The 56319-nt window shown below is 68.5% G+C and carries 52 protein-coding genes (2 of these 52 only partly in view); 21 read left to right on the top strand and 31 right to left on the bottom strand.

Going from position 1 to position 56319, the window contains the following annotated elements:
- A protein-coding gene (locus ACV22V_RS15045; RefSeq protein WP_448014397.1) for a hypothetical protein crosses the window boundary here: on the bottom strand, positions 1-127 show its 5' end (the start). It extends 1175 nt beyond the left edge of the window; the window shows 127 of its 1302 coding nt (coding positions 1-127); the start codon lies at positions 125-127; its stop codon lies off the left edge, out of view.
- 103 nt (positions 128-230) lie between these two features.
- The gene (locus ACV22V_RS15040; RefSeq protein WP_004186709.1) at positions 231-401 is read right to left on the bottom strand and encodes a rubredoxin; all 171 of its coding nucleotides are present in this window, start codon (positions 399-401) and stop codon (positions 231-233) included.
- A gap of 255 nt (positions 402-656) precedes the next feature.
- Between ACV22V_RS15040 and ACV22V_RS15035 the strand changes: the two genes are divergently transcribed.
- Entirely contained in the window at positions 657-1523 is an 867-nt protein-coding gene (locus ACV22V_RS15035; protein WP_059466951.1) for a hydroxymethylpyrimidine/phosphomethylpyrimidine kinase, read from the top strand.
- Between the two features lie 177 nt (positions 1524-1700).
- On the opposite strand, the gene groL is transcribed toward ACV22V_RS15035, so the two are convergent.
- The 11 genes from groL to ACV22V_RS14980 all read right to left on the bottom strand — a co-directional run bounded on the left by groL (position 1701) and on the right by ACV22V_RS14980 (position 12659).
- Positions 1701-3341, bottom strand: coding sequence for a chaperonin GroEL (groL, locus tag ACV22V_RS15030; protein ID WP_059530405.1), 1641 nt, complete (start codon positions 3339-3341; stop codon positions 1701-1703).
- A gap of 46 nt (positions 3342-3387) precedes the next feature.
- Entirely contained in the window at positions 3388-3681 is a 294-nt protein-coding gene (gene groES, locus ACV22V_RS15025) for a co-chaperone GroES (RefSeq protein WP_004186661.1), read from the bottom strand.
- Positions 3682-4055: 374 nt separating this feature from the next.
- Positions 4056-4565, bottom strand: a complete 510-nt coding sequence (locus tag ACV22V_RS15020; RefSeq protein ID WP_059530407.1) for an SRPBCC family protein — start codon at positions 4563-4565, stop codon at positions 4056-4058.
- Between the two features lie 41 nt (positions 4566-4606).
- On the bottom strand, positions 4607-5239 hold the full coding sequence (locus ACV22V_RS15015; protein WP_448014393.1) for a LolA family protein: 633 nt from the start codon (positions 5237-5239) through the stop codon (positions 4607-4609).
- Positions 5236-5652: a quinol oxidase gene (locus ACV22V_RS15010; protein WP_448014392.1), complete on the bottom strand. Its 417-nt coding sequence runs from the start codon at positions 5650-5652 to the stop codon at positions 5236-5238. Before ACV22V_RS15010 ends, ACV22V_RS15015 begins: the two co-directional genes overlap by 4 nt.
- A 28-nt stretch (positions 5653-5680) precedes the next feature.
- Entirely contained in the window at positions 5681-6469 is a 789-nt protein-coding gene (locus ACV22V_RS15005; RefSeq protein WP_448014428.1) for an anti-sigma factor family protein, read from the bottom strand.
- The gene (locus ACV22V_RS15000) at positions 6469-6984 is read right to left on the bottom strand and encodes a sigma-70 family RNA polymerase sigma factor (protein WP_059507036.1); all 516 of its coding nucleotides are present in this window, start codon (positions 6982-6984) and stop codon (positions 6469-6471) included. Before ACV22V_RS15000 ends, ACV22V_RS15005 begins: the two co-directional genes overlap by 1 nt.
- A gap of 46 nt (positions 6985-7030) precedes the next feature.
- Entirely contained in the window at positions 7031-7390 is a 360-nt protein-coding gene (locus ACV22V_RS14995) for a COG4315 family predicted lipoprotein (RefSeq protein WP_059530421.1), read from the bottom strand.
- A 277-nt stretch (positions 7391-7667) separates the two neighbouring features.
- Positions 7668-10082 carry a beta strand repeat-containing protein gene (locus tag ACV22V_RS14990; protein ID WP_448014390.1) on the bottom strand — a complete coding sequence of 805 codons (2415 nt, stop codon included), beginning with the start codon at positions 10080-10082 and terminating at the stop codon, positions 7668-7670.
- A 485-nt stretch (positions 10083-10567) separates the two neighbouring features.
- A complete protein-coding gene (locus ACV22V_RS14985; protein ID WP_059699354.1) occupies positions 10568-11812 on the bottom strand; it encodes an NAD(P)/FAD-dependent oxidoreductase in 1245 nt (414 codons plus the stop codon).
- A gap of 67 nt (positions 11813-11879) precedes the next feature.
- Positions 11880-12659, bottom strand: a complete 780-nt coding sequence (locus tag ACV22V_RS14980) for an ABC transporter substrate-binding protein (protein ID WP_059530430.1) — start codon at positions 12657-12659, stop codon at positions 11880-11882.
- Between the two features lie 332 nt (positions 12660-12991).
- Between ACV22V_RS14980 and ACV22V_RS14975 the strand changes: the two genes are divergently transcribed.
- The 5 genes from ACV22V_RS14975 to ACV22V_RS14955 all read left to right on the top strand — a co-directional run bounded on the left by ACV22V_RS14975 (position 12992) and on the right by ACV22V_RS14955 (position 18312).
- A complete protein-coding gene (locus tag ACV22V_RS14975; RefSeq protein WP_059690721.1) occupies positions 12992-13966 on the top strand; it encodes an ornithine cyclodeaminase family protein in 975 nt (324 codons plus the stop codon).
- Complete coding sequence (locus tag ACV22V_RS14970; RefSeq protein ID WP_448014387.1) at positions 13963-14757, top strand: helix-turn-helix transcriptional regulator; 795 nt, start codon at positions 13963-13965, stop codon at positions 14755-14757. The genes ACV22V_RS14975 and ACV22V_RS14970 overlap by 4 nt, the downstream gene beginning before the upstream one ends.
- A gap of 183 nt (positions 14758-14940) precedes the next feature.
- On the top strand, positions 14941-15675 hold the full coding sequence (locus ACV22V_RS14965; RefSeq protein ID WP_059530439.1) for a DsbA family oxidoreductase: 735 nt from the start codon (positions 14941-14943) through the stop codon (positions 15673-15675).
- Positions 15676-15802: 127 nt separating this feature from the next.
- Positions 15803-17242, top strand: a complete 1440-nt coding sequence (locus tag ACV22V_RS14960) for a DHA2 family efflux MFS transporter permease subunit (protein ID WP_448014385.1) — start codon at positions 15803-15805, stop codon at positions 17240-17242.
- Positions 17243-17523: 281 nt separating this feature from the next.
- Complete coding sequence (locus ACV22V_RS14955) at positions 17524-18312, top strand: sulfite exporter TauE/SafE family protein (RefSeq protein WP_448014383.1); 789 nt, start codon at positions 17524-17526, stop codon at positions 18310-18312.
- A gap of 156 nt (positions 18313-18468) precedes the next feature.
- Here the strand turns inward: ACV22V_RS14955 and ACV22V_RS14950 are convergent, their stop codons facing one another.
- The 3 genes from ACV22V_RS14950 to ACV22V_RS14940 form a co-directional block, all read right to left on the bottom strand.
- Positions 18469-20304, bottom strand: coding sequence for a S10 family peptidase (locus ACV22V_RS14950; protein ID WP_448014381.1), 1836 nt, complete (start codon positions 20302-20304; stop codon positions 18469-18471).
- Positions 20305-20916: 612 nt separating this feature from the next.
- Complete coding sequence (locus ACV22V_RS14945; RefSeq protein WP_448014380.1) at positions 20917-23007, bottom strand: D-(-)-3-hydroxybutyrate oligomer hydrolase; 2091 nt, start codon at positions 23005-23007, stop codon at positions 20917-20919.
- A gap of 235 nt (positions 23008-23242) precedes the next feature.
- Entirely contained in the window at positions 23243-23608 is a 366-nt protein-coding gene (locus tag ACV22V_RS14940; protein WP_059530451.1) for a BON domain-containing protein, read from the bottom strand.
- 452 nt (positions 23609-24060) lie between these two features.
- Here ACV22V_RS14940 and ACV22V_RS14935 point away from each other — a divergent pair, with 452 nt between their 5' ends.
- From ACV22V_RS14935 to ACV22V_RS14925, 3 genes are all read left to right on the top strand, one after another.
- Positions 24061-25515: a TAXI family TRAP transporter solute-binding subunit gene (locus ACV22V_RS14935; protein ID WP_448014378.1), complete on the top strand. Its 1455-nt coding sequence runs from the start codon at positions 24061-24063 to the stop codon at positions 25513-25515.
- A gap of 107 nt (positions 25516-25622) precedes the next feature.
- Positions 25623-26261, top strand: a complete 639-nt coding sequence (locus tag ACV22V_RS14930) for a 2-hydroxychromene-2-carboxylate isomerase (RefSeq protein ID WP_175907616.1) — start codon at positions 25623-25625, stop codon at positions 26259-26261.
- A 69-nt stretch (positions 26262-26330) separates the two neighbouring features.
- Positions 26331-27278: a LysR family transcriptional regulator gene (locus ACV22V_RS14925; protein WP_059530460.1), complete on the top strand. Its 948-nt coding sequence runs from the start codon at positions 26331-26333 to the stop codon at positions 27276-27278.
- Between the two features lie 43 nt (positions 27279-27321).
- Here the strand turns inward: ACV22V_RS14925 and ACV22V_RS14920 are convergent, their stop codons facing one another.
- The 4 genes from ACV22V_RS14920 to xdhA form a co-directional block, all read right to left on the bottom strand.
- On the bottom strand, positions 27322-27723 hold the full coding sequence (locus ACV22V_RS14920) for a polyketide cyclase (protein ID WP_448014376.1): 402 nt from the start codon (positions 27721-27723) through the stop codon (positions 27322-27324).
- Positions 27724-27830: 107 nt separating this feature from the next.
- A complete protein-coding gene (xdhC, locus tag ACV22V_RS14915) occupies positions 27831-28508 on the bottom strand; it encodes a xanthine dehydrogenase accessory protein XdhC (protein ID WP_448014374.1) in 678 nt (225 codons plus the stop codon).
- A gap of 1 nt (position 28509) precedes the next feature.
- Positions 28510-30873 carry a xanthine dehydrogenase molybdopterin binding subunit gene (xdhB, locus tag ACV22V_RS14910; protein WP_059699328.1) on the bottom strand — a complete coding sequence of 788 codons (2364 nt, stop codon included), beginning with the start codon at positions 30871-30873 and terminating at the stop codon, positions 28510-28512.
- Between the two features lie 18 nt (positions 30874-30891).
- Positions 30892-32451, bottom strand: coding sequence for a xanthine dehydrogenase small subunit (gene xdhA / locus ACV22V_RS14905; RefSeq protein WP_059530470.1), 1560 nt, complete (start codon positions 32449-32451; stop codon positions 30892-30894).
- 349 nt (positions 32452-32800) lie between these two features.
- Here xdhA and ACV22V_RS14900 point away from each other — a divergent pair, with 349 nt between their 5' ends.
- A complete protein-coding gene (locus ACV22V_RS14900; RefSeq protein ID WP_059690711.1) occupies positions 32801-34015 on the top strand; it encodes an MFS transporter in 1215 nt (404 codons plus the stop codon).
- Between the two features lie 112 nt (positions 34016-34127).
- Here ACV22V_RS14900 and ACV22V_RS14895 read toward each other — a convergent pair whose 3' ends face one another.
- Positions 34128-35018, bottom strand: coding sequence for a DMT family transporter (locus ACV22V_RS14895; RefSeq protein WP_448014372.1), 891 nt, complete (start codon positions 35016-35018; stop codon positions 34128-34130).
- Positions 35019-35151: 133 nt separating this feature from the next.
- Between ACV22V_RS14895 and ACV22V_RS14890 the strand changes: the two genes are divergently transcribed.
- A complete protein-coding gene (locus ACV22V_RS14890) occupies positions 35152-36087 on the top strand; it encodes a helix-turn-helix domain-containing protein (RefSeq protein WP_448014370.1) in 936 nt (311 codons plus the stop codon).
- Positions 36088-36159: 72 nt separating this feature from the next.
- Here the strand turns inward: ACV22V_RS14890 and ACV22V_RS14885 are convergent, their stop codons facing one another.
- Positions 36160-37371 (bottom strand): pyridoxal-phosphate-dependent aminotransferase family protein, encoded by a 1212-nt coding sequence (locus tag ACV22V_RS14885; protein ID WP_448014368.1) that lies wholly within the window; start codon positions 37369-37371, stop codon positions 36160-36162.
- A 385-nt stretch (positions 37372-37756) separates the two neighbouring features.
- Positions 37757-38128, bottom strand: coding sequence for a hypothetical protein (locus ACV22V_RS14880; RefSeq protein ID WP_448014367.1), 372 nt, complete (start codon positions 38126-38128; stop codon positions 37757-37759).
- Between ACV22V_RS14880 and ACV22V_RS14875 the strand changes: the two genes are divergently transcribed.
- The 5 genes from ACV22V_RS14875 (at position 38127) to ACV22V_RS14855 (ending at position 43783) form a co-directional block, all read left to right on the top strand.
- Entirely contained in the window at positions 38127-39113 is a 987-nt protein-coding gene (locus ACV22V_RS14875; protein WP_059530487.1) for a LysR family transcriptional regulator, read from the top strand. The two genes, ACV22V_RS14880 and ACV22V_RS14875, sit on opposite strands and share 2 nt — an antisense overlap.
- A gap of 30 nt (positions 39114-39143) precedes the next feature.
- Positions 39144-40142, top strand: a complete 999-nt coding sequence (locus ACV22V_RS14870; protein ID WP_448014364.1) for a 2-hydroxyacid dehydrogenase — start codon at positions 39144-39146, stop codon at positions 40140-40142.
- A gap of 119 nt (positions 40143-40261) precedes the next feature.
- Positions 40262-41035, top strand: coding sequence for a 5,6-dimethylbenzimidazole synthase (gene bluB / locus ACV22V_RS14865; protein ID WP_448014427.1), 774 nt, complete (start codon positions 40262-40264; stop codon positions 41033-41035).
- 263 nt (positions 41036-41298) lie between these two features.
- On the top strand, positions 41299-42468 hold the full coding sequence (locus ACV22V_RS14860) for an MFS transporter (protein WP_059530493.1): 1170 nt from the start codon (positions 41299-41301) through the stop codon (positions 42466-42468).
- Between the two features lie 154 nt (positions 42469-42622).
- Positions 42623-43783 carry an MFS transporter gene (locus tag ACV22V_RS14855; RefSeq protein WP_448014362.1) on the top strand — a complete coding sequence of 387 codons (1161 nt, stop codon included), beginning with the start codon at positions 42623-42625 and terminating at the stop codon, positions 43781-43783.
- A 157-nt stretch (positions 43784-43940) separates the two neighbouring features.
- On the opposite strand, the gene fahA is transcribed toward ACV22V_RS14855, so the two are convergent.
- From fahA to ACV22V_RS14830, 5 genes are read right to left on the bottom strand one after another with little or no spacing between them, the layout of a single operon-like run.
- Positions 43941-45245 carry a fumarylacetoacetase gene (fahA, locus tag ACV22V_RS14850; protein WP_448014361.1) on the bottom strand — a complete coding sequence of 435 codons (1305 nt, stop codon included), beginning with the start codon at positions 45243-45245 and terminating at the stop codon, positions 43941-43943.
- The gene (hmgA, locus tag ACV22V_RS14845) at positions 45242-46576 is read right to left on the bottom strand and encodes a homogentisate 1,2-dioxygenase (RefSeq protein ID WP_175907634.1); all 1335 of its coding nucleotides are present in this window, start codon (positions 46574-46576) and stop codon (positions 45242-45244) included. The genes fahA and hmgA overlap by 4 nt, the downstream gene beginning before the upstream one ends.
- A 15-nt stretch (positions 46577-46591) precedes the next feature.
- Positions 46592-47953: an MFS transporter gene (locus tag ACV22V_RS14840; protein WP_059530505.1), complete on the bottom strand. Its 1362-nt coding sequence runs from the start codon at positions 47951-47953 to the stop codon at positions 46592-46594.
- Positions 47950-48180: a DUF2783 domain-containing protein gene (locus ACV22V_RS14835; RefSeq protein WP_014897947.1), complete on the bottom strand. Its 231-nt coding sequence runs from the start codon at positions 48178-48180 to the stop codon at positions 47950-47952. Before ACV22V_RS14835 ends, ACV22V_RS14840 begins: the two co-directional genes overlap by 4 nt.
- A 29-nt stretch (positions 48181-48209) precedes the next feature.
- A complete protein-coding gene (locus tag ACV22V_RS14830) occupies positions 48210-49898 on the bottom strand; it encodes an FAD-dependent oxidoreductase (protein ID WP_448014360.1) in 1689 nt (562 codons plus the stop codon).
- 379 nt (positions 49899-50277) lie between these two features.
- On the opposite strand from ACV22V_RS14830, the gene ACV22V_RS14825 reads away from it, so the two are divergent.
- Positions 50278-51081 carry an EAL domain-containing protein gene (locus ACV22V_RS14825; RefSeq protein WP_448014359.1) on the top strand — a complete coding sequence of 268 codons (804 nt, stop codon included), beginning with the start codon at positions 50278-50280 and terminating at the stop codon, positions 51079-51081.
- Between the two features lie 176 nt (positions 51082-51257).
- On the opposite strand, the gene ACV22V_RS14820 is transcribed toward ACV22V_RS14825, so the two are convergent.
- Both ACV22V_RS14820 and ACV22V_RS14815 read right to left on the bottom strand, forming a co-directional pair.
- Positions 51258-51668: a GFA family protein gene (locus ACV22V_RS14820; RefSeq protein ID WP_448014357.1), complete on the bottom strand. Its 411-nt coding sequence runs from the start codon at positions 51666-51668 to the stop codon at positions 51258-51260.
- A gap of 127 nt (positions 51669-51795) precedes the next feature.
- Complete coding sequence (locus tag ACV22V_RS14815) at positions 51796-52587, bottom strand: IclR family transcriptional regulator (RefSeq protein ID WP_044844103.1); 792 nt, start codon at positions 52585-52587, stop codon at positions 51796-51798.
- Positions 52588-52759: 172 nt separating this feature from the next.
- Between ACV22V_RS14815 and ACV22V_RS14810 the strand changes: the two genes are divergently transcribed.
- Positions 52760-53947: an acyl-CoA dehydrogenase gene (locus tag ACV22V_RS14810; protein WP_059690701.1), complete on the top strand. Its 1188-nt coding sequence runs from the start codon at positions 52760-52762 to the stop codon at positions 53945-53947.
- 140 nt (positions 53948-54087) lie between these two features.
- Here ACV22V_RS14810 and ACV22V_RS14805 read toward each other — a convergent pair whose 3' ends face one another.
- Positions 54088-54726, bottom strand: a complete 639-nt coding sequence (locus ACV22V_RS14805) for a peroxiredoxin (protein WP_034182833.1) — start codon at positions 54724-54726, stop codon at positions 54088-54090.
- A 318-nt stretch (positions 54727-55044) separates the two neighbouring features.
- Here ACV22V_RS14805 and ACV22V_RS14800 point away from each other — a divergent pair, with 318 nt between their 5' ends.
- The 3 genes from ACV22V_RS14800 to ACV22V_RS14790 form a co-directional block, all read left to right on the top strand.
- Positions 55045-55347, top strand: coding sequence for a DUF883 family protein (locus ACV22V_RS14800; RefSeq protein WP_006754606.1), 303 nt, complete (start codon positions 55045-55047; stop codon positions 55345-55347).
- Positions 55348-55471: 124 nt separating this feature from the next.
- Positions 55472-55861, top strand: a complete 390-nt coding sequence (locus tag ACV22V_RS14795; protein WP_059690700.1) for a phage holin family protein — start codon at positions 55472-55474, stop codon at positions 55859-55861.
- A gap of 43 nt (positions 55862-55904) precedes the next feature.
- Positions 55905-56319, top strand: partial view of a DUF3318 domain-containing protein gene (locus ACV22V_RS14790; RefSeq protein ID WP_448014354.1) — the 5' portion only. The gene runs 29 nt beyond the window's last position; 415 of the gene's 444 nt are visible here — the first part of the coding sequence; it begins with the start codon at positions 55905-55907; its stop codon lies beyond the right edge, outside the window.

The following is a 56319-nucleotide window of genomic DNA, read 5'->3' as shown; positions in this document are numbered from 1 at the left end:
CCGCATCGTCCCGCTGCTCGAATGCATCGGCGGCCGCCGCGAGCCACGCGTCGGCCGCGCGCACGGCCCCGCCACGCGGGTTGGGCAGTGCGTCAGGGTGGGAAACGTTCGCCGGATCGGACGTCATGGACACGCGCGCCTGTCATCGTCAAGTCGCTCGCGTCGGCCGCGGCGCGCAAGCGCCGGGCAACCGCGAGGCCGAAGCGGTGTGTCCGTGGGCCAAGGTCCGGTCAGATCTGGACCATCTCGAAGTCTTCCTTGCGAGCGCCGCATTCGGGGCACGTCCAGTTGATCGGGACGTCTTCCCAGCGCGTGCCCGGGGCGATGCCCTCTTCGGGCAGCCCGGCTTCTTCGTCATAAATCCAGCCACAAATCAGGCACATCCAGCTCTTGTATTCCATCTTAAGCCGCGTCGGGGAAAAGTCGGTAAATTCGGGAGCCATGATGGTACCGTGTCGGGGCCGGACTGCCTAGCAATCGCACTGGAGTCCGACGACTACGTTGCGCTGCGCTAAAAATTCCGTCGTGCGGGCCGGATTCCGCCGCATAATGGCTGAAAAGTGCGGCCTGCCGGGCAACACGGGGCCCAAACGCCCGATTCGCCTCGCCGTCCGCAGCTCTGTCGCTTCCCCGTTTTTTTCTTGCCCCATTTTTACATGTCCAGCAACGCCCCTCCGATCGTCCTCACCTTCGGCCTGTCCGATCCCACCGGCGGCTCCGGCCTCCAAGCCGATCTGATGACCCTGGCGAGCATGGGCTGTCACGGCGTGTCCGTCCTGACGGGCTACACCGTGCGCGACTCCGCCGCCTGCGACGAAGTGACCGGTCTCGATCCCGATGTCGTCGCCGCCCAGGCGCGCATGCTCCTCGAGGACATGCCGGTCGCCGCGTTCAAGATCGGCGCCGCGACGCGCGCGGAAGTCGTGAGCGCGATCGCGGAAGTGGTCGCCGACTACGACGGCGTGCCGCTCGTGCTCGCACCGGACTTCACGCTCGACGACGAGCACGTGCTCGCCGCCGACGACCTGCGCGAATCGATCGCCGACCTGCTCGCGCCGCAGACGACGCTGCTGGTCGCCGACCACGCGACGCTGATCGCGCTCGCGCAGCCGGACGGCGATGCCGAGGCGCCGAATCTCGACGCGGCGGTGTCGCACCTGCTGTCGCAGGGCTGCGAATACATCCTGTCGTCGGAAACGGGCTCGCACCGGCTCGTCAACACGCTGTACGGCGAGGAAGGCCAGCTTCGCGAAGATATGTGGGATCGCTCGCCGCACCGGCTGATGGGCATCACCGACACGCTCGGCGCGGCGATCGCGGCACTGCTCGCGAACGGCCAGGAGCCGCCCGAAGCGGTGCGCGAGGCGCAGGAATACCTGTACCAGGCCGTCCGCGACGCGTTCCGGCCCGGCATGGGCGCGTACCTGCCTGACCGGTTCTTCTGGGCGCGCAGCAACGACGAGGAAGGCGGGCGTCCGGTGACGGAAAGCAGCAAAAGCTCGCCGCGAATCGCCCGGCATTGACGCCGCGCGGCGGCCCTGCGCCGCCGTTGCGCGGCCTGTGCTCGCTTCGGGGCGGCATGTCCGTCCCGCGTCCGTCCCTTTTCGCGCGCATAAAAAAAGACCCGCATCGCTGCGGGTCTTTTTCTTTGGCTGGAACGCGCATCGCTGCGCGCTCCGGACACCATCGACCGAAGTCGATTACATGTCCATGCCCATGCCGCCCATGCCGCCCGGCATGCCGCCCGGCATCGGTGCGTCTTCCTTCGGCAGTTCTGCGACAGCTGCGTCCGTCGTCAGCAGCAGGCCTGCAACCGAAGCTGCGTTCTGCAGTGCGGTGCGCGTGACCTTGGTCGGGTCGACGACGCCGGCTTCAACCATGTCGACGTACTCGCCCGTTGCTGCGTTGTAGCCGTAGTTGCCCGTGCCTGCAGCAACTGCCGCCACCACGACGCTGGCTTCTTCGCCACCGTTCGTGACGATCTGGCGCAGCGGCTCTTCCATTGCGCGCAGCACGATCTTGATGCCGGCGTTCTGGTCGGCGTTCGCGCCGGTCAGGCCTGCGATCGCGGTGCGAGCGCGGATCAGCGCAACGCCGCCGCCTGCCACGATGCCTTCTTCCACAGCTGCGCGCGTTGCGTGCAGTGCGTCTTCGACACGTGCCTTCTTTTCCTTCATTTCGACTTCGGTCGCAGCACCGACCTTGATCACTGCCACGCCGCCGGCCAGCTTGGCCACGCGCTCTTGCAGCTTTTCACGGTCGTAGTCCGACGTCGCTTCTTCGATTTGCGTGCGAACTTGCTTGACGCGCGCTTCGATGTTCACGGCTTCGCCTGCGCCGTCGATGATCGTCGTGTTTTCCTTGCCCACTTCGATGCGCTTCGCCTGGCCCAGTTCTGCCAGCGTTGCCTTCTCGAGCGTCAGGCCGGTTTCTTCCGCGACGACTTGACCGCCGGTCAGGATCGCGATGTCTTCCAGCATGGCCTTGCGGCGATCGCCGAAGCCCGGCGCCTTGACCGCAACGGTCTTCAGGATGCCGCGGATGTTGTTGACGACCAGCGTTGCGAGCGCTTCGCCTTCGACGTCTTCAGCGATGATCAGCAGCGGGCGGCCAGCCTTCGCGACTTGCTCGAGCACCGGCAGCAGATCACGGATGTTCGACACCTTCTTGTCGTGCAGCAGCACGAACGGGTTGTCGAGGACGGCGACTTGCTTGTCCGGGTTGTTGATGAAGTACGGCGACAGGTAGCCGCGGTCGAATTGCATGCCTTCGACGACGTCGAGTTCGTCGGCGAGCGACTTGCCGTCTTCGACGGTGATCACGCCTTCCTTGCCGACCTTGTCCATCGCTTCAGCGATGCGATCGCCGATCGACGTGTCGCTGTTCGCCGAGATCGAGCCGACCTGTGCGATTTCCTTATTCGTCGTGCACGGCTTGCTGATCTTCTTCAGCTCGTCGACAGCCGCTGCGACTGCCTTGTCGATGCCGCGCTTCAGGTCCATCGGGTTCATGCCCGATGCGACGTACTTCATGCCTTCGCGAACGATCGATTGCGCGAGGACGGTTGCCGTCGTCGTGCCGTCGCCTGCGTTGTCGCTGGTCTTGGAAGCCACTTCCTTGACCATTTGCGCGCCCATGTTCTGGAGCTTGTCCTTCAGCTCGATTTCCTTCGCGACCGACACACCGTCCTTGGTGACCGTCGGGCCGCCGAAGCTGCGCTCGAGCACGACGTTGCGGCCCTTCGGACCCAGCGTGACCTTGACTGCGTTGGCGAGAATGTTCACGCCTTCGACCATCTTCGAACGGGCGGAATCGCCGAATACGACGTCTTTAGCTGCCATCTTCTAACTCCTTGAATTCTTGAGAATATGTACCGTCAGTGGACGCTTACTTCGCGTTGACCACGGCCATGATGTCTTCTTCACGCATGACCAGCAGCTCCTGGCCGTCGACCTTGACGGTCTGGCCAGCGTACTTGCCGAACAGCACGCGATCGCCGACCTTCACGTCGAGCGCGATCGGCGCGCCCTTGTCGTCGCGCTTGCCCGGGCCGATGGCCAGGACTTCGCCTTGATCCGGCTTCTCAGCTGCTGCGTCGGGGATCACGATGCCCGAGGCGGTCTTGGTTTCCTGATCCAGGCGCTTGACGATCACGCGATCGTGCAAAGGACGAAGGTTCATATTCACTCCTCTCTTGACTGAGATTGAAGAACGCTTAGGGAATCTGCCCGGCGGGTCGCCCGGCAGAGAATTGTTAGCACTCTCGTGCAGCGAGTGCTAATTATATGGACGGGTTTTGACAAATTCAAGAAGGGGAGCCGGAGGTTTTTTCGTGCGGGGCGGAACGATGGAAAAACGGGGATTGATTGAAAAATTTCATTAAAAACAATCACATAAACATCGATTCCGCACACCGGGCGCGGACGAGATACGGGATATCCCGACCTCGCCCCAATTGCGACACGGGGCGAGCACCGAGTTCCCGCGGTCGTCCGGCATCGCATGAACAAGGCTGCGCGGACGTGCCAAGGGCACAAACCGCGGCCACGGGATCGTCACATGTCCGGACAGCCCGCGACCGGCTGAAACGTCCGGCCGTCGGTCTCGACCGTCGCGCCGAGCAGCCGCGCGAGGCCTTTCGCGCCTTCGCGCATCACGACGTCGTGATTCCACGCGAACAGCGGGCGCGCGATCGGCTCCAGCCAGTTCATCCAGCGCTCGCGCGTGCGGATGTGCCAGTCGTAGCGCACGACGGTGCGCGCGCCGTCGCCGGCGAACGACCAGCGGCCGTCGCCTTCGATCGCGCCGCTCGCGCGGCCTTCGAGCACATGCGGCCGTTCGACGCGCAGCACGCGCATGTCGAAGGTCAGCCGGTACGGCAACGCGCCTTTCCACGTGTATCGCTGCAGCGCGCCGACGCCGCCCGCGTCGCCGTGCTCGATCTCGACGGTCCGCACGGCGCTCTTCCACCAGTCCGGCCAGCGATCGACCTGGTAGATCGCGTCCCAGACAGCCGCGAGCGGCGCGTCCACGCGCCACGTCGTCGAAAACCGGTATTCCGCCATGCTGCCTCCGGCGCGAATCAGAATCGGGGTCAAAAACGCGATCAGGGCGAGAAAAAGCGGGCGGGAAACGCGACGTCGATCTCGACGTCGTCGAGCGTCACCGTTTCGAGCGGCGCGCCGTCGTCGTCCGCGAAGCTGACGACCTTCAGCGGAAAGCCGTCCTCGGTGTCCAGCCACAGACGATAGCGGTGCACGCCGTCGACCACATGCGCGGGCGCGCCCGTCACCGATACGCGCAGCGTGGAGCGGCCGCCGAGGTTTTCCTTGCCTTCCGTCACGGTCGCACCGCCCTGCTGCAGCGCATGCACGTTGTGCAGCAGCACGCCGACGTCCGAACGGTCGACGCGATGGCCGCTGCGGTCGCGCAGCAGCGGATTGGACGGCGACAGCGTCAGCGCCGGCAGCGCATGCTCGCCGAACGGACGCAGCCGCACCTTGCCGTTGCCCGGGTCGTACGCGAGCACCGCGCCGTGATGCGGCGACACGAAGTCCATCCGGACGAAACCGGGTTTCAGGTAGGCATAGTGGAATTCGGCATGCTCGCCGCTGCGCGCGGACGAGCGGATCGTCGCGCGGTACGAATGGACCTGGTCGAAATGCGTCTGCGCGATGGTCACGGGATCGGCTGTCATGCTCGCTCCTATCAGGCTCGCGGCCAGCAACGCGGCGATCACGGCGCCGCCTCGACGTCGAGCACGCCTTCCATTCCGCGCTCGCGATGGCTGCGCAGGAACAGCAGCCGATGCGTGCAATAGTAGGCGAAGCGGCCAGGCGCCGTCGGCGTGAAGCGCAACGTGCGCGGCGTCGTGCCCAGCTCGGTATGCACCGCGATGCCGGCCTGCGGCGCGTCGATCTTGAAACTGTGCGGCACGACGCCCGGCTCGGCCGAGACGGTGAGTTCGACCGGCACGTGCGCGCGGACGATCACGTGGCTCGGACGAAAGAAATAGCTGCCGCCGACGATCGCCACCCGCTGCACGCCGTCGGCGTCGACCGGCGCGCGCACCGGCGCATCGCCGTCCGCCCGCGCGAGCCCGGCGCCCACCATGAGCGCCACCGCAACCATCACCGCCTTCTTCGTGTTCATCGTCGGCTCCCTGCCGATGTCGCGCGCGTCAGCCCTTCCACGCGTCGGTCGGTCCGCCGAGCGCGCCGCATGCTTCGATCGCGAGCTCGCGCAGCCGCCGTTCGTCGGCGTGTCCGGAGAGCGCATAACCCATGCCGCGATCGGACCAGAAGTACGTATCGCGGCCGCCGGCGGACATCGCCCGGGGCGCGAAGCGCCGCGCATCGTAGGCCGCCATGTAGAGCGTCACGCGCTTGCCGTCCGCGCGCTGGTACATCAGTTGCGCGGCCGGCCCCGCGTCGCCCGGCAGCAGCCGGCCGCCCAGCAACGCATAGCCGTATTCGTCGAGCGACGGCGCACGCACGGGCCGCCCGAGACGCGCGGACAGCCACGCGGCAAGGCGCGCCGGATCGCGTGCGTCGACCTCGACCGGATGCTCGCGATCGGCCGCGTACACGGCATACGCGACGTCCGCGCGCGCGGCGAAGGCCGGCTCGGCGCCGAAGGTCGTCCAGCCCGCGTGCAGCGCGACGCCGATCACCAGCCCGGCCGCCAGCCCCGCGAATGCATACGCGACGCCGCGCCAACGCGGCACGCGCCGCTGCACGAACAGCGCGGGTGCGGCGGCCGGCAGCGGGAACAGCGCTTGCAGCGCATCGCGCTGCGCGCCGTAATGCGCGAACCGGTCGGCTTCGCGCGGATCGGACGCCAGCCGTTCGAGTACCTCGCGACGCTCCTGCCCGGACAGCTCGCCGTCGAGCAGCGCCGACAGCAGTTGCGCCGACGCGTCGGCTCCGCCGTCCCGATCGTTCGAAGGTTTGCGCGGATCGTCGTCCATCATGTCTTCCCGATCACCCGTAACGCGGCCGCGCCGCGCGCCGGCGGCTCGCCGGACAGCAGCGCACGCATCTGTTCACGCGCCCGCGACAGCCGCGACATCACCGTCCCCACCGGCACGCCGAGCACCTGCGCCGCGTCGCGGTAACTCAATTCCTCGAGCGCGACCAGCAGCAGCACCTCGCGCTGCTCGACGGGCAGCCGGTACAGCGCGCGCTGCACGTCGCGCAACAGCAGGCCGCCGATCTCGTCGGTCGGCGCGGCCATCGTCTGCCATGGCGCGGTCGCATCGTCGACGGCGATCTCGTGCCGCGCGCGCAACTGGTCGATGAAGCGGTGGCGCAGCAGCGTCAGCAGCCACGCACGCAGGTTGCCGCCGTCGCGCGGCGGCCGGTTCAACGCGCGCTCGAGCGTGTCCTGCACGAGATCGTCCGCCCAGGCCCGGTCGCCCGTCAGCGCGCGCGCATATCGCGTGAGATGCGGCAACCACACCAGCAGGTCCGATTCGTAACTCATCCGGATGCCTCGCGCGTCGCCGCGCCGTCAGTCCGTCGGTCGGTGTTCAGGGACGCGCGACGTGCCACATGCCGCCGATTCCGTCGCCGCCCGCGTCGCCGGCCTTGCGGTCCATCTTCCAGCGATACAGCGGACGGCCGTGGTAAGCCCATTGCTTCTTGCCATCGTCGCGCGTGACGAGGCTCAGTGCACCCGACGCCTTGTCGTATCCGTCGGCGAGCGCCGGCGGCCAGTTGGCCGCACAGGTGCCGGTGCAGGTGCTCTTGCCCGGCGCGTCGTGATCGAACACGTACAGCGTCATGTGATCTTCGTCGACCAGTTTCCCGTCACCGGCCTGCGGCGGCTCGGCGGCCGCGGGCCGCGCGATCGCGGCCGTCAGCGCGATGGCGAACAGCATCGTCTTCATTCCCGTTCTCCTTGGCATGGCATCGCGGCACGATGCCGCCGGACGGGAAGTCGACTTCGTGATGACCATTATCCCGCTGTCCGGCCGCGCCGAGACTCGGTATGTAAACGGACGAATCCGGCCAGTTATTCCATGCCGCCCCACGAAGCGGCGCCATTCCTCGCACGAAACACCTCGGGATCCCAAAGAAAAACGCGGCATGACATTGCTGTCATGCCGCGTCGTACGACCCGTTGCACGCGGCAGGCGATGGACCACCGCCGCGCGTTCCGGCCGGTTATTTCGGCAATGCGCCAGTCACCGCCTGCAGCAGCGTCGACACCGGTGCGAGCGGGTTGTTCGCGGAGCCGTTGCCGGAGTGCGGCGTGACCGACAGGCCCGGCGTGGAACCCAGTGCCGTACCCAGCGTCGTGCCGACGGCGTTGACGACCGTTGCCGTCGCGTTGCCGGTCGTCGACACCAGCGAACCGGTCGCGCCCGCCGTGCTGCCGGCCGCGCTCGCGCCGGAGCCGAGCAGGCTGCCGCCCGCCGCAGCCGTCGAACCGGCGGCGCCCGACAGCGCGCCGGCCGCCTGCCCGAGGGCTGCCGGGCCGTTCGCGAGGGCGCCCGTCACCGAACCGAGCGCACCGGTCAGTGCGCCGGCCGGGTTGCTGCCGCCGGTCAGACCGCCGACGAGGTTCGTGATCGGCGCGATCGGGCTGCCGCCTGCGCCCGACAGCGTGCCGACGACCTGGTTCACGACGCCCTGCACCGGCGCCAGCGGATTCGTGCCACCGAGGTTGCCGAGTGCGCCCGTCACCGAACTGACTGCGTTGCTCAGTGCGGCTGCCGGGTTGCCGCTGCCGAGCGTGCCGACCACCTGGTTCACGACGCCTTGAACCGGGGCCAGCGGGTTCGTGCCGCCGAGGTTGCCGAGTGCGCCCGTTACCGAACTGACTGCGTTGCTCAGTGCGGCTGCCGGGCTGCCGCTGCCGAGCGTGCCGACCACCTGGTTCACGACGCCTTGCACCGGGGCCAGCGGGTTCGTGCCGCCGAGATTGCCGAGCGCACTCGTGACCGAACCGAGCGCACCGGTCAGCGCGCCGGCCGCATTGCCACCCGTCGGCAGTGCGTTCTGGAGGCCGCTGACGAGGTTCGTGATTGGTGCGATCGGGCTGCCGCCGCCGGCGCCCGACAACGTGCCGACGACCTGGTTCACGACGCCCTGCACCGGCGCCAACGGATTCGTGCCGCCGAGGTTGCCGAGTGCGCCCGTCATCGAGTTCACGGCGTCCGTCAGTGCACCGGCCGGGTTGCCGTTGCCAAGCGTGCCGGCGAGTTGCGTGACGGCGCCTTGCACCGGTGCCAGCGGGCTCGACGCGCCACCGATGTTGCCGAGCGTCCCCGTGATCGTATTGACCGCATTGCTCAGCGCACCGGCAGGATTGCCGCTGCCCACCGTGCCCGTGACCTGGTCGACGACGTTCTGGATCGGTGTCAGCGGGTTCGTGCCGCCGACGTTGCCGAGTGCGCCAGTGACCGTGCCGAGAGCACCGGTCAACGCACCTGCCGGGTTGTTGCCGCCGAGCGCGCCCGTCACTTGATTCACCACGCCCTGCACCGGCGCCAGCGGATTCGCGCCGCCGCCAACGTTACCCAGTGCACCCGTCACCGTGCCCAACGCACCGGTCAACGCACCTGCCGGGTTGCCGCCACCGAGCGCGCCCGCCACTTGATTGACGACGCCTTGAACCGGTGCCAGCGGGTTTGCACCACCGCCCACGTTACCCAGTGCACCCGTGACCGTGCCCAACGCGCCGGTCAAGGCACCCGCCGGATTGCCGCCGCCGAGCGCCCCCGTCACTTGGTTCACCACGCCTTGAACCGGCGCCAGCGGGTTTGCACCGCCGCCGACGTTGCCCAGTGCGCCCGTGACCGTACCGAGCGCGCCGGTCAAGGCGCCTGCCGGATTGCCGCCGCCGAGCGCGCCCGTCACTTGGTTCACCACGCCTTGAACCGGCGCCAGCGGGTTTGCACCGCCGCCGACGTTACCCAGCGCACCCGTGACCGTGCCCAACGCGCCGGTCAACGCACCCGCCGGATTGCCGCCGCCGAGCGCCCCCGTTACTTGATTGACGACGCCTTGAACCGGCGCCAGCGGGTTTGCGCCGCCACCGACGTTACCCAGCGCACCCGTCACCGTGCCCAACGCGCCGGTCAACGCACTCGCCGGATTGCCACCGCCGAGCGCGCCCGTCACTTGATTGACCACGCCTTGAACCGGCGCCAGCTGGTTTGCACCGCCGCCGACGTTACCCAGCGCGCCAGTCAACGCACCCGCCGGATTGCCGCCGCCAAGCGCCCCCGTCACCTGGTTCACCACGCCTTGCACCGGCGCGAGCGGCGTCACCGTGCCGCCAGCGCCGCCGAGCGCGCCTTGCAGCGCGTTCACCGCTCCCGACAAGGCTTGCGCCGGATTGCCGAGCGACGTCTGGATCGCGCCCGATCCGCCCGCCGCCACGGTGACCGAACCCAGCGGCGACGTGCCGGTCGCGGCCAGCCCGATCGAGACGCTGTTCGTCGGCGGATTCACGATTACCTGCGGAAGCGGCAGCGCATCGAGCGTCCCCGCGATAGCCGAACCGGAAGCCAGTACCCCGAACACCGTCGCGACCGACAGCGCCACACCCGTCAATTTAAGCTTTTGTCCCATCTTTACCCCATCTCGGTTGGCACTACGTTGATAAAGCATGGGGACGGATTGCACGAAGTGTGCCACCCGGTTAAAGCGGATTGATTCGTCGGCCCATTGCAAGCCAATAACGGTTTTATATGGATTTCAGGGCAAATAAGCGGATCGCACAGCCATAATCATCTGATGAATCTGGCGTCTGGCGCGCGGATGTAACGTAACGTTTGCGAGGCCCGAAGTAACGTGTTCCGGTACATTCCGTGCCACATCGGAACGTCCGGTACGAAAGCGCCGCCGGATTGCCCGGCCGAATCGCCTGTTTCGCATTTCATTTTCATGAAAATGCATTAATAAATCGCTTGTTTACCGATTTTCTTATTTAGCGATTTCTTTCCGATCAATTACGCAGACAATTTCCATTCGCGCGACCGCGGATAATGCAGTGCGGATTACCAAATGAAAAAATGTGACGGCCGCACCGCGGCGGCCGTCACATCGAAACGCGCTCAGCCGAAGCGCGCGGGTCGGTATGGATGGGGATCGATGTAGGTCGGCTCGCCCGTCATCATCTCGGCGAGCAGACGCCCGGTCGCGGGCCCGAGCGTGAGCCCGTGGTGGCAATGGCCGAACGCGAACCACAGATGACGATGGCGCGGCGCAGGCCCGATCACCGGACGCATGTCGGGCGTGCACGGTCGCATGCCGAGCCACGGCGCCGGATCGAGCCGCTCGCCGATGCCGAACGCGTCGCGCGCCAGCGGCTCGGCGCGCGCGAGCTGCACGCCGGTCGGCGGTGCGCCGCGCAACGCGATCTCGACACCGGTCGTGAGCCGCAGGCGGCCGCCCTCCATCGGCGCGACGACGAAACCCGCCTCGGTATCGCACACGGGCACGTTCAGCGGCGCGCGGGTCGGCCGGTAATGCATGTGATAGCCGCGCTTCGCGCGCAGCGGAATCCGGTAGCCGAGCGGCGCGAACACGTGATCGGACCACGGCCCGAGCGCGACCACGGCCGAGCGGGCCGCGATCGGCCCATGCTCGGTTTTGACCCGCCAGCCGTCGCTCACCTGCGCGAGCGTCGTCGCGTCGCCGTGCACGAACGTGCCGCCGTCGCGCTCGAACAGCCGCGCGTACGCCTTCGTGAGGCCCCCGGGGCTCGACACGGTCTTCGGGTCCTGCCAGTGAAATGCGCCGCAGAATGCGTCGCCGATGCCGGGCTCGCGTTCGCGCAACGCGCGCGCGTCGAGGACGCTCATTCGCAACCCGTGCGCGTCGGCCACCCGCTGCTGCGCGCGCGTTTCCGCGTCGAACAGCGCCGGCGAACGGAACGCCTCGATCCACCCGCCGTCATGCACGAGCGGCTGCGCGTCGGTGCGCGCGAGCAGCGCGTCGTGCTCGACGACGCTCGCCGCGACGAGCGGCAGCATGTCGCGCGCGGCGGCCGCGAGCCGCTGCGGCGACGATTCGCGCCAGAAGCGCGCGAGCCAGCCCGCATACGCGGGCAATGCCTTGTAATCCCAGTAGAGATCGACCGAGCGGTTGCGCGCGTAGCGCAGCAGCGTGCCGAGACGGCGCGGGAACGCGTACGGCACGACCGACGAGCGCTCGATCAGCCCGGCATTGCCGTGGCTCGTCTCCTCGCCGGGCGCGCGCCGGTCGACGAGCGCGACGCGCAGCCCGCGATCCTGCAGATGCAGCGCCGACGACACGCCGACGATGCCGGCCCCCAGAACGATGACGTCGAAATCCATGCTTCCCCGTACTGCGTCGAGATTCGGTGCGACGCGCGCCGGCACCGCGGCCGGCGCGCGGCCAGGCTTACTTCGCGACGATGTCGCGCTTGAAGTATTTCTGCGACAGCGCGCTCAGCGTGCCGTCCTTCTTCAGCGCGTCGAGCGCGCCGACGATCTTCGCCTGCAGCGCCTTGTCGCCCTTGCGCATCCCGAAGCCGGTGCCTTCGCCGAGCGTCGCGGGATCCTTCAGCGCGTCGCCGACGATTTGATAGTCGCGGCCGGCCGGCTTGTCGAGGAAACCGTCCTGCGCGGTCTGCGCTTCCTGCACGGCCGCGTCGAGACGCCCGGCGACGAGATCGGCATAAATCTGGTCCTGATCCTGGTACGACACGACGGCCACGCCCGCATTCGCCCAGTGCGCCTTCAGGAAATCCTCCTGCGACGAGCCCTGCAGCACGCCGACGTGCTTGCCGCGCAGGCTCGCGGCATCGGGCCGCAGCGGCGAGCCGCGGTGCGCGACCATCACGATCGGCACCACGTAGATCGCCGGCGTGAAATCGATGCTCTGCTTGCGCTTCGCGGTGATGTTCATCGCCGAATTGATCGCGTCGAACTTGCGCGCCTGCAGCGCCGGGATCAGCCCGTCGAACGCATTCTCGACCCACACGCACTTCATGTTCAGCTTCGCGCACACCGCGTTGCCGATGTCGACGTCGAAACCCTGCAGCTGGCCGGCCGGCGTCTTGCTCTCGAACGGCGGATACGCGGCTTCGATCCCGAAGCGCAGCGTGGTCTGTTCCGCGTGGGCCGTGACGGCCGCGCACGCAAGCGCCGCGACGGCGCAGAGGGAAAGCTTCCAGTTCATGACGGATGTCCTTCGATTCCGGATTGAGGCGATGAAGACCGGTCATCGTGCGACGGCACGCCGGTCTGCACGCGAAAATATAGACTCTTAGTCTACTATAGACTATAGGGGATACGATAATCCGGCGCTCACGCAGTCCCTTGAGATGCAGTCGACATTGCTCATCACCGTTGATTTATCTATGTTTTTTCCGATGAAATCGAATCCCCTCGTTCCTCAAAAGAAAAATCCACCCAATTTACTTTGTCTATATTAGACTTTTAGTCCACTACGAACACCGCCGGACGCGCTATGTCGAGACTGTCCTGTCCGGCCCCGACCGGAGAAGTCCCATGACGCAACCCGCCCCGACCCTGCCGCTGACCGTCGACGAAGCCGCGGTGCGCGCGGCGCTGCCGTCGCTCGACGTGCTCGGCACGCTGCGCCGTATGTTCGCGTCGCTCGCGTCGGCCCGCGCGGTGCAGCCGCCGCAGACGCTCACGCTGTTCCCGGAGCAGGCCGGCGATTTCATCACGTATCTCGGCGCGCTCGCCGACGAGCAGGTGTTCGGCGCGAAGCTGTCGCCGTACGTCGCGACCGGCGGCAAACCCGACGGGAGACCGATCGTCACCGCATGGACCGCGCTGATGTCGATGCGCACCGGCCAACCGCTGATGTGGTGCGACGCGGGGCTGCTGACGGTCGAGCGCACGGCCGGCACGACGGCGCTCGCGGTCGACTGCCTCGCGCCGCGCGACGCGCGCCGGCTCGCCGTGATCGGCACGGGCGCGGTCGGCCTCGCGCATCTGCGCCACACCGCGGCGTTGCGCGACTGGGCATCGATCAGCGTTCATTCGCCCGCGCTCGCCGGCGACCCGGCGCTGCAGGCGACGCTCGCGCGGATCGATCCGCGGGCCCGTGCGGCCGCCAGCGTCGAGGCGTGCGTGCGCGACGCGGACGTCGTGATGCTGTGCACGTCGTCGGGCACGCCGGTGCTCGCCGACGGCATGCTCACGCGCCCCGCGCTCGTCACGTCGATCAGCACCAACGTCGCGCGCGCGCATGAAATCCCGCCCGCGTGGCTGCCCGACATGGACGTGTATTGCGACTACCGGCACACGACGCCCGCGAGCGCGGGCGAGATGCAGATCGCGGCGGCCGGGCACGGCTGGACGCCCGAGCGGATCGTCGGCGACCTGCCCGCGCTCGTCGCCGGCACCTGCGCGGCGCCGTCGCGCACGCGTCATGCATTCTTCCGCTCGATCGGCCTCGGGCTCGAGGACATCGCGATCGCCCATGCGCTGTACACGCATCTGACGCGCGCATGAGCGGCGCGCGCACGCGGGGCCGATACAATGGCGCAACCGCCGCGGCGGCAGCGCGCGGGCGCACGGAGCAGCCGGTCGACGGCACGCCGGCGCGCCGCGCCGACATACCGCCCGGCCCCCGCTCACCCGAGATGGCGATTCCGATGCGCAAGAAGCAATCCCCCGTCAAAGACCTGCTGCTCACCCGCTATGCACCGATCGCCGACGGCATCGCGGCGCTGTTCTTCCCGTATGCGGAAGTCGTGATCCACGACCTGCACGACCAGACCGTGCTGTATCTCGCGAACAACCTGTCGAAGCGCGAGGTCGGCGACGACTCCGCACTCGAGGAAATCGATCATTCGGCGCGCGAGCGCGTGATCGGTCCGTACGAAAAGCTGAACTGGGACGGCCGGCGGATGCGTTGCGTGAGCAACGTGCTGTTCGACGACGAAGGCCGCCCGGCCGGGATGATGTGCATCAACTTCAACATCGCGGTGTTCGACGACGTCCGCGCGACGCTCGACGTCTTCATCAAGGGCGCGGGCATCGTCGCGCAACCGGACGAGCTGTTCCGCGACGACTGGCAGGAACGCATCAACACGTTCCTGCACGGCTGGCTGCGCGAGCGGCAGGTCGGCTTGAACGGGCTCACGCGCGAGCACCGGCGCGAGCTCGTCGAGGCGCTGTACGCGGAAGGCGCGTTCCGCGGCAAGAGCGCCGCAAACTACGTCGCGAACGTGCTCGGGATGGGGCGCGCGACCGTCTACAAGCACCTGAAGCATCTGAAGGAAACGCAGGGCGACGTGTAAGCGATGCGCGCAGCGGGCGGCGCCCCGACTGGGATCGACAATCGCTACCGGTACACCCGGTCCGTGACTATGCTTCGTGAAGCATCCGGGCCGCCCCGTTCGGCCCGGGCGAGACCCCGACGAAGCATCGAAGCATAAAGTGATATAGTCCCGGTTACATTTATTTGCCGCCCCGGACCACTCATGACGACCACCCCTGCCCCGACTGCCCGCCCGATCCTGACCGTCGAAATCTGGTCCGACCTGATCTGCCCATGGTGCTGGATCGGCAAGCGCCGCTTCGACGAGGCGCTCGCCGCGTTCGCGCACGCCGAGCACGTCGACGTCGCGCTGCGCGCGTACCGGCTGATGCCGGGCCAGCCGGTCGAACCGGTCGAGGCGATGCTCGCGGGCAAGTACCGGATGTCGCCCGCGCAGGTCGACCAGATGCTGCGCCAGGTGACCGATGCGGCCGCGAGCGTCGGGCTGAGCTACGACCTGCCCGGCACGTTCGTCGGCGACACGCTCGACGGTCACCGGCTCGTGAAGCTCGCGGAGGCGACCGGCCGTGCGCATGCGCTGACCGAGCGGCTGTACCGCGCGTATTTCTGCGAGCACGGCTCGCTGTTCGACCACGCGTCGCTGATCGACTTCGCGGTCGAAGCGGGGCTCGAGCGCTCGGCCGTCGAAGCCGTGCTGCGCAGCGACGCGTACCGTGACGAAGTCGAGGCCGACATCGCGCGCGCGGCGCAGATCGGCGGGCGCGGCGTGCCGCTGTTCGTGTTCGGCGGCCGCTACGCGGTATCGGGCGCCCAGCCGGCCGACGTGTTCGCGCAGGCGCTCGAGCAGGCGTGGCGCGACGGCGCCATCGTCGAATTCGCCGGCGACGACGCCGCCGCGTGCGGCCCCGACGGCTGCGAACTGCCGCCACGCGGATAACATCCGGCGCCGCGCGACGCGCGCCGCCGCTACGCGTCGCTCCTGCCATAAACCGGCAGGAAGCGCGCGCGAATGACGTCTACAATGCAGCCTTTCAAATAACTATCAGAGAGAAGGCGGCCAGCCCATGACCCACGGGATCCACGGCGAGAAGCGCTGGTACGCGCTGATCGTCCTCTGCCTCGGCGTGCTGATGATCGTGCTCGACAGCACGATCGTGAACGTTGCGCTGCCGTCGATCAGCACCGACCTCCATTTCACCGAGACGGCCCTCGTGTGGGTCGTCAACGCGTACCTGTTGACGTTCGGCGGCTGCCTGCTGCTCGGCGGCCGCCTCGGCGACCTGTACGGCCAGCGGCGCATGTTCCTCGCCGGCCTCGTCGTGTTCACGCTCGCATCGCTCGCCTGCGGCCTCGCGCAATCGCAGGCGATGCTGATCGCCGCGCGCGCGGTGCAGGGTTTCGGCGGCGCGATCGTGTCGGCCGTGTCGCTGTCGCTGATCATGAATCTCTTCACCGAACCGGGCGAACGGGCGCGCGCGATGGGCGTCTACGGCTTCGTCTGCGCGGGCGGCGGCAGCATCGGCGTGCTGCTCGGCGGGCTCTTGACGAGCACGCTGTCGTGGCACTGGATCTTCCTCGTCAACCTGCCGATCGGCATCGCGGTCTATGCGATGTGCGTCGCGCTGCTGCCGCGCATGCGCGCGCCGGCCGGCGCCGCGCGGCTCGACGTCGCGGGTGCGATCACCGTGACCGCGTCGCTGATGCTCGCCGTCTACGGGATCGTCGGCGGCAACGAGGCCGGCTGGCTGTCGACGCAGACCGTCGCGCTGATCGGCGCGGCCGTCGTGCTGCTCGCGCTGTTCATCGCGATCGAGGCGCGCGTCGCGCATCCGCTGATGCCGCTCACGCTGTTCGCCGCGCGCAACGTCGCGCTCGCGAACGTGATCGGCGTGCTGTGGGCGGCGGCCATGTTCGCGTGGTTCTTCCTGTCCGCGCTCTACATGCAGCGCGTGCTCGGCTACGGGCCGCTGCAGGTCGGGCTCGCGTTCCTGCCGGCGAACCTGATCATGGCCGCGTTCTCGCTCGGGCTGTCGGCGCGGATCGTGATGCGCTTCGGCATCCGCGGCCCGATCGCGGCCGGCCTGCTGATCGCGGCGTGCGGCCTTGCGCTGTTCTCCCGCGCGCCGGCGGACGGCAGCTTCCTCTGGCACGTGCTGCCGGGCATGACGCTGCTCGGCATCGGCGCCGGCGTCGCGTTCAATCCGGTGCTGCTCGCCGCGATGAGCGACGTCGATCCGGCCGATTCGGGGCTCGCGTCGGGCATCGTCAACACCGCGTTCATGATGGGCGGCGCACTCGGCCTCGCCGTGCTCGCGAGCCTCGCGGCCGCGCGCACCGATGCGCTCGCGGCGGCGCACGCCACGCCGCTCGACGCGCTGAACGGCGGCTACCACGCCGCGTTCGCGGTCGGCGCGGCTTGTGCGGCCGCGGCCGGGCTGCTCGGCCTCGCGCTGCGCATCCGCCGCCAGGACGCCGTTGCCGGCGTCGGTCCCGCGATGCATTGACGGGCCGTCCGCGCCTGAACCGGGGGCGCGCGTCGCCCCCGTCATGCCCGATGGCAAACCATCGGCGAAACACGCGCCGACGCCGGCGCATGGCCGCGTCAGGCCCGGCCCCCATTCAAACGACCGTTTCACCGGCCACCCACGGCCCGTCCAGCGGGCCTTCCGCGCCGATTTTTAACGTAGTCGTACACCGACGCGCCACTTTTGCGACAATGGCGGACTTTGATGCGCGCGCCGCGGCCGCGCGCCGCCGCCGAACGCCGCATAACCGCCTGCTTCCGATGTCGCTTCCCCATATCGATCTGCTGTACTCCCTGTCCGGCCTGTTCGTCGGCATTCTCGTCGGCCTGACGGGCGTCGGCGGCGGTTCGCTGATGACGCCGATCCTCGTGCTGCTGTTCGGCGTCCACCCCGCGACGGCTGTCGGCACCGACCTGCTGTACGCGGCCGCGACCAAGGCCACCGGCACGCTCGTCCACGGGCTGAAGGGGTCGATCGACTGGCGCATCACCGGCCGGCTCGCGGCCGGCAGCGTCCCGGCCGCGGCCGTCACGCTGTGGGTGCTGCACACGCACGGGATGAATTCGCCCGGCACCGCGCGGCTGATCCAGCTGGTGCTCGGCGTCGCGCTGCTGCTCACGTCGCTCGCGCTGATCTTCCGTCCGCAATTGACCGCGCTCGCCGCGCGCAACCCGCTCGCGCCGAGCCCCATGCGCACGCTGGGGTCGACCGTGCTGACGGGCGCCGTGCTCGGCGCGCTCGTGTCGATGACCTCGGTCGGCGCCGGCGCGATCGGCGTCACCGTGCTGTTGCTGCTGTACCCGATGCTCGCGACCACGCGCATCGTCGGCTCCGACATCGCGCACGCGGTGCCGCTCACGCTCGTCGCGGGCATGGGCCACTGGCTGCTCGGCTCGGTCGACTGGTCGATGCTGCTGTCGCTGCTGCTCGGCTCGCTGCCCGGCATCGTGCTCGGCAGCCTGCTGTCGGCGCGCGCGCCCGAACGGCTGCTGCGCAACCTGCTCGCCGCGACGCTCGTCGCGGTCGGCGTGCGGCTCGTGCTCGCGTAGGTCGCGCCGCCGGGCGCCGCCTCGGCCGCCGGCACCGCCATCCTCCGAAAAAAACAGCCCGACCGGCCTGCGCCGATCGGGCTGTCGTCCATCCGGGGCCCCGCGAACCCGCACCGCCCGGCGCAAGGCCGGACCATGCGGGCCGCAACGCGATGCTTACTGCCCCTGCTGCTTCAACTGTTGCTGCTTGAGCTGCTGCGTGCGCGCCTGCAGCTTCAGCACGCGCTGCAGCGCGGTACGGTTCGCGAGGATCCCGTCGTAGAAGTTGGCGAGGTCGCCCTTCAGCGCGGTCCGCGACGCGTCGTTCAGGTAGATCATGTGGCCCGACGGGTAGTTCTTGATCGTCAGGTTCTGCGCCTTGAGCGTCGGATCGAGCGCCATCTGCGCGAGCGTCAGCTCGGTCTGGTGGAACGGCGTGACCGCATCGAAATACCCGTTCGCCGACAGCACCTTCAGTTCCGGGTTCACGCTCATCGTCGCCGCCAGGTCGCCGGCCGTGTACAGCGTATTGCCGCCGCCCTTGTTCGCGCCGGTCGGGTCGGTGTGGCTGAAGTCCCAGTTGTTGAAGACCTGGTCGTTCAGGTCCACGAACGACGACGTCGACGTGTACTTGAGGTCGGTGTTGATGTAGCTGTTCCACAGCACCGTGTACGCGCCGCCGACGTTCGTGATCGACGGATCGTTGCTGCCCGAGTTCGGCAGGATGTACGGCGCGATGCCCTTGCCCGTGAAGTTCGCGCGACCGTCGTACTGGCCGATCTGCGTGCCCGGCACGAGCGTCAGGAAGAACGTGTACGGCGGGTTGTCGTCCGACGACGGCACGTTGCCGAGCGCGGCCGGGTTGCCGAACGTCTGGATCAGCGACGTCGGATCCGTGCCGATGTACGAGCCCATCTGCTGCGCGGTCTGCAGGTTCAGGTTCAGCCGCACGTTCACGAAGCCGCCGTCCTGCGGGTTCGGCTTCTGCGCGAGCGGCGCGAGCGTGTTGTCCGCGTAGTTGCGGGCCTGCACCATGTACGCGTCGAGATCGGTCGGCGTCGGGTTGAGCGTCGTCTTCTTCCAGTAGAACGCGTCGGCCGCGAGCGTCGGGAAGGTGCCCGGCGCGGACAGCGCGTTCGCATAGTCGAGAATCGACGATTGCAGCGTGATCCCGTTCAGGTCGATGCCGTCCTCGTGCAGCACCCACGACACGACCGCGCTACGCGCCGTGCCGTACGACTCGCCATACAGGAACTTCGGCGAGTTCCAGCGCGAGTATTTGGTCAGGTAGCGCTGGATGAAGCGATCGATCGAATGCGCGTCCTGGTCGGTGCCCCAGAAGTCCTTGTTCTTCGCCGGGGCGATCGCCGCCGAGTAGCCGGTGCCGACCGGATTGATGAACACGAGGTCGGTGCGGTCGAGCAGGCTGTCCGGGTTGTCGAGCAGCTTGTACGGGGCCGGCGGCGTGAAGTTCGGGAACGACGACTGCAGGCGCTTCGGCCCGTACGAGCCGAGCAGCAGGTAGACCGACGACGACCCGGGGCCGCCGTTGTAGAAGAACGTGACCGGGCGCGGCTTCGACGGGTCCGGGTTGTCCTGCGTGTACGCGACGTAGAACATCTTCGCGTTCGGCGCCGACGTGATCGGATCGATGGTGGTCAGGTGGCCCGTGGTGGCCGTGTACTGGACGGTCTTGCCGCCGATCGTGACCTGGCGGTGCACGACCGCGGCCCCTTCGGTCGAATCCGTGACCGCGTCGTTCGGCCCGGTGCCGTACACGTCGTTGTCGACGTACGGCTGGTCGGCCGGAACGGCGGCCGTGGCATTGGTGGTGGCCGCCGTGCTGCCGTTCGACGTCGTCGCGGCCGCCGCGGTGGCGGCGGTCGGGCCGGACCCGTCGTCGCCGCCGCACCCCGTGACGAGCAGCGCCGCCGCCGCGGCTGCGGCGAGCGGCAGGCGCAGTGTCGTTCCAAATAGCGCGAAACCGTCTTTCAAGGACTTCAGTGTCGTCATTATTGCCTCTCGAACAGAACGATAAATACCGCCGATCGCAAAGGATCATTTGCGCCGGCGCTCCGCACCGGGAGCGCATTCGTTTTGCGATGCACTCCGAGTTTTTTACCGGATCGGCGAATACCGATCGGCACGATTTACCCCACCCATATTCTGCGATCGCGCAATGGAATCAATTCCATTGCAAACGACGATTCAATAATGCGCGGCAATGCGAATTCAGTCCCACTATCTGCACGCGCGAGAAACAGCAAGCAAAAGCATTCCCCGCAAAGCCCGCCAGACAAGGCGCCTTCGCTTCCAACAGACGAACAATCCCCCTCGGCGAAATGCCGATCAATCACCAAACGGCGACCAATCGCAGTTCGCGCCGATTTAATAAAATCGAAAGGATCGATTAACTATACGGAAAGGAATATTGTCTTTACGGGAATTTATTAAATTAAGTGAAAATATCGGCGCATAATAGATTCCGGGTTTTCCGCCGTAAAGTAATAATTTGTTACAGCGCGTGCCATTCCGGTAAAGGCCAATGCGGGACGGATTCCAGGCGCCGAAAAGAAAAAAGCCGGACAACTGTCCGGCTTCCGTATCGCGGCGCGGCGGGCGCCGTCAGAGCGGCACGTCGATCGCGCCGGCAGCGGTCGTGATCGTGTTCGCGCCGGGGGACGCCGAGATCGGCGGCAGGTTCGCGCTCGTCAACGCCGGCGCGGCGCCCGGCGTGCCGCCGCGCGGCACCGTGCGGATCACCTGCGACGGCGGCAGCACGGCACCGCTCTTCAGGTGCCGCCACATCAGGTTCAGCGCCTGAAGGTTGTAGTAGTGGACCGGCACGAAGCGCGTGTCGAAGCCCGCGACGGGCAGGAACGCATCGAAGTGCTGGCCGTTCGCCACCTCGTAGAACACGAGCTGGCTGCGGCCGCCTTCGCTGATGCCGTTCTGCGCGACGTATGCGCGCGACGCGTGATTCACGGGCACGAGCGCGTCGCTGCGGCCCTGCACGATGATCGCGGGCTTGCCCTGCAGGTTCGCGTTCACGCGCACCGCGTCCACGTTCGCCGGCATGTCGAGCATTCCGTTGGTCCACAGCTGCCGCAGGCACAGCGCGCCCGCGAAACTCGCATCGGGCGTCGCGAGCCGGTGGTCGACACCCGCGCCGGTATTGAACACAAGACTGACGCCGGCGGTCGGCGGGACGCCGTTGCCGAGGCCGAACACGGCCGGCATCGGCGACGTGGCGGGCGGCGCGACCGTGCCCGTCGCCGCGCTGGTGGTCGCGAAGCTGAAATTGCACAGATTGTCGGTCACGCGCGAGCGCGTATACGCGTTCGCATAGGTGACCGCGATCGCCGGGATCGCCTGCGAATCCCACATCGGCGCCTGCAGCAGGTCGGAATCGGCGAGATAGCCGGCCGCATGCAGTTGCGCGAGCGCGTCGGCGGCCTGGCTTTGCGTATCGGCGCCCGACACGAGCCCCGCCGCGGCGAGCGTCGCGCAGCGCTGCGTGCGGATCGACTGCGTGGTGGCGGCCGGCAGCGCGCTCAGGTACGGCGCGCCCGCGAGCGACGCCGATGCGGCCGCGCACGGCTCCAGCAGGTTCGCGAGCGTCGCGTAGTCGGCCAGCGGCCGGCCGAACGACGGCACCGGCTGGCCGCCCTCGCGCACGACCGCGTTCGGCGCCATCCGCACGTTGACCTGCGGCTCGCCGACCACGACCGCGGTGATCCAGCGACGCGTGTCCTGCTCGGCCGCCGCGAGCGCCGCGCCACCGCCGTTGCTGACGGACGCGGCGATCGTCGTGATGTCGCCCGGGCGGTACCGCACGCCGTGATGCGAGCCGTCGAGCAGCGGCCCGAACTGCTCGTTGAGCGCCCAGTATGCGAATTCGACCGACTGCAGCGTCACATGCCCCCAGTCCTGCTCGGGGTTCTGCTGCGAATGGGCGTGCTTGAACGCGTAGCGGTTCGGGAAGCGGCTGTTGAACGCGGCCAGGTCGCCGCTCGTCACGTTGGCGGTAAAGAGACTGGCGTTGCCGGCGAGCACGGCGTCGGCGAGTGTGCCGTCGATCAGCGTGATCGTGTCGGTGCCGAGTTCGTGCGCGCCGTTGCCGCCGCCCTTGTCGTTGTATGCGACCGCGCAGCCGCGTTTGAGGCCCCACTCGCCGGCCGCCGAAATCGCGCCGTACACGCCGCGCGACCCGGACGACGTCGCGGTGACGATGCATGGCTGAGCGGGATCGAAGCTCGCGGGCACCTGCACGAGCAGCGTCACGTTCTTGCGGCCGCTGCCGTCGTCGGAATACGCGAGATATTCGGTGCCGGGGATCTTGCCCTCGCCGAGCGTGTCGTTGCCGTCGAGGTCGACGTTCGGCCCCCAGAAACGGCCGTAGCCGCCATTGGCGCTCATGTCGACGAGCGCGCGGTAGTTCGACCAGATCGCGACCCGGCGCAGCTCGGCGCTCGTCGGCCGGGACGGATTCGCGAACGCGGGCGCGGTGGCCGTGGCGAGCCCGGTCTTGCCGAGGCCGGCCGTCAGCAGATCGTCGCTCGAGCCGTCGTAGGCGGTCGTGCGCACGCTGCCGGACACGAAACCGGGCAGCCGGTTGCGCTCGCCCGATTCGTCGCCGTTGCAGGCACCGAGCATCGCGACCGCGACCAGCGCCGCGCCCAAGAGAATCCGACTGCCCCACCCGTGCGTCGTCATTGCCGACCTCTCGATATCGTTATCGGTCCGCCGCTGCGTCGTGCGCGGCTCACGGCCTCAGAAGAAACGCCGGGCCGTCCAGCGCTTTCCGTCCCGAAGGAAGACCCTTGGAGATATCCGTTCGGGGGCCTGGCGCAAAGCGGCAGGCCCGAGGCATTCTAAAGCGCAAACGGGCCCCGGTACATCGGGGCCCGCCGCAAGCGGGCGCGCGGCGCTGGCGCGCCGCCGCCCGGCATCATTGCTGCTGGACCGTCAGCTTGTTCGTGACCGACGTCACGCCCTTCACGCTCTTCGCTGCCTCTTCCGCCTTGTCGATCTGTGCCTGGTCGGGCACCGTGCCCTCCAGCAAGATCGCGCCGCCCTTCGAGCGCACGACGAGGTTCGCCACGTCGATGCCGCCAGCCTTCGTAATTGCCTTGCGCACCGCGTAGCCGAGCTGGCGGTTCGCCTTCTTCGCGGTCTTGGCCGCGGCCTTCGGCGAGCTCGCTGCCGCAGCCGGCGCCTCGGTTGCCGCCGCGTCGCTCGACTGCGCATATACGCTGCCCGACAGACAGGCCGCCACGGCCGCAACACCCAACGCTCTCAACACGATCGACTTCATGCTATCTCCTTATGACTTCGGAACGGCCGTGCACAGTACGGCCGGATACCCCCAAAGGCGGCCGGCCCGCGCGCGAACGGGCGGGATGGCCGATGATTTCCACGGCGATGCGAGAGAGGCGACACGGGCCGGCGACCGGCGCACGCGAATGCGGGCCGGTCGGGCCGGACAGCCGCCGGCCGGACGCGCCCGGTCTATTGCGTGCCGGGTCGCGCGCGAATCGGTCGCGGCTGCGACGCACAATGTAATCCAGCGCCCGCCGAAGCGCAAAGCTTTTGACGCGCGTGCGCCCGGCGGCGGCGGGCTCGCGCGCCCGCGTCCCGCGCCGCGCCACGGCGCCGAACTCGCGCATGCCGGGCGAAACCGGGTACCATCGCCGCCAGAACCTGCATCGCGTACATCGTCCGTGACGCCCGTCATCGACGCGTCACGCCCGTGTCATCCGCCACGTCATGAAGCCAGCCCGCCCTCGCCCGCCCCGCCGCATCCTCGCCCGCTTCGTCGCGGTGTCGTGGCGCGACCTCGCGCTGTCGATCGGCCCCACCGTGCTGCTCGCGGTCGCGGCGGTCTGGCTCGCGGTCAAGCTGATCCAGCCGGCGCCGCCGTCCACGCTCGTGATTTCGTCCGGCCCGCCGGGCAGCACCTACTGGAACGCCGCGCAGAAATACAAGACGATCCTCGCGAAGAACGGCGTCACGCTCGACGTCCAGTCATCCGAAGGATCCGCGCAGAACCTCGCGCGGCTGTCGAACCCGGACGCGCCGGTCGACGTCGGCTTCGTGCAGAGCGGCATCGGCCCGAAGGAGCGCGACGAGCACCTGGTATCGCTCGGCAGCATCGGCTACGTGCCGCTCGCGATCATGTACCGCGGCCCGGTGGTCGCGCGCCTGTCCGACTTCAAGGGCAAGCGGCTCGCGCTCGGCGCGGACGGCAGCGGCGCGCGCGAATTGAGCCTGGCGCTGCTGAAGATGAACGGCATCGTGCCGGGCGGCTCGACCGAGCTGCTGCCGACGGCCGGCGAGGACGCCGCGACCGCGCTGCTCGACGGCACGATCGACGCCGCCTTCCTGTCCGGCGACTCGACGCAGATCCCGGTGATGGCGAAGCTGTTCCGCGCGCCCGGCGTGCACGTGTACTCGTTCACGCAGGCCGAGGCGTACGCGCGGCGCTTTCCGTACCTGACCGCGATCACGCTGCCGATGGGCGTCTACGATCTCGGCCGCAACCTGCCGCCCGCCGACATCCACACGGTCGCGCCGACGATCGAGCTGGTCGCGCGCGATTCGCTGCACCCCGCGTTGTCCGACCTGCTGATCGAGGCCGCGCGCGAAGTACACGGCCACGCGACGATCCTGCAGCACGCGGGCGAATTCCCGTCGGCCGTCACGCGTGGCTTCCCGCTGTCCGATGACGCGGCGCGCTATTACAAGTCGGGCAAGACCTTCCTGTACCGGCGGCTGCCGTTCTGGGTCGCGAGTCTCGTCGACCGGCTGCTGGTCGTCGTGGTGCCGCTGATCGTCGTGCTGATCCCCGGGCTGCGGCTGGTGCCGTCGCTGTACGGCTGGCGCGTGCGTTCACGCATCTACCGCTGGTACGGCGCGCTGATCGCGCTCGAGCGCCGCGCGCTCGGCGAGCATACGGCCGAGGAGCGCGTCCGTCTGCTCGACGAACTCGACGACATCGAGGAAGCCGTGAACCGGATGAAGATGCCGCTCGCGTATGCGGGGCAGTTCTACGTGCTGCGCGAGCACATCGGCTTCGTGCGCGAGCGCCTCACCGCGCAGGACCACGACGCCGCGTCGGGCACGTCGGGCACACCCGGCGCCGGCGGACCCGCGGCGGCGCGCGGCGGCGCGGTGGCGGCGCCTGCCGGCGAGCCCCCTCGGGCGACTCCCGGTTCCGCATGAGCGGCCGATCCGCGATCATTGCTGCATCCGCGCGGCTGCGTCCGCGCGCCGCCACGTAACATGAAGGCCGCCGCGAGGCGCACACGCCCCACTCTCTGGAGATCGCCATGACAACCGGCCTCGACACCGCCCAGCCTGCCTGGTTCTTCGACTTCGTGTCGCCGTTCTCCTACCTGCTGCTCGAACAGCACGACAAGTGGCCGGACGTGCCGTTCGACCCCGTCGCCGTGTCGCTGCCCGACCTGCAGCGCCACTGGGGACAGCGCCCGAGCGCCGACGTGCCGGCCAAGCGCATGTTCACGTACCGCCATGCGCTGTTTCGCGCCGAACAGCTCGGCATCCGCTTCAAGATGCCGCCCGCGCATCCGTTCGACTCCGACAAGGTGCTGCGCCTCGCGATCGCGCTGCGCGCCGACATCGCGACCGTTCTGGAAATGTTCCGCTTCATCTGGCACGACGGCAACGATCCGTCGACGCCGAACGGGTTCGCCGCGCTGTGCGAGCGCGTCGGCGTCGGGCACGGCGACGAGTTGATCGAATTCGAGGAAACGAGCGCGCAGCTGCGCCGCAACACCGACGACGCGATCGCGCTCGGCGTGTTCGGCGTACCGACGTTCTGGATGAACCAGCAGCTGTTCTGGGGCGAGGACGCGCTGCCGATGGTGCTGTACTGCGCGCGCACGCCGAACTGGCTCGAGTCGCGCGAGGTCAAGCGGATCAGCACGCTGCCGAAGGGGCGCGTGTGATGGCCGGTATCACGCACCGCGACGCGTGGCTGCGGTAAGGTTACGCTTCTGCCGAATCACCGCGCACCGATGGAAGACGACGACCGTACCGCCTCGCTCGATATCTGGCTCGTGCGCGTATTGCGCACGCTGCTGCTCGAGCGCAGCGTCACGCAGGCCGCGCTGCGGCTGAACCAGACCCAGCCCGCGATCAGCACCGCGCTGCGCAAGCTGCGCGAGACGCTGAACGACCCGATTCTCGTGCGCGGCAAATCCGGGATGGTGCCGACCGAGTATGGCGCGTCGCTGCTCGGGGCGGCGTCGCGCGCGCTGCGCGAGGTCGACTTCATCGCGACGCCGCACGGCGACTTCGACCCGTCGTCGGCGCGGCGCACGTTCCGCGTCGCCGCGCCCGACTATCTGAACGATTTCTTCATGCCGACGCTGATCGAACGCTTTCGCGACGCGGCGCCGCATGCGCATCTGGAAATCGACTCGCTGAACCCCGCGCTCGATCACGCGGAGGCGCTCGAATCGGGCGCGCTCGATCTCGTGATCGGCAACTGGCCGAAGCCCGACCCGCAGTTCGCGCGCCAGGACCTGTTCTCCGACACGATCGTGTGCCTGATGCGCGACGCGCATCCGCTCGCGCGCGAGCCGCTCACGCGCGAAGCCTACGCGGCGGCCGCGCACGTCGCGCCGACGCCGTACACCGGCGACAAGCGCAACGCGATCGAGATCGGCCTCGCGCGCGCACGCCTCACGCGGCGGATCGTGACGACGCTGCCGTATTTCGGGATCGTGCCGCAGGTGCTGCTGCAGTCGGACCTGATCTTCACGACGACGCGCCGCTTCGCGACGCACTATGCTCAGTTGCTGCCGCTCGTGGTCGTCACGCCGCCCGTGCCGTTTCCGCGCATCAAGAGCTACCTGCTCACGCACCCGCACCCCGACCGCCCGACCGACATCGCGTGGCTGTGCGCGCTGATGCAGAGCGTGTCCGACGAGCTGACCGCCGCACGCGGCCGCAAGCGCTGACGCCGCGCGGCATTGCCTGCGCGCGACGACGCAGCGCCGGCGCTCAGGCCGTGCAGAAGGTTTCCTGCAGATGGATCCAGCGCACGATGCCTGCCGCGTCGCGCGCGAACACGGCGGTCGCGCGACGCGCGGGCAGTTCGCCCGATGCCGCCTGCTGCGCTTCGACATAGGTGAGCACCGCGTGCGATGCGTCGGCCATCAGCACGCGGATGTCCGACAGCGCGATGCGCAGCCCCGGCTTCGCGCCGCCGAGCGTCGCGAACAGCGCGCGCGTGCCGTCGCGGTCGAGCGCGCGACCGTCGGTCATGATCATCGTGAAATCGGCGGAAAAAGCTGCGATCAGCGCATCGAGCGCCGCGGGTGAAGTATCGGTGCCGGACAGCCAGCGCTCGATGTCGACGAGGCTTGCATCGAGTGCGTCGAGATAGACCTGGGGATCGGACATGGTGCCTGCACGAAATGACGCGCGGCCCGATGCCGCGCGATCCGTGCAGTGTAGGCAAAAACGCGCGGACGTGCGTCGGGCGTGCCGACCCGCGTCGTTACCCGTCCTTACCGCGCGCAGCTCACGCCGTCGCGCACGCGCCCCGCCGCGGCCGCCTTCGTGTCGGCCACCGGCATGCCCGAGCGGGCCTGCAGCAGTTCCGCGCAGACGGCCACCGCGATCGCGCCGGGCGCCTTGTCGACGATGCCCGCGATGCCGATCGGGCACACCATCTCCGCGAGCCGCGCCGGATCGACGCCGCGCGCCGCGAGCCGGCGTTCGAACTTCACGCGCTTGGTGCGCGAACCGATCATCCCGAAGTACGCGAAGTCGCGCCGCCGCATGATCTGCGCGGCGAGCGAGAAATCGAGCGCGTGGTTGTGCGTCATCACGAGGAAATACGCGCCGGGCGGCGCCGCGTCGACGACGGCCTCCGGCGTGTCGGTCGGCTCCGGCTGCACGTTCGGCGGACATTCGTCCGGGAACAGTTCGTCGCGCGTGTCGACCCACTGCACGACGCACGGCAGTGCGCCGAGCAGCGTGACGAGCGCATGACCGACGTGCCCCGCGCCGAACAGCACGATGTGCATCGGCGGCGGCGCGGCATTCGCACGGGGGCGCCGGCCGGTACCCGGCGCGAACGTCCGTATCGGCGACGCCGCGTTGCCGCACGCGCCGTCGCAACCGGCGGCGGGCGCATGCGACGCGGCATGCGGCGGGCGCGGTGAGCCGGCGGGCCGTTTCATGTCAGCCTGCCCGCGCGGCGCTCGCCGCGCGCACCGCATTAACCGCACGCAGGATCGACTCGCCGGTGGCCGGCGCGTCGAGCGGCGGATTCACCCGGTAGTCGCCGACCGCGGCAATCGCGTCGCGCACCGCGAAGAACACCGAGAACGGCAGCAACAACGGCGGTTCGCCGACGGCCTTCGACCGGTGGATGCTGTCCTCGACGTTGCGGTTCTGGAACAGCCGCACGTTGAACTCGGGCGGCGTGTCGTTGACGGTCGGAATCTTGTACGTGGACGGCGCGTGCGTCATCAGCTTGCCGCCCGCGTTCCACCACAGCTCCTCGGTCGTGAGCCAGCCCATCCCCTGGATGAACGCGCCTTCGACCTGGCCGATGTCGAGCGCCGGGTTCAGCGATGCGCCCACGTCGTGCAGCGCGTCGACGCGCAGCGTGCGCATCTCGCCCGTCAGCGTGTCGATCACGACTTCCGACACGGCCGCGCCGTACGAGTAGTAGTAGAACGGCCGCCCCTGCAGCTTCGACTGATCCCAGTACAGCTTCGGCGTCGCGTAGAACCCGTCGGACCACAGCTGCACGCGCGCGAGATACGCCTTCGCGATCACCTCGCCGAACGGCACGCTCGCGCCGCCGATCCAGACGAAGTCGTTGCCGAACTTCACGTCGGCCGCGTCGACCTTGCCGTCGCCGAACTGCTTCGCCGCGAACGCCGCGAGGCGCTCGCGCAGCTGGCGCGCCGCATCCTGCGCGGCCTTGCCGTTCAGATCGGAGCCCGTCGACGCGGCCGTCGCGGACGTGTTCGCGACCTTGCTCGTGTCGGTCGCCGTCACGCGGATCCGGCCGAAGCGGATGCCGAGCTCGTGCGCGACCACCTGCGCGACCTTCGTGTTGAGTCCCTGCCCCATCTCCGTGCCGCCGTGGTTCACGAGCACCGAGCCGTCGGTATAGATGTGCACCAGCGCGCCGGCCTGGTTGAAGTGCGTGACGTTGAACGCGATGCCGAACTTCACCGGCGTGAGCGCGATGCCCTTCTTCAGCACCGCGTTGCGTGCGTTGAATTCGCGCACGCCCGCGCGCCGTGCGCGGTAGTCGCTCGTCGTCTCGAGTTCGCCGAGCAGTTCGTGCAGCACGTTGTCCTCGACCGTCTGCCCGTAAGGCGTCACGTTGCGTTCGGTCTTGCCGTACAGGTTCGCGTAACGCACGTCGAGCGGATCGCGGCCGAGCGAGCGCGCGATGTCGTCGAGGATGTACTCGATCGCGAACGCGCCCTGCGGGCCGCCGAAACCGCGGAACGCGGTGTTCGACTGCGTGTTGGTCTTGCCGCAGTAGCCGGCGATGGCGACGTCGCCGAGCCAGTACGCGTTGTCGAAATGGCATACCGCGCGCGTCATCACCGGGCCCGACAGGTCCGCCGAGAAGCCGCAGCGCGACGTCATGTCGAGGGCGACGCCGTCGAGGCGGCCGTCGTCGTCGTAGCCGACGTCGAAGCGGTAGTGGAAGTCGTGCCGCTTGCCGGTGATCATCATGTCGTCGTCGCGGTCGGGGCGCAGCTTCACCGGGCACAGCAGCTTCCACGCGGCGAGCGCCGCGCAGCACGCGAACAGGCCCGACTGCGATTCCTTGCCGCCGAACCCGCCGCCCATCCGGCGGCATTCGACCAGCACGTTGTGCGACGCGACGCCGAGCACGTGCGCGACGAGGTGCTGCATCTCGCTCGGGTGCTGCGTCGAGCAGTACACGTGCATCCCGTCGTCGTCCTTCGGCACCGCGTAGGCGATCTGCCCTTCCAGGTAGAACTGCTCCTGGCCGCCGAGCAGCATCTCGCCCGACTCGCGATGCGGCGCGGCGGCCAGGCGCGCGGCCGCGTCGCCGCGCGCGAGCTTCAGCGGCGGGATCACGTAGGTTTCGGCCTTGCGCGCATCCTGCGCGGTCAGGATCGCGGGCAGCTCCTCGTAGTCGACCTGCGCGCGGCGCGCGGCGAGCCGCGCGATTTCGTGCGACGTCGCGACGACGATGAACATCGGCTGGCCGACGAACTGCACGATGCCCTTCGCGAGCACCGGGTCGTCGTGAATGATCGGGCCGCAGTCGTTCACGCCGGGGATGTCGTCGGCCGTGAACACGGCGACGACGCCGGGCGTCGCGCGCACCGCGTCGAAGTTCATCGACAGGATCTTCGCGTGCGGCTTCGCGGACAACCCGAGCGCCGCGTGCAGCGTGCCCGCGACGAGCGGGATGTCGTCGGTGTAGGTCGCGCGCCCGCTCACGTGCAGGTGCGCGGATTCGTGCGCGCGCGAGACGTGCACCTGCGCGGCGTCGGCCTGCGGGTCGAGGGTGTTCAGGAACGGTTCTGCTTGCTGGTTCATGTTCGGTGTTCTCCCTCGTCAGACGCGCGCCGCGTCGTTGGCAACTTCGGCGGCCACTTCACGCACGTTCAGCGCCTGCGGCGGCAGCGGGTCGTGCGGGCGCGTCTCCAGCCAGAATCGGTACATCAGGTTCTTCGCGGTATCGAGGCGATACGCGCTCGTCGCACGCATGTCGGTGAGCGGCTGGTAGTCGCGCTCGAGCGCCTGCATCGCGGCCTGCGCGGTGGCTTCGTGCCATGGCGCGCCGTCGAGCAGGCTTTCCGTGTGCGTCGCGCGCTTCGGCGTCGCGGCCATCCCGCCGAACGCGATGCGCGGCTCGCGGATCAGTTCGCCGTCCGCGATGAACGCGAACGCCGCGCACACCGCCGAAATATCGGAGTCGAACCGCTTCGACAGCTTGTACGTCCGGAACTGCAGCTTCGCGCGCGCGCCGGTGCGGGTCGGCACCTTCAGGCCGACGACGAATTCGTGCGGCGCCATGTCCTTTTGCTGATAGCCGGTGTAGAGCGCCTCGAGCGGCAGCTCGCGCACCGTGTCGCCGCCGCGCAGCACGACCCGCGCGCCGAGCGCGATCAGGCCCGGCATCGAGTCGCCGATCGGCGAACCGTTCGCGACGTTGCCGCCGATCGTCCCCGCGTTGCGGATCGGCAGCGACGCGAAGCGCTTCCACATTTCGGTCAGTTCGGGATACGTGCCGGCCAGCGCCGCATACCCGTTCTCGACCGTCACGCCCGCGCCGATCTCGATCCAGTCGTCGCCGTGCACGACGTTCTGCAATTCGGCGATCTGGCCGACGTAGATCAGGTCGTCCAGACGGCGCATCTGCTTGGTGACCCACAGGCCGATGTCGGTGCTGCCGGCGAGGATCCGCGCGGCGGGACGCTCGGCCTTGAGCGCGGCCAGCGCGTCGAGCGTGCGCGGCGCCGCGAAGCGCGCGCCGTCGGGCGTCGTGTAGTCGAACGTGTCGTCGCGCTCGAGCGACGCGAGCGTACGGGCGAGCGTGGCCGTGTCGACCGGCGCGGTAGACGCCGGCGCACCTTCGCCGGTCGCGTCGAACATCTGCACGGCCGCGTCGACGATCGGGCGGTAGCCGGTGCAGCGGCACAGGTTGCCGGTCAGCGCATCGGCGATCTCGGTGCGCGTCGGCACGTCCTTCGCCTTTGCGCACGCGCTGCCGCAGCCTTCGTGGCCGTGCTTCTCGTACAGCGCCCACATCGACATCACGAAACCGGGTGTGCAGAACCCGCATTGCGACCCGTGGCAATCGACCATCGCCTGCTGCACCGGATGCAGCGAACCGTCCGGCTGGCGCAGGTCTTCCACCGTCAGCAGCGCCTTGCCGTCGAGCGTCGGCAGGAACTGGATGCAGGCGTTGACGGCCTTGAACGCGACGGTGCCCGCGTCGGTCAGCTCGCCGACGACGACCGTGCACGCACCGCAGTCGCCTTCCGCGCAGCCTTCCTTGGTGCCGGTGCAGTGCGCGTCCTCGCGCAGATACTGCAGCACGGTGCGGGTGACGTCCGCGCCGCTGACTTCGCGGACCGCGTGACGATGGTAGAAGCGGATCGGCTCACTCATGTCTCGTTCGTTCTTCAAGTGGGGGCAAGGCGGCCTGCGCGGGGCGCTCGACCGACGTTTCTCTGACAGTTTGCACGCTATCACCATCAAATTCCGCAACCCATAGCCCATCACGCATGGGGCCCATATAACTGTCGCGATATGGGCGTCGAGGCCGCCCGACGGGCGGCGCGCGCCTTGCTCCATCTGGATTCCGGGCTTGCCGGCGCCGCGCCGTCAGCGATTCTTCGGCAACGGAAACGGGGCGCGATTAACTAAATGGTCCCTGCGGGAAAACCGGTTCCATGGGAAAATCCCGATTCCGTTTTTCGCCGTCTTCCGTTCCGTTTCGCCCATTCGATCCGACCCCATGTCCACCGATTCCGCCACATCGCCGCGCAGCGGGTTTGCCGTCACGCTGCAAATCGTGTCCGTCGTCTGCTTCACGTTCATCTGCTACCTGACCATCGGCCTGCCGCTCGCCGTGCTGCCGGGCTTCGTCCACGACGACCTCGGCTTTTCCGCGATCGTCGCGGGCGGCGCGATCAGCGTCCAGTATTTCGCGACGCTCGCGTCGCGCCCGCTCGCCGGGCGCTTCGCCGACACGCTCGGGCCGAAGCAGACGGTGCTGCGCGGGCTGATCGGCTGCGGCGTGTCGGGCGTGCTGCTGCTCGTCGCGCTGCTGCTGGCCCACTGGCCGGTCGCGAGCCTCGTGCTGCTGGTCGCGAGCCGGCTCGTGCTCGGCGTCGGCGAGAGCCTGTGCGGCACCGGCGCGATCCTGTGGGGCATCGGGCGGGTCGGCGTCGCGCACAACGCCAAAGTGATCTCGTGGAACGGCATCGCGACCTACGGCGCGCTCGCGCTCGGCGCGCCGGTCGGCGTCGCGATCGCGCATACGCTGAATCCGGCGCTGATCGGCGTGATCGTGATCGCGCTCGCCGCGACCGGCTTTTATCTCGCACGCCTGATCGATTCCGTGCCGCTCGTGCACGGCGAACGGATGTCGTATGCGAGCGTGTTCACGCGCGTGCTGCCGCACGGCCTCGGTCTCGCGCTCGGCTCCGCCGGCTTCGGCTCGATCGCGACCTTCGTCACGCTGTACTACGCGGCGCGCCACTGGCCGAACGCCGCGCTGTCGCTGACCGTGTTCGGCACGCTGTTCATCGGCGCGCGCCTGCTGTTCGCGAACACGATCAAGACTTACGGCGGCTTCCGCGTCGCGATCGTGTCGTTCGCGTTCGAATGCTCGGGCCTCGTGCTGCTGTGGCTCGCGCCCGTGCCGCACGTCGCGCTCGTCGGCGCCGCGCTGACCGGCTTCGGCTTCGCGCTGATCTTCCCGGCGCTCGGCGTCGAGGCGGTCGCGCTGGTGCCGCCGGCAAGCCGCGGCGCGGCGCTGTCCGCGTATTCGGTGTTCCTCGATCTGTCGCTCGGCATCACGGGCCCGCTCGCGGGCTATGTGGCCGGTGAATTCGGCTATCCGCAGGTGTTCCTGTTCGCGGCGGTGGCCGCGGCGGCGGGCGTCGCGCTGTCGATGATGCTGTACCAGCGGCAGGCGCGGGTCGCGGGGAGCGGCGCGGCGGCTTGAGCGAGCCGCTCGCCGGCCGGCCAGGCGGCCGCTGCCCTGGCGGCCCAAAGGAAAACGCCCGCATCGCGCGGGCGTTTTTTGTTTCCGGCGGCGATCGCGGCGGCGGCCCCGGTCAGGCCGTGCGCAGGAACAACCGGCGCGTCAGGTCGAACGCGACGAGATTGCCGGCCAGCACGAGCAGCAGCCCGAGCACCGCGAGCGGCGACCACTGGTAGCCCTCGAAGACCGTCGACACGGCCAGCGCGACGATCGGGAACAGCACCGTGCAGTACGCGGCGCGCTCGGGCCCGATCCGTCCGACGAGCGTCAGGTAGGCCGTGAACCCGATCACCGAGCCCGGCACGGCCAGATAGAGAAGCGCGCCGAGATAGCGCGGGCTCGGGTCGATCATGAACGGCAGCCCGGCCACCGCACTGCCGACCGTCAGGATCGCCGCGCCGATCAGCATCGCCCAGCCGTTGGTCGCGAGCGGGTGCAGGCCCATCGACTGCATCCGGCTCGACAGCAGGTTGCCGGCCGAGAAGCACATCGTGCCCGCGAACGCGATCGCGAGGCCCGTCCAGGTTGCGTGATCGTCGAGGTGACCGGCCATCTGCTGCCAGAACAGGCATGCGATGCCGGTCAGCCCGAGCAGCGCGCCGGCGATCGCGGACGGCCGCAGCGGGCGGCCCATGAACAGCCGGCCGTTGATCGAGTTCAGCAGCGGCGCGGTCGAGAAGATCACGGCGACGAGGCCGCTCGGCACGACCTGCTCCGAATAGTAGAAGCACAGGAAATTCAGGCAGAACAGCGCGAAGCCCTGGGCGACGAGGTAGCGCCACGCCTCGCGCGGCGGGCGCACGGGCCGGCGCATCACGCGCAGCAGCGCGAACAGCACGGCGGCCGCGAGCCAGAAGCGCCACGCGATCGACACGGGCGGCGGCACGGCGCCGAGCTGCCATTTGATCGCGATCCAGGTGGTGCCCCAGATCAGCACGGTGACGAAATAAAGCGACAGGTTCATGGCGGCAACGAAGCGGATCGAGTGAAACGGACTCCGACTGTGCCGCCACCCTGCCGGCGCGGATTGTCCGGAATTGCGGTCTTTTTCGGGCGGCCGCACGGCGCGCTTCGCGCGCGCTTATACTCGCCCCATCATGAGTTCGCCCCTGTACGCCCCGCCCGCCGACCACGCGGCCGCCCTTGCCGGCGGTGCGATGCCGTTCGGCCTGCAGTCGGTGTGCCGCACGCTCGCCGAGGCGAACGCGACGCTCGAACGCTTCGCGTGGCTCGGCGACCATCTCGCGATCGCCGAATGGACGCGCATCACCGACGAAAGCGAGACGATCTACGAACAGCCCGGCCACCATACGCTGTCGTGCTATCTCGACGGCGGCTACCGGACGGAGCGCGAACGCGTGCCACGCTACGGCGCGCCGAGCCTGCTGTGCGCGCTGCCGGGCGACCATGAATCGCGCTGGTGGGTGCGCGGCGAGATGCACTTCATCCACCTGTACTTCCTGCCCGAGCACTTCACGCAGCGCGCGATCCGCGAGCTCGATCGCGAGCCGCGCGAGCTGAAGCTCGCCGACCGCACCTATTTCGAGGATGCGCGCGTCGCGGCGCAGTTCCGTTCGCTCGCGCTCGAACGCTGGGACGATGCCGACGGACGGCTGCGCGTGAACGAAGCCGCGCACGACGTGCTGAGCCTGCTGCTGCGCGGCCAGAGCACGACGCGCACCGATGTGCCGTTCCGCGGCGGGCTCGCGCCGGCCGTGCGCCGCCGCGTGCGCGACTATATCGACAGCTACCTGTCGCAGCCGCTGACGCTCGGCGAACTGGCGAACGTCGCCGCGCTGTCCGAATACCATTTCTCGCGGATGTTCAGGCTGTCGTTCGGCCGCGCGCCGCACGCGTGGGTGGCCGAGCAGCGGCTCGCGCGGGCGCGGCGGCTGCTGCGCACGACGACGCTACCGCTCGCGCAGGTCGCGGCCGAATGTGGCTACGCGAACGCCGGCCACTTCAGCCATCGCTTTCGCGACGCGCACGGCACGACGCCGAACGCGTACCGGCGCGCGATGCAGGGCGGCTGAACGCCACGCGCCCCGGCCGTCGACGAGGCGGCTTCGTGCAGCGCACCCGCCTCGCCCCTCTCCGCTCTCCGCTTACGTACCGCGCCGCGACAGTTCCTGCTCGAGCGCGGCCACGCCGGCCGGCAGGTCGACCGGCACCTTCAGGTCGTCCATCGTACGGCCGAACGCGTGCAGCGTGCGGAACAGGTTGTGTTCGCGACACTGTTCGCCCATCTGCCCGATCCGCACGATCGGCAGCCCGAACGAGCCCGAAATCTCGACCTGGTACTGCTTCGAGATATGGCCGCACACCATCCCCGGCGTGAGCCCTTCGGGCGTCTCGATCCCGACCACCGAGTTGAGCCGGCAGTCCTTCGGCGCATAGAGCGTGAGCCCCATCGCCTCGACGCCCGCCTGCAGCGCGAGCGAACAGCGCAGATGGCGCGCGAAGCGGCTTTCGAGCGTCTCCGCGCAGACGAGCCGCAGCGCCTCGTGCAGCGCGAGCACGCCCGACACCGGCGCCGTGTAGTGGTAGCCCGCGTTGTGCCAGAAGTTCTCCGCGAGCGCCATGTCGAGGCACCAGTGCGCGTTCGGTTCCGGACGCTGCTTCATGCGCTCCCACGCGGCGTCGGAGAATGCGATCAGCGACACACCGGGGATCGACGACAGCCCCTTCTGGCCGCCCGTGATCACCGCGTCGATGCCCCACGCGTCCATCTCGAGCGGCATCGTCGACAGCGTGCACACCGCGTCGACCACGACCAGCGCGCCGGCCGCCTTCGCGAGCGCGGCGATGTCGCGCAGATCGCGGTTCCACACGGTGTTCGACGTCTCGCCCTGCACGATCGTGACGATTTCGGGCCGCTCGCGCGCGATCGCGTCCGCGATCTCGTCGAGGCTCGCGACCGAGCGGTCGGCCACCTCGAGCGTGGCGACGTCGGCGCCGACGCGCGTGGCCATCTCGGCCATCCGCGCGCTGAAGAAGCCGTTGCGGATCGACAGCACGCGCGTGCCGCGCCACGCGAGGTTCGAAATCGCCATCTCCATCGCGGCGGAGCCGGGGCCGGCCACGCCGAGCACCCATTTCGTGCGGGTCTGGAACACGTAGCGCGCCATCTCCTTCACCTGCTCGATGATCTTCGCCATCGTCGCGCCGAGGTGGTTGATCACGATCGTGTTCGCCTTCGCGACGGCGGCCGGGATCGGGACCGGGCCGGCCCCCATCATCAGCAGCGGTTCTTCGGGCAGGATCGCGTCGAGCGGCACGACGACGGGACAGGGAATCGGCGAGTAATCGATGGACATGGCAGGTCAAGGAGGAAGGAAGAAAACGCTCGGACATCGTTCGCCGCACGGCATGGCGAACTGATCGATCATTCCGCGTTCCGCGCCCGCGCGCAAGAGGCACGCGCCGCCGGACAGCGCGACGCTGGCCCGGTCGACGGACCGGGCCAGCCGGCCGCGCCTGCGCCGCATGAGCCGATTTCGTCATGCCGCGGCATTGCCGTGCGGATGCGTAACGGTTCCATCCGCAGTTCGATGTCCGCGATTTTCTCGCGCAGTATGGCGACGCGCTCCGGATGCCCGCGTTCTGCACGATACATGCATCGGCCGGAATACCGGCCATCACGATAAAAATCGCGCGGCATGGAATCGGTCCACGAAAACCGGGCCCGGTAAAAAACATCCATTATCGCGGCATCAATTGGTGAGCGATTTCACCCATTACCGCGCCGGGCCACACACGATCACGCGTAATACATTGATTTAAATTGACAATATTCAAACCGCCGGCAGTTTCACTCAATTCACTTCCGGCTATCCACGGCATACACACACGACACTGCCCCGCTAAATCGATACCCGCGATTTCGATTTTACGCAACCCGCCCTTTTTCTCAGGTTGACGGATATCGGTTCTGTAATGAACAATCGTCTGCAGAATCGAAAACCGATTTTTCGATACGGGCCGGAACCCCGGTGTCACGCGACGGTTTTCCAGGTCGCGCAACGAAAAATCACAACCAAAATCAATCAACCGGGCCAGAAATCCGCGAGCCATGAACCAGATTCAGACCATGCGTGTGTTTGTCTGCGTCGCCGAACAGCAGAGCTTCCGGCGCGCGGCGCACCATCTAGGCGTGTCCAATGCGCTCGTCACGCGCTCGATCGCGATGCTCGAGTCTCACCTGAACACGCGGTTGATCCACCGCACCACGCGCAACCTGTCGCTGACCGAGGCCGGCCTGCGCTACCTCGACGGCTGCCGTGCGCTGCTCGAGGAATTCGACCACCTCGAGGCGTCCGTCGCACACGCCGTGCGCGAGCCCGCCGGCACGTTGCGCGTCGTCGCGTCGGGCCTGCTGTCGCCGCTGGCGCTCACGCCGCTCGTCAGCAGTTTCCGGCATCGCTACCCCGAACTGCGCGTGCAGCTCACCGTCGCCGAAGGGCCGCTCGACGTGCTCGATTCCGGCTACGACGTCGGCATCGCGACGGGCAACCGGCTCGACGGCAACCCGACCCTGATCGGCCACGCACTCGCGCCGAGCCCGTTCGTCGCCTGCGCGGCGCCCGCGTATCTCGAACGGCGCGGCGAGCCGCGCGCACCCGACGACCTGCCGGGCCACGACTGGGTCGCGCTCGCGCCGCACCAGCATGCGCCCGCGTGGCGGCTGGTCGGCCACGACGGCGTCACGCATTCAATCACGGTGCGCCCGACCTGCACGGTCAACCAGCTGGCGCTCGTGCAGGCGGCGGCCGTCGCCGGGTCCGGCATCGCGGTGCTGCCCGAGCCGAGCATCGCCGACGCGCTCGCCGCCGGCACGCTCGTGCGGCTGCTGCCCGCCTACCGGATCGACGACCCGGACGCGCAACTGTCGCTCGTCTACCCGAACCGCCAGTACGTGCCGGCCCGCACGCGCAGCTTCGTCGAGCATGCGCTCGAACACTTCGGCGCGCAGGGGGCCCGCGAGCGGACCGGTTACGGCTTCCTGCGCACGCCCGATCGCGCCGACATCGTCACCGGCCGGCAGACGGGCCTGCAGTAAACTGCACGCGACAGCCATCGGAGGTGCAGCGTGCGTGTGATCCTGTTCAGCAGCCGGCAGTACGACGACGAATCGTTTACCGCCGCCAACCGGCAATTCGGCTATCGGCTGCACTTCCAGCCGTCGCACCTCGACGCGGAAACCGCGATCCTCGCGCACGGCTACGAGGTCGTGTGTCCGTTCGTCAACGACACCGTCGACGCGGCCGTGCTCGAACGGCTCGCCGACGGCGGCACGCGCCTGATCGCGCTGCGCTCGGCGGGTTTCAACCACGTCGACCTGGCGGCCGCCGAGCGGCTCGGCATCGCCGTCGTGCGCGTGCCGGCGTACTCGCCGCATGCCGTTGCCGAACACGCGGTCGCGCTGATCCTCGCACTCAACCGCCGGCTGCCGCGCGCGGTCGCACGCACGCGCGAAGGCGACTTCTCGCTGAACGGCCTGCTCGGCTTCGACCTGCACGGCAAGACCGTCGGCGTGATCGGCACCGGCTTGATCGGCAGCGTGTTCGCGAAGATCATGATGGGCTTCGGGATGCACGTGCTCGCGCACTCGATGCCGCCGTACGACGACGAATTGATCGCGTTCGGCGCGCGCTACGTCGAGCTCGACGAGCTGCTGCACCAATCGGACATCGTCAGCCTGCACTGCCCACTGCTGCCGTCGACGCACCATCTGATCAACGCGCAGACGCTCGCGCGGATGAAGCACGGCGCGATGCTGATCAATACCGGCCGCGGCGGCCTCGTCGACGCGCAGGCGCTGGTCGACGCGCTCAAGAGCGGGCAGCTCGGCCATCTCGGGCTCGATGTGTACGAAGAGGAAAGCGGCCTGTTCTTCGAGGATCACTCCGACCTGCCGCTGCAGGACGACGTCCTCGCGCGCCTGCTGACGTTCCCGAACGTGATCGTCACGTCGCACCAGGCGTTCTTCACGCGCGAGGCGCTCGCCGAGATCGCGCACACGACGCTGTTGAACATCGAGGCGTGGCACGCCGGCACGCCAACCAACGTCGTCTCGACGGGGCGCTGATCCACGGCGCGCGGCGCACGCGATCCGTCAACGATTCGTCATTTTGTTTTGACTGACGTAACGCCGCGCGGCCGGCGTCTGCTATCGTTGCGCCGACTTCCCCCTTGCTTCTGCCGCTCATGCGTTTCGACGACTCCGCCATTGCCGCGGTCTACCGCGCCATCTTCGAACGGCGCGACATGCGCCACTTCACGCCGGCGCCCGTCGATCCGGCCACGCTCGCGCGGCTCCTGCGCGCCGCGCACCACGCGCCGAGCGTCGGTTTCATGCAGCCGTGGCGCTTCATCCGCATCACCGATCCCGCGCTGCGCACCGCGATCCACGCGCTGGTCGAGGCCGAGCGCCGCGCGACCGCCGACGCGCTCGGCGAGCGGCAGGACGAATTCATGCGGCTGAAGGTCGAAGGCGTGCGCGAATGCGGCGAGTTGCTGGTCGTCGCGCTGACCGACGATCGCGAGCGCCACGTGTTCGGCCGCCGCACGCTGCCGGAGATGGACCTCGCGTCCGCCGCCTGCGCGATCCAGAACATGTGGCTCGCCGCGCGCGCCGAAGGGCTCGGGATGGGCTGGGTGTCGCTGTTCGACGTCGACGCGCTGCGCACGCTGCTCGGCATGCCGGCCGGCGCGAAGCCGATCGCCGTGCTGTGCGTCGGGCACGTCGATGCGTTCTATGCGAAGCCGATGCTCGAGGAGGAGCGCTGGGCCGCGCGGATGCCGATCGAGGCATGCCTGTTCGAAAACGGGTGGGACGCACCGGCGATGCAGACCGCCGATTGCACGGCAAACGCCGGCACGACAGGCGGATCGTCGCCGTCGTCATCGCCGTCGCCCGAGGCAGCCGCACCGGGCGACCGCTCCGACTCGACGCCAGCCGGCGCCGTGCCCGAGCGCTAATCGAACCCGCGGCGCGCGAAAAGCGCCGCGCCACCGGCGTCGCTCCGACCCGAATTTTGTCGCGTTAACCGACGTCGGACATCGTCCAATCCCACACTGTGACGCGCTGCGGCTGCTACCGCGTCGCACGCCGGCAACATCCGTTTTGGCCCCGAGCATAGGGGTTTTCACTGAAGTAGAATCGCGGCTGATGTCCCCCCGCCCCGCCCGCCGCGCGCATCCCGCGCCGGCCTCGGGCCGCGGCCTTTCCGTAGCCCACCGCGATGCCATTACCTCTTTTCGCCCTTGCCGTCGCCGCATTTGGAATCGGTACCACCGAGTTCGTGATCATGGGGCTGCTGCCCAACGTCGCCCGCGACCTCGGCGTGTCGATCCCGGCCGCCGGGATGCTCGTGTCGGGCTACGCCCTCGGCGTGACGATCGGCGCGCCGATCCTCGCGATCGTCACCGCGAGGATGCCGCGCAAGCGCGCGCTGATGGGCCTGATCGGGCTGTTCATCGCGGGCAACCTGTTCTGCGCGATCGCGCCCGGCTACGCGGTGCTGATGGCCGCGCGCGTCGTCACCGCGTTCTGCCACGGGGCGTTCTTCGGGATCGGTTCGGTGGTCGCGAGCAACCTCGTCGCGCCGAACCGGCGCGCGCAGGCGATCGCGCTGATGTTCACCGGCCTCACGCTCGCGAACGTGCTCGGCGTGCCGCTCGGCACCGCGCTCGGCCAGGCCTGGGGCTGGCGCGCGACGTTCTGGGCAGTCACCGGCATCGGCATCGCCGCGGCCGCCGCGCTCGCGGTGTGCCTGCCAAGGAACCTCGCGATGCCCGACACCAGCATCACGCGGGAATTCAGCGTGCTGAAGCATCCGCAGGTGCTGATGGTGCTTGGCATCAGCGTGCTGGCGTCCGCGAGCCTGTTCAGCGTGTTCACGTACATCACGCCGATCCTCGAGGACGTGACGGGCTTCTCGCCGCGCCAGGTCACCTATGTGCTGCTGTTGTTCGGTCTCGGCCTGACGGTCGGCGGCACGCTCGGCGGCAAGCTCGCCGACTGGCGCCGGATGCCGTCGCTGATCGCGACGCTCGCGCTGATCGGCATCGTCCTCGCGCTGTTCGCGGGCACGATGCACCTGCCGTTCGCGGCGCTCGCGACGATCTTCGTGTGGGGCATCCTCGCGTTCGCGATCGTGCCGCCGCTGCAGATCCTGATCGTCGATCGCGCGAGCGACGCGCCGAACCTCGCGTCGACGCTGAACCAGGGCGCGTTCAACCTCGGCAACGCGACGGGCGCCTGGCTCGGCGGGATGGCGATCGGCTCCGGCGTGTCGCTCGTGAACCTGCCGTGGGTCGGTGCCGCGATGGCGGTCGCCGCGCTCGCGCTCACGCTGTGGTCGGCGTCGCTCGAGCGCCGTCCGGTGAGCGGGCCGACCGGATACGTGTGACGCGCGGCGCGCAGCGGTGCGGCGGCCGGGCCGCGCGGCGCGCAGCGGTGCGGCGGCCGGGCCGCGCGCCGCCGCGTTCGTTGCGCGCGCAACGCCATGCGAACCTGATGGCCTTCATGGACCTTTCAGGGTCCGCGGTGTAGCATCGCGGCCGATGAAAGCCATTCTCAATCGTGATTTCCTCGCGCTGATCCTGAGCGTCGCGGTCGTCGGTCTCGGCACCGGCGCGACGATGCCGCTCACCGCGCTCGCCCTGACCGAAGCCGGACACGGCACCAACGTCGTCGGCATGCTGACGGCCGCGCAGGCCCTGGGTGGCCTCGCGATCGTCCCGTTCGTCACCGCGCTCGCGCGGCGCATCGGCTCGCGCCGCGCGATCGTCGTGTCGGTCGTGCTGCTCGCGGCGGCCACGGCGCTGATGCAGTTCACGTCGAACCTGATCGTATGGGGCGTGCTGCGCGTGCTGTGCGGCGCGGCGCTGATGCTGCTGTTCACGATCGGCGAGGCATGGGTCAACCAGCTCGCCGACGATTCGACGCGCGGCCGCGTGGTCGCGATCTACGCGACCAACTTCACGCTGTTCCAGATGGCGGGCCCCGTGCTCGTCAGCCAGATCGCCGGCGCGACGAGCATCCGCTTCGCGCTGTGCGGCGCATTGTTCCTGCTCGCGCTGCCGACGCTCGCGACGATCCGCCGCGCGCCGCTCGCCGGCGACGACGCGCATCACGCAGCGCACGACAGCTGGCTCGCCGTGCTGCCGCGCATGCCCGCGCTGATCATCGGCACCGGCTTCTTCGCGCTGTTCGATACGCTCGCGCTGTCGCTGCTGCCGCTCTATGCGATGGATCACGGCGTCGCGAGCGCGACCGCCGTGCTGCTCGCGTCGATCATGCTGTTCGGCGATACCGCGATGCAGTTCCCGATCGGCTGGCTCGCGGACAAGCTCGGCCGCGAACGCGTGCACCTCGGCGCCGGCTGGATCGTGCTCGCGGGCCTGCCGCTGCTGCCGTTCGTGATCGCGAACCCGTGGCTGTGCTGGCCGTTGCTGTTCGTGCTCGGCGCGGCGGCAGGCAGCATCTACACGCTGTCGCTCGTCGCATGCGGCGAACGCTTTCGCGGCGCGGCGCTCGTCACCGCGAGCTCGCTCGTGTCGGCATCGTGGAGCGCCGCGAGCTTCGGCGGCCCGCTGGTCGCCGGCGCGTTGATGGAGCAACTGGGCAGCAACGCGCTGGTCGGCGTGCTGGTCGTCTGCGTCGCCGCGTTCGTCGCGGCCGCGCTGTGGGAACGACGCGCCACATTGCAGCGCGCGGTCTGACGCCGACGCAGATGTTGGCGCCGACGCTCGTGCGCAGCGTCACGCACCGGCGCTTGCGTACCACCGCCCGCCACCCGCCGCCGAAATGAAAACGGCCCGCGCAATGCGGGCCGCCCTCGCCTTCCGGACTACGCGTAACGAGTCGCGGTGCAGTCCGTCATACGCTGCGCGCCGGCAGGATCTTGCCGGCACATGCGCCGAAACCGACACGATAGCCGTCGCCCTGGCACCAGCCCGCGAGCGTGAGCTCGTCGCCGTCCTCGATGAACGCGCGGCTGCCGCCACCGTTCAGCGCGAGCGGCTCCTTGCCGTTCCACGTCAGTTCGAGCAGGCTGCCGAACGAGTCCTTCGTCGGCCCGCTGATCGTGCCCGATCCCATCAGGTCGCCGACGCGCGTGTTGCAGCCCGCGACCGTGTGATGCGCGAGCTGCTGCGCCATCGTCCAGTACATGTGCTTGAAGTTGGTGCGGCAGATCGACGTCGCTTCGGCCGCGCCCTCCGCGCGCAGCGTCACTTCGAGCGCGATGTCGAACGCATGCTTGCCCGCGTGCCGCAGATACGCGAGCGGCTGCGGCGACTGTTCGGGCTGCTCGACGCGAAACGGTTCGAGCGCATCGAGCGTGACGATCCACGGCGAGATCGTCGTCGCGAAGGTCTTCGCATTGAACGGGCCGAGCGGCACGTATTCCCACTGCTGGATGTCGCGCGCGCTCCAGTCGTTCAGCAGCACCATCCCGAAGATATGCGCTTCGGCATCCTCGCAGGCGATCGGCTCGCCGAGCGCGTTGCCGCGGCCGACGATGAAGCCCGTCTCCAGCTCGATGTCGAGCTTGCGGCATGCGCCGAACACGGGACGTTCCTGGTCGGGCAGCTTCAATTGGCCGTTCGGGCGCCGCACCGGCGTGCCGCTCACGACCACCGACGACGCGCGGCCGTTGTAACCGATCGGCATCTCCGACCAGTTCGGCAGCAGTGCATTCTTCGGATCGCGAAACATCGAGCCGACGTTGGTCGCATGTTCTTTCGACGAATAGAAATCGGTATAGCCGGGAATGTCGACCGGCAGGTGCAGCGTCGCGTCGCGCTGCGCGACGAGCACGCGCGCGCGCAGCGCGACGTCATCGCGCAGCCGCGCGTCGTCGCGCGAGAACAGGTTCGACAGCTGCACGCGCACGCTGCGCCATGCGTCGCGGCCGAGCGCGATGAACGGGTTGAGCGTCGGCGCGGCGAACACGTCGGCGCCGGCCGGCAGCGTCACGAGGCCCGCACGCGCGAGCGCGGCGAGGTCGACGATCTGGTCGCCGAGCGCGACGCCCGCGCGGCGCGCCGGTTGCTTCGCATCGCTGAAGATCCCGAACGGCAGGTTCTGGATCGGGAAATCGCAGGCGGGATCGTTCGCCGTCTCGACCCAGCTCTTGCGGGCCGGGTCGAGCGTCGCGCGCCAGTCTTGGGTATCGCTCATCGTTGCTCCGGATTGAAGTGTTTCTTGATGCCTTGCCAGCATTCGAAGTAATCGGCCTGCAGCTGCGCGGTGTCGAGCGCATAGCGCGTCGGCCGGATCAGCGTGCGGGTCTCGAACATGAACGCCATCGTCGCGTCGACCTTGTGCGGCTTCGTCGTGTCGCTCGCCGACGCCTTCTCGAACGTGTCCGCATCCGGTCCGTGGCCCGACATGCAGTTGTGCAGGCTCGCGCCGCCCGGCACGAAGCCTTCGGCCTTCGCGTCGTACGCGCCGTGCACGAGCCCCATGAACTCGCTCGCGACGTTGCGGTGGAACCACGGCGGACGGAACGTATCCTCGGCCGCGAGCCAGCGCGGCGGGAAGATCACGAAGTCGATCGAGTCGACGCCCGGCGTGTCGCTCGGCGACTGCAGCACGAGGAAGATCGACGGATCGGGATGGTCGAAGCTGATCGAGCCGATCGTGTTGAACAGGCGCAGGTCATATTTGTACGGCGCGTAGTTGCCGTGCCACGCGACGACGTCGAACGGCGAATGTCCGATGTCCGCGCGCCACAGGCGCCCGTTCAGCTTCGCGACCAGTTCGAACGCGCCCTCGCGATCCTCGTACGCGGCCTGCGGCGTGAGGAAATCGCGCGGGTTCGCGAGCCCGTTCGAGCCAATGGGGCCGAGGTCCGGCAGGCGCAGCAGCGCGCCGAAGTTCTCGCAGATGTAACCGCGCGCATCGCCGTCCGGCAGCGCGACGGAAAAACGCACGCCGCGCGGGATCACCGCGATCTCGAACGGCTCGACGTCGAGCTGGCCGAATTCGGTCGCGATGAAGAGCCGCCCCTGCTGCGGCACGATCAACAGTTCGCCGTCGGCGCTGTAGAAGAAGCGGTCCTGCATCGAGCGGTTCGCGGCGTACAGGTGGATCGCGCAGCCGTTCATCGCGGCCGCCGAGCCGTTGCCGGCCATCGTCACGAGCCCTTCGACGAAATCGGTCGGCTCGACCGGCATCGGCAGCGGATCCCAGCGCAGCTGGTTCGGCGGCGTCGGCGGCACGTCGGCCGAGTCGCCGAATTCCGACACGAGCCGCTGCGTGCCCGTGAACGGCTCGAACGGCCGGTGCACGGCCGCCGGCCGGATCCGGTACAGCCACGAGCGGCGGTTGTGGCTGCGCGGCGCGGTAAATGCGGTGCCCGACAACTGCTCCGCATACAGGCCGTACGGCGCGCGCTGCGGCGAGTTGCGGCCGTGCGGCAGCGCGCCGGGCAGCGCCTCGGTCGCGAATTCGTTCGCGAAACCGCTCAGGTAGCCGGCTCGCGCCGGTTTCGACAGGTCAAGCGTCATCGTTTCCTTTCTCCATCAATTCATGGCGGCGTTCGGCGCCTGCGCACCGCTACGCCGCGTTACGCCGGCCAGTCCCAGCACGAACAGCGCCGAGCACAGCACGGGCACCGCGGCCGCGTGGAACAGCGCGCCGTTGGTCCAGTTCAGCGCAATCAGTTGTCCGCCGACGAGCGGCCCGAGCACCGAGCCGATCCGGCCGATGCCGAGGCTCCAGCCGATGCCGGTCGAGCGCAGCGACGTCGGGTAATACTGGCCCGCGAGCGCATTCACGGCCGGCTGCCCGCCGACCACGCAGAATCCGCCCGCGAACACGACGATCAGCAGCCACGGCAGCGCATGCGCGACCGAGCCGATCAGCCCGACCGAGACGGCCGCGCACGCGAAACACGCGAACAGCACGCGCACGAAGCCGTAGCGTTCGATGAACCAGCCGAGCGACAGCGTGCCGATCACGCCGCCCGTCTGCAGCACCGTGCCGACGATCACCGCCGTGCCCGGCGAATAGCCCGCGTCGCGCATCACGGTCGGCAGCCAGTTCGACAGGAAGTACAGGTCGATCAGGTTCATGAAGCTGATGGCCCACAGCAGCAGCGTGACCGGCAGGCGGCCATGGCGGAACAGCTCCGCGACCGGCGCGCCGCTCGCCGCGCGCTCGCGCACGACGAGGCGCGTGCTCGCGTCGATGCCGGCCTGCGGCGCGAAGCGCGCGAGCCAGGCGCGTGCCTGCGCGTCGCGCCCTCTCAGCACCAGGAACTGCAGCGACTCGGGCAGCCGCGCGAACATCGCGAGCGTCAGCACGAGCGGCACCGCGCCGCCGACGAAGAACACCGAGCGCCAGCCGAGCGCCGGAATCAGCGCGGCGCTGATGAAGCCGCCGATCGCGGCGCCGAGCGTGAAGCCGCACGACACGATCATCATCCGCTTCACGCGATGCGCGGCCGGGCTGAATTCGCCGACCAGCGCCATCGCGTTCGGCATGATGCAGCCGAGGCCGAGGCCCGTGACGAAGCGCAGCGCCATCAACACCGGGATCGAACCCGCGAACGGCGTCGCGAGCATCGTCACCGCGAAGAACAGCGTCGAGCCGATCAGCACCGGGCGCCGCCCGATCCGGTCGGCCAGCACCGACAGCCCGAGCGCGCCGAGCAGCATCCCGAACAGGCTCGCGCTGAACACCGGCCCGAGCGCCTGCTTCGGCACGCCCCATTCGGCGATCACGCTGGGCGCGACATATCCCATCGCCTGCGCATCGAAGCCGTCGATCACGAGACACAGCCCGCACAACGCGAGCAGCATCCAGTGAAAGCCCGGGCGATGGGTCTCGTCGATCACGCGCTCGACTTCGAGCACGCGCGCGTCGGCCGGCGCCGCGCTCATTGCGCCACCTCGGCGGCCGGATGCACGGGCGGCGTCACGCCCTGACGCGCGAGCGCCATCGCTTCGCGCAGCACGTCGGCATCGCCGATCTGGTTCGCGAGCAGCAGGATCAGCTTCGCGTTGACGAGCTGGCTGTCGGCGTCGGACAGATCGCGATGCATGTCGATCAGCGCTTCGTAGAACGCGTCCGGATCGGCCAGGCGCGGGCGGGTGTCGAGTCGGGGCATGACGGGTGTCTCCGGTATCGTTGTCGTGTTCAATGCGATGTTCCGCGCGCGCAGGTCGCGCGCGCCAGCGCGTCGGCGATCGCCTGGCGCTCGAGCGTGCGCATCCGCGCGCAGACGTGCTGGTCGGGGCGCAGCAGATAGAACGTGCCGGGCTTCGCGTCGTAGCGTTGCGCGGCGAGACCGTCGACGTCCTCCACGACGTCGACGCCGGCCACCGGTTGCGCGTGCCCGGCCGGCACGACCAGCACCGGCCGCACCGGCAGCGCCAGGCCGTCGAGCGCCTGCGCGAGCGCGGCGGCGTCGCCCGGCAGCCCGAACAGCACGCCCGCGAAACCGTCGTCCAGATGCCGCAGCAGCCAGCCCGACGTGCCGTGCGCGCGCACCGGCGCATCGGCCGCCGCCGCGCCCGGCCGCATCGCGCACGCGAACGTGTCGCCGCTGCGGTCCGGCGTGTTCAGCGGCGAATCGGCCAGCACGGCCGGCACCGACAGGCGGCCGCTGTTCACGAGCTTGCGCGCGAACTCGCAGTCGCGCGCGAGCTTCAGCGTCGCGTCGCGGAACACGCGCGATACCGCGCTCTTCGGCGTGATGAAGTCGGTCGAGCGCGTCGAGTTGCGAATGTTCTCGTCGGCGGCGAACTCGCGCTCGCTCGCGTAGGTGTCGAGCAGGCGATCGTCCGCGCGGCCGTCGAGCACGAGCTTCAGCTTCCACGCGAGGTTGTCCGCGTCCTGCACGCCGCTGTTCGCGCCGCGCGCGCCGAACGGCGACACGCCGTGCGCGGAATCGCCCGCGAACAGCACGCGGCCATGACGGAACGTATCCATCCGCTGGCAGCGGAACGTGTAGACGCTCACCCATTCCAGCTCGAACTCGACGTCCGGCCCGAGCAGCGCGCGCACGCGCGGGATCACGCGCTCCGGCTGCTTCTCGGCGACCGGATCGGCGTCCCAGCCGATCTGGAAGTCGATGCGCCACACGTTGTCGGGCTGGCGATGCAGCAGCACCGACTGGTTGCGGTGGAACGGCGGATCGAACCAGAACCAGCGTTCGGTCGGGAATTCCGCCTTCATCTTCACGTCGGCGATCAGGAAGCGGTCCTTGAACGTGCGGCCGCGGCTCTCGAGGCCCATTGCCGCGCGCATCGGGCTGCGCGAGCCGTCGGCCGCGATCACGTACTGCGCGCGCAGCGTCTCGATGCCTTCCGGCGTCTCGATGGTGAGCGTGGCGTGTTCCGCCGATTGCGCGACGCCCGTCACCTTGTGCTTCCAGCGGATGTCGATGTTCGGCAGCGCGAACGCGCGCTCGGCCAGATAGCCTTCGACGTAGTACTGCTGCAGGTTGATGAATGCGGGACGCGCATGACCTTCCTCCGGCAGCAGGTCGAACGCATACAGCTGCTCGTCCTGCAGGAACACCTTGCCGACGTGCCAGCTCACGCCCTTGTCGACGAAACGCTCGCCGCAGCCGAGCCGGTCGAAGATCTCGAGCGTGCGCTTCGCGAAGCAGATCGCGCGCGAGCCCGTCGACAGCGTGTCGTCGTCGTCGAGCAGCACGACCGGCACGCCCTGCTGCGCGAGGTCGATCGCAGCCGACAGGCCCACCGGGCCCGCGCCGACCACCACCACCGGGTGAATGGCGGCGTCATCGCCGGCGGCCCGCGTCGCGCGCGGCCGGTAGTCGAACTTCAGCGTCTGGTAATCGATGCTCATGGTCGCCATCCGCTCCTCAGCCCTGCCGTCCGCGCGCCGACGCGCGCTGCGTCGTCCCGCTCATGCCCGTTGCCCGCCACTGCCGCGGCCCGCCCTGCCTCGCCCACTTGCTGTCAACCGCCACGTCTCGCTCCTTGCTTCCTGTTGATTCGATTCGGGAATCGGCGCCGCTCCGGGCGCCCGAACGCCGCTTTTCTTGATCGGCGACAAATCTTTGAATTTACGAATAGTAAAACCAATTACGAATAGTGAAATCAACGTAAACCCTAGCCATCCGCGCGGGAACGGGATAACCATATGAGCGAAACGCCAAGCCGAGCCGGACGGGCGCTGCTAATATCAAGGCATGAGGCGGCCGTTTCGGCCGCCATTTTTCCTTCCTACGCCGATGATTCCGCCCAACATTCCCGAGCTGGTCGTCCGTGCCGGGCAATTGCCGTATCTGCGGGAACACCTCGCGCTTGCATCGGGCGGCACCGCATGCGCGAACCTGCCGGAGCGCACGCTCGCGAGCGCCTATGAACCGATCTACGACGTGACGATGCCCGGCGCGCCGCAGTCGACGTCGTTCGCCGACGCGATCGAGCGCTACGGCGACGAACTCGGCTTCCAGGCCGTCACGCTGGTCACCGGCGCGCCGCACGATCCGGTCGACTCGGCCGTCGACGATCAGACGCTCGTCGCGATCGACCGGCTGTCTCGCGCGCTGCACGCGATCAACTTCTTCGGCGCGCAACGCCACGGGCTGCTGTTCCTGCGCGTGCACGAACGGCTGCTGAAAAGCGTGAAGTACGACCACGGCAAGCATTTCTCGTCGGTGCTGCAGCGCTTCGGGCTGCCGACCGAGCGGATCGTGATCGAGCTGCCGGCGGTCGCGGTCGCGCACAAGACCTTCCTCGGCTACCTGACGCGCAGCTACCAGCATCACGGTTTCAAGGTCGCCGACAAGCTGCCCGACCCGGGCCGGATCCTCGCGGTCGAATCGGAGATGGCGCGGCCCGACTACATCAAGATGGATGCGGGCATCGCGCTGCGCGACGGGATGGTGAAGGCGCTGGTCGCGTATGCGCAGCGCGTGCGGATTCCGCTGATTTTCGACGGCGTCGTCGACGAGACGCAGTGCGAGCTGCTGCGCCAGCACGACGTGCGGTTCATGCAGGGGCCGGTGTTCTCGAAGGTCGTCCCGGCCTGAGCGGGTGGATGGCCGGCCCGCGCGGGGCGCGGCACGGCGGATGGCGGAATGCGCTGTCGGTATTGCGTCGGGAATCGGGGGCGGCGTGCATCGTCGCCCGATAATGGCCGGTTCCTCTTCCGTTCATGCGTGAAAAGTCGAACGCGCGTGTGCGGGGATTCGACGCCGGCACGTCGCTAGGCCCTTTCGCCATCGTCGAATTTCGGCAGATCGTCGTCGATCTCGATGCCCGGGAAGCGATCCCCGTACCAGACGTGCCACGCGGGACGCAGCCGCGCCGGCTCGTCGAGCGTTGCATAGTTGATTTCCACGGTCGTCGGCGCATCGGCCAACCGGTACTCCAACTGCGCGCCGCAGCGGCCGCAAAAGCGCCGCTCGCCCCACGCGCTCGACGCATAGACCGTCGGCTCGCCCTGCAGGTATTCGAACGCGTCGAGCGGCACCGATGCCGACGCGACGACCGCCGCCCCCGTCGTGCGCTGACAGAGCCGGCAATGGCAGAAGCCTGCGTCGGCCGGAATGCCGGCGATCCGGTAGCGGATCGCCCCGCATGCGCAACCGCCTTCCATGGTTTCCGGGTGGGACATCGCGAACCTCGTCATCGTCGGGGAACCGATGGATGATGATGAGCGCGCCTCGCGCGCGGCGCAACCGGCAGCGGCGGCCACGCTGGTGTCCGGCCGGCCCGGCGACGCGCCGCGCGCGGCGCCCGTTTCAGACCGTCTGCCCGAGCCGCTGCGCAAGCGCCTTCAGCTTCGGCCCGACTTGCGTGCGGAACACGTCCTCGTCCATCGACGACGCAGGCCCGCTGCAGCTCAGGATCAGCCAGCGTCCCTCGCGCGGTTCGCGAAACGGCACGGCCGCCGCGTTCACGTCCATGTGCCACGCGCGGAACGAATAGCAGCACCCGCCCGCGGAGAACTCGGCCACCGCGTCCTGCGCGGCCGCGACGAGCGCATCCGCGTCGGCCGCGCCGCCGGCCGCCCGGTGCAGATCCGCATAGAGCGCGCGGCGCACGTCCTCCGGCTGCACGGCCAGATACGCGCGGCCCATCGAACTCGTCAGCATCGACAGCCGCGAGCCGGGCGCAAGCCCGAGCGTCAGCGCGGTTTCGCTGCGGATCGTCTCCAGATAGATCATGTCGAGCCCGTCGCGGCAGCCGAGCGACACGGCCGCGCCGATCTCGCGCGCGAGCGCCTGCATGTGCGGCCGGGCGAGATCGAGCGTCCCCGAGCCGGACAGCAGCGCGTAGCCGAGCGACAGCACGCCGGCGTCGAGCGCATACTTTCCGAGCGTCTCGTCGTAGCGCAGATAGCCGAGCACGGTCAGCGTATAGGCGAGCCGGTTCACCGTCGCCTTGGGCAGCCCGGTGCGCTCCGCGAAGTCGCGATTGCCGAGCATCGTCTCGCCGGGCCGGAATGCGCGCAGCAGGTCGAGCCCGCGCGCGAGCGCAACGACGAACTTGCGTTCGTCGATCGTGGTTTCGTCGATGGTTGAAAGCGTCATGTGATGCTACACTGGGTTCGTTTTGCAAAACATTGTTCCGCACAGCGGAACTACAGTCAAGCGAACTTTAGACATCGGGGCAGGCCGCGAAGCGCCAGCCCGGGACCGACCGCCAAGCATGGGATCAGGGCAAGCGCCTAAGCGCCCACCCTGGCCAACAGGAGATGACACGATGAGCGCTGCAACTTTTCATTGGGACGATCCGCTGTTGCTCGACCAGCAACTGACCGAGGAAGAGCGGATGGTGCGCGATGCCGCGCACGCGTATGCGCGGGACAAGCTCGCGCCGCGCGTCACCGAGGCGTTTCGCCACGAACGCACCGACGCCGCGATCTTCCGCGAGATGGGCGAGATCGGCCTGCTCGGCCCGACGATTCCGGAAGAATACGGCGGCCCCGGCCTCAATTACGTGAGTTACGGGCTGATCGCGCGCGAAGTCGAGCGCGTCGACTCCGGTTACCGCTCGATGATGTCCGTGCAGTCGTCGCTCGTGATGGTGCCGATCCACGAATTCGGCTCGGACGCGCAGAAGCAGAAATACCTGCCGAAGCTCGCGAGCGGCGAATGGATCGGCTGCTTCGGCCTGACCGAGCCGAACCACGGCTCCGACCCGGGCAGCATGGTCACGCGCGCGACGAAGGTGCCCGGCGGTTATTCGCTGTCCGGCTCAAAGATGTGGATCACCAACTCGCCCATCGCCGACGTGTTCGTCGTGTGGGCGAAACTGGAAGAAAACGGCAAGGACGCGATCCGCGGCTTCATCCTCGAGAAGGGCTGGAAGGGCCTGTCGGCACCCGCGATCCACGGCAAGGTCGGGCTGCGCGCGTCGATCACCGGCGAGATCGTCCTCGACGAAGTGTTCGTGCCCGAGGAGAACCTGATGCCGAACGTGAGCGGCCTGCGCGGCCCGTTCACGTGTCTGAACTCGGCGCGCTACGGGATCGCCTGGGGCGCGCTCGGCGCGGCCGAGTCGTGCTGGCACACCGCGCGCCAGTACGTGCTCGATCGCAAGCAGTTCGGCCGGCCGCTCGCCGCGAACCAGTTGATCCAGAAGAAGCTCGCCGACATGCAGACCGAAATCACGCTCGGCCTGCAGGGCGTGCTGCGTCTCGGCCGGATGAAGGACGAAGGCACGGCGGCCGTCGAGATCACGTCGATCATGAAACGCAACTCGTGCGGCAAGGCGCTCGACATCGCGCGGCTCGCGCGCGACATGCTCGGCGGCAACGGCATCTCGGACGAATTCGGCGTCGCGCGCCACCTCGTGAACCTCGAAGTGGTGAACACGTACGAAGGCACGCACGACATCCACGCGCTGATCCTCGGCCGCGCGCAGACGGGCATCCAGGCATTCTTCTGACCATTCGCGTGCGATACGCGGCGCCTTGCGCGTCATATCTTCGCCGCTGAAACGACACGGCCCGCCCGGCATCGCTGCCGGGCGGGCCGTTTTCATCGGCGCGCGCGTTCGTCACGCGCCGCCGACGTGGCAGCCGCTGCTTACTTGTTCGGCTGCGGCGTGAGGCGCAGGTACGGACGCACGGCGTTGAAGCCCTTCGGGAAGCGCTTCTTCAGCTCTTCCGGATCCTGCAGCGACGGCACGATCACGACGTCGTCGCCGTCCTTCCAGTTGCCGGGCGTCGCGACCTTGTAGTTGTCGGTCAGCTGCAGCGAGTCGATCACGCGCAGCACTTCGTCGAAGTTGCGGCCGGTGCTGGCCGGATAGGTGATGGTAAGCCGCACCTTCTTGTTCGGGTCGATCACGAACAGCGAACGCACCGTCAGCGTTTCGTTCGCGTTCGGGTGGATCATGTCGTACAGCTGCGACACCTTGCGGTCCGCGTCGGCGATGATCGGGAAACCGACGACCGTCGACTGCGTTTCGTTGATGTCGTTGATCCAGCCCTTGTGCGATTCGACGCCGTCGACCGACAGCGCGATCACCTTCACGTTGCGTTTCTCGAATTCGCCCTTCAGCTTCGAGGTCAGCCCGAGTTCAGTCGTGCACACCGGCGTGTAGTCGGCCGGGTGCGAGAACAGGACGCCCCAGCTGTCGCCCAGCCACTCGTGAAACTTGATGGGGCCCAGGCTCGATTCCTGCTCGAAATCCGGTGCGATGTCACCAAGACGCAGACTCATGATGTTCCCTCCTCGAACGATGCTGGTTGAAACCGCGCGCTGGACGGCGCGGGACAGTCCATCAGCTTACGGGAAGCAATGGGCGGTGCGAACGATTATTCTGTTTGATATTCATACTTTTTTGTCATTTTTACCCGGTATCGGGGCAGGACGGACGGCCACAAGGGAAACTTTTCGCAGCATTTGCGGCTCTGTCAATACTTACGGGTCGTTTACCATGTGGTCTTGCACCGCCGCCGCGTGTCTTCCCGGCTCGCCAGCCGGCAGGGGTTTCGCTACGATGTGAACCTGCAGCATGACAGCATGAAGGGAGTTGCAATGTCGGAAATCAACAAGGAGAAACTGATGTCGGATATCAAAACCGTTCTCGCGGACGCCGAGGATCTGCTCAAGCAGGCAGCGAGCAGCACGGGCGACCGGGCGGCCGAGTTGCGCGAAAAAGCCATGTCGCGCCTGAAGCAGGCCAAGGAAAAGGCAACCGACGTCCAGGTCGTGGTGGTCGAGAAAGGCAAGAAGGCCGCGCGCGCGACCGACGACTACGTGCACGAGCATCCGTGGACGTCGATCGGCGTCGCCGCCGGCGTCGGCGTGCTGATCGGCCTGCTGATCAACCGCAAGTAACGCGCTCAGCGCCGTTCCGCCCCATGTGCCGCCCGGTGCGGCGCATGGGTGCCGAAGCCAGCCGGCGGTTCGCCGCCGGCCGGCTTTGCCCTAGCCGCTTATTGCGCGCACAAGCGCCTCATCCATGACGACAGACACCCACCCGCAGCCGTCCGGCCAGGGACCGCTGCGCCGCCTCGTCGGCTCCGCGATCGGCCTCCTGCAAACGCGCCTCGAACTGGTCGGCATCGAACTCGCCGAGGAGAAGGAACGCCTGATGGGCGTACTGTTCCTCGGGCTCGCGGCCATGATGCTCGCGACGATGGCACTCATCAGCCTGACCGTGCTCGTCACGATCGCGTTCTGGGATACCTATCGCTGGCAGTCGCTCGCAGCCATCACCGCGTTGTACGCGATCGCGGGCATCGTATGTGCGCTGAAAGCGCGTTCGGGCCTGCGCGACGCGCCGACCGTGTTCGAAGCGACGCTCGCCGAGCTCGAGAAAGACCGCGAAATTTTCCGCGGCAAGCCGTGAACGCAGTCGCGTTCCCCTCTCTCACCTACTTCGCCGACGCGCCATGAGCCAGAACGTCACGGGCCATTCGACCCGCCCCCATTCGTCGCGATCGAACTGGAACGCGTCGCAGCATCGCGCGCTCCGCAAGGAATTGCTGATCCTGCGATCCGAGGTCGAGCGGCTCGAGCTTGCCGAAGCCGCCGCCGAAATGCGCCACGCCGTCACGCGCTTCAGCTGGCTCAAGGTATTCGTCCCCGGACTGTCGGGCACGAAGTTCAGCCAGTCCGCCAAGAACCTGAATGCGAGCCTCGGGCAACTCGTCAATCAGTACCCGATGTTGAGTTCGCTCGCATCGCTCGTGCTGGCGAAACCCATACGGTCGCTGCTGCGCGCGAGCGCGGGCCCCGCGCTGAAGTGGGGCTCCGTCGGCTTCGCTGCATGGGAGATCTACCGGATCTGGAAACAGTCGCGCGACG

This window comes from Burkholderia sp. AW33-5, assembly GCF_053427615.1.
This window is presented reverse-complemented; position numbering and strand designations above follow the sequence as displayed.

Bases quoted from the DNA above. Each gene is read 5' to 3' on its own strand.
- xdhB (WP_059699328.1), bottom strand. From the start codon at position 30,873: ATGAACCAGCAAGCAGAACCGTTCCTGAACACCCTCGACCCGCAGGCC.
- ACV22V_RS14795 (WP_059690700.1), top strand. From the start codon at position 55,472: ATGACGACAGACACCCACCCGCAGCCGTCCGGCCAGGGACCGCTGCGC.
- ACV22V_RS15040 (WP_004186709.1), bottom strand. From the start codon at position 401: ATGGAATACAAGAGCTGGATGTGCCTGATTTGTGGCTGGATTTATGAC.
- ACV22V_RS14855 (WP_448014362.1), top strand. From the start codon at position 42,623: ATGAAAGCCATTCTCAATCGTGATTTCCTCGCGCTGATCCTGAGCGTC.
- ACV22V_RS15005 (WP_448014428.1), bottom strand. From the start codon at position 6,469: ATGGACGACGATCCGCGCAAACCTTCGAACGATCGGGACGGCGGAGCC.
- ACV22V_RS14980 (WP_059530430.1), bottom strand. From the start codon at position 12,659: ATGAACTGGAAGCTTTCCCTCTGCGCCGTCGCGGCGCTTGCGTGCGCG.
- ACV22V_RS15000 (WP_059507036.1), bottom strand. From the start codon at position 6,984: ATGAGTTACGAATCGGACCTGCTGGTGTGGTTGCCGCATCTCACGCGA.
- hmgA (WP_175907634.1), bottom strand. From the start codon at position 46,576: ATGACGCTTGACCTGTCGAAACCGGCGCGAGCCGGCTACCTGAGCGGT.
- ACV22V_RS14920 (WP_448014376.1), bottom strand. From the start codon at position 27,723: ATGTCCGATCCCCAGGTCTATCTCGACGCACTCGATGCAAGCCTCGTC.
- ACV22V_RS14810 (WP_059690701.1), top strand. From the start codon at position 52,760: ATGAGCGCTGCAACTTTTCATTGGGACGATCCGCTGTTGCTCGACCAG.
- ACV22V_RS14900 (WP_059690711.1), top strand. From the start codon at position 32,801: ATGTCCACCGATTCCGCCACATCGCCGCGCAGCGGGTTTGCCGTCACG.
- ACV22V_RS14880 (WP_448014367.1), bottom strand. From the start codon at position 38,128: ATGGCTCGCGGATTTCTGGCCCGGTTGATTGATTTTGGTTGTGATTTT.
- groL (WP_059530405.1), bottom strand. From the start codon at position 3,341: ATGGCAGCTAAAGACGTCGTATTCGGCGATTCCGCCCGTTCGAAGATG.
- ACV22V_RS15035 (WP_059466951.1), top strand. From the start codon at position 657: ATGTCCAGCAACGCCCCTCCGATCGTCCTCACCTTCGGCCTGTCCGAT.
- ACV22V_RS14930 (WP_175907616.1), top strand. From the start codon at position 25,623: ATGACAACCGGCCTCGACACCGCCCAGCCTGCCTGGTTCTTCGACTTC.
- ACV22V_RS14990 (WP_448014390.1), bottom strand. From the start codon at position 10,082: ATGGGACAAAAGCTTAAATTGACGGGTGTGGCGCTGTCGGTCGCGACG.
- ACV22V_RS14840 (WP_059530505.1), bottom strand. From the start codon at position 47,953: ATGAGCGCGGCGCCGGCCGACGCGCGCGTGCTCGAAGTCGAGCGCGTG.
- ACV22V_RS14945 (WP_448014380.1), bottom strand. From the start codon at position 23,007: ATGACGACGCACGGGTGGGGCAGTCGGATTCTCTTGGGCGCGGCGCTG.
- ACV22V_RS14940 (WP_059530451.1), bottom strand. From the start codon at position 23,608: ATGAAGTCGATCGTGTTGAGAGCGTTGGGTGTTGCGGCCGTGGCGGCC.
- ACV22V_RS14860 (WP_059530493.1), top strand. From the start codon at position 41,299: ATGCCATTACCTCTTTTCGCCCTTGCCGTCGCCGCATTTGGAATCGGT.
- xdhA (WP_059530470.1), bottom strand. From the start codon at position 32,451: ATGAGTGAGCCGATCCGCTTCTACCATCGTCACGCGGTCCGCGAAGTC.
- ACV22V_RS14925 (WP_059530460.1), top strand. From the start codon at position 26,331: ATGGAAGACGACGACCGTACCGCCTCGCTCGATATCTGGCTCGTGCGC.
- xdhC (WP_448014374.1), bottom strand. From the start codon at position 28,508: ATGAAACGGCCCGCCGGCTCACCGCGCCCGCCGCATGCCGCGTCGCAT.
- ACV22V_RS14935 (WP_448014378.1), top strand. From the start codon at position 24,061: ATGAAGCCAGCCCGCCCTCGCCCGCCCCGCCGCATCCTCGCCCGCTTC.
- ACV22V_RS14955 (WP_448014383.1), top strand. From the start codon at position 17,524: ATGTCGCTTCCCCATATCGATCTGCTGTACTCCCTGTCCGGCCTGTTC.
- ACV22V_RS14975 (WP_059690721.1), top strand. From the start codon at position 12,992: ATGACGCAACCCGCCCCGACCCTGCCGCTGACCGTCGACGAAGCCGCG.
- ACV22V_RS14875 (WP_059530487.1), top strand. From the start codon at position 38,127: ATGAACCAGATTCAGACCATGCGTGTGTTTGTCTGCGTCGCCGAACAG.
- bluB (WP_448014427.1), top strand. From the start codon at position 40,262: ATGCGTTTCGACGACTCCGCCATTGCCGCGGTCTACCGCGCCATCTTC.
- groES (WP_004186661.1), bottom strand. From the start codon at position 3,681: ATGAACCTTCGTCCTTTGCACGATCGCGTGATCGTCAAGCGCCTGGAT.
- ACV22V_RS14800 (WP_006754606.1), top strand. From the start codon at position 55,045: ATGTCGGAAATCAACAAGGAGAAACTGATGTCGGATATCAAAACCGTT.
- ACV22V_RS14815 (WP_044844103.1), bottom strand. From the start codon at position 52,587: ATGACGCTTTCAACCATCGACGAAACCACGATCGACGAACGCAAGTTC.
- ACV22V_RS14890 (WP_448014370.1), top strand. From the start codon at position 35,152: ATGAGTTCGCCCCTGTACGCCCCGCCCGCCGACCACGCGGCCGCCCTT.
- ACV22V_RS14895 (WP_448014372.1), bottom strand. From the start codon at position 35,018: ATGAACCTGTCGCTTTATTTCGTCACCGTGCTGATCTGGGGCACCACC.
- ACV22V_RS14830 (WP_448014360.1), bottom strand. From the start codon at position 49,898: ATGGCGACCATGAGCATCGATTACCAGACGCTGAAGTTCGACTACCGG.
- ACV22V_RS14885 (WP_448014368.1), bottom strand. From the start codon at position 37,371: ATGTCCATCGATTACTCGCCGATTCCCTGTCCCGTCGTCGTGCCGCTC.
- ACV22V_RS14995 (WP_059530421.1), bottom strand. From the start codon at position 7,390: ATGAAGACGATGCTGTTCGCCATCGCGCTGACGGCCGCGATCGCGCGG.
- ACV22V_RS15010 (WP_448014392.1), bottom strand. From the start codon at position 5,652: ATGAACACGAAGAAGGCGGTGATGGTTGCGGTGGCGCTCATGGTGGGC.
- ACV22V_RS14835 (WP_014897947.1), bottom strand. From the start codon at position 48,180: ATGCCCCGACTCGACACCCGCCCGCGCCTGGCCGATCCGGACGCGTTC.
- ACV22V_RS14950 (WP_448014381.1), bottom strand. From the start codon at position 20,304: ATGACGACACTGAAGTCCTTGAAAGACGGTTTCGCGCTATTTGGAACG.
- ACV22V_RS14960 (WP_448014385.1), top strand. From the start codon at position 15,803: ATGACCCACGGGATCCACGGCGAGAAGCGCTGGTACGCGCTGATCGTC.
- ACV22V_RS14825 (WP_448014359.1), top strand. From the start codon at position 50,278: ATGATTCCGCCCAACATTCCCGAGCTGGTCGTCCGTGCCGGGCAATTG.
- ACV22V_RS14985 (WP_059699354.1), bottom strand. From the start codon at position 11,812: ATGGATTTCGACGTCATCGTTCTGGGGGCCGGCATCGTCGGCGTGTCG.
- ACV22V_RS14970 (WP_448014387.1), top strand. From the start codon at position 13,963: ATGAGCGGCGCGCGCACGCGGGGCCGATACAATGGCGCAACCGCCGCG.
- ACV22V_RS14820 (WP_448014357.1), bottom strand. From the start codon at position 51,668: ATGTCCCACCCGGAAACCATGGAAGGCGGTTGCGCATGCGGGGCGATC.
- ACV22V_RS15020 (WP_059530407.1), bottom strand. From the start codon at position 4,565: ATGGCGGAATACCGGTTTTCGACGACGTGGCGCGTGGACGCGCCGCTC.
- fahA (WP_448014361.1), bottom strand. From the start codon at position 45,245: ATGAGCGATACCCAAGACTGGCGCGCGACGCTCGACCCGGCCCGCAAG.
- ACV22V_RS14805 (WP_034182833.1), bottom strand. From the start codon at position 54,726: ATGAGTCTGCGTCTTGGTGACATCGCACCGGATTTCGAGCAGGAATCG.
- ACV22V_RS14965 (WP_059530439.1), top strand. From the start codon at position 14,941: ATGACGACCACCCCTGCCCCGACTGCCCGCCCGATCCTGACCGTCGAA.